This is a genomic window from Chitinophagales bacterium (genome assembly GCA_016787225.1).
In the GTDB taxonomy this organism is placed as follows: Bacteria; Bacteroidota; Bacteroidia; order Chitinophagales; family JADJOU01; genus CHPMRC01.
Genome location: JAEUUY010000014.1, coordinates 1 through 57,671, shown reverse-complemented (window position 1 = coordinate 57,671; position 57,671 = coordinate 1). Strand labels below are relative to the sequence as shown.

Here is a 57,671-nt window from a genome sequence, read left to right as displayed (position 1 = left end):
CTCCGCCTACTTTGCATCCTGCCCCAATAGTTGTAGCACCATAGATTTTAGCCCCCATTTTAATTTGGGCATTCTCTCCTAATGCAAATGGTCCACGAATAGTAGCGCCTTCCATTACTTCAGCATTTTTACCTATATAAATCGGCCCTGTATTTGTATTCAGGATACTGCAGTGAACTTTCGCTTCTGGCTCTATGAATATATTTTCGCCTATTATTTTATTATCAGAACTGAGATGAGCACTTGTTCTTCCAGCAGTTATTAGTTCATAGTCTTTTCGAATTTCAGCATCGTTTGCTAGAAATATATCCCATGGATAATGGATAAAAGAAATTGCACCATTATAAGTTAGTATTTTAAAATCAACTTTTTTATTCTTTGAAGCTATTTCTATATTATCATAAAACAAAGCAGAATTTTCAGTAAGTCCGGCTATTACATTAACCAGTTCTTTATTAGGCAAAAGGTTGGAAACAATTCTAATTCCGTCAGAATTATCGTTTGATGTATGACGCAAATATTCCTGTACATATTCTATCTGACTCTCAGTTTTTAAATAATGCTTCCATTTCTCTTGAATAGTCAAAATGCCAACTCTGCATTCCGCAATACTTCTTGTAAACGTCAGTGGCAATAAATTTTGCCAAGTAATTAATTCATCATATAATATCATAGCGTGTTATTAAAATTCCTCATCTATTTTTTTCGCTTTATCTAATATGACATCAATTCTATCTACATTTTTTTTAGATTGAATATCATCTCGTTTCACTAATTCTGACTTTAACATTCTAAGTGCTGTTTTACTGCAGTAATTGTCGGCTTCTTCAGTAGAGGAGGTCATGGCTTCAAACTTGTCTATATAATTCTCCATAACTTTTTCATTCATGTAGGCCAGATATCCACCGAAATTACTATATATAGCCAGTTTTTTATATCCTTGTGCTTTTTCTATGGCCTGTTCGAAATAGATTATTTCCTTTGGATTTTTCGATTGCGCTATGATTTCAAAAACTGTGTTAAGGATATTATAGCTATTGCTAAATATTCTTTTGTAGGCATAGTCAAGTGCTTTAACGGAATCTACTTTATTCAAAAACTTCAGTGCAGAATTTTCTACTAAATAAGAGGAATCATTTAAAAGTGGTGCAATGATACTATCTAGCCCTTCTAAATTTTCATTCTCTGAAAGCTTATCGATTGCTGCTGATTTTACACGACCTGATTTGGATTCCGTTAAAATAGATTTTAGTTTTTCATTCCACTTAGTATCTCGTTTCAACCATTTTTTATCGATAGCTTTAATCGCTTCTTGACGTAATCTATTTTTATCTGTGGATAATAATTCGAATATGGCATCTTTGACCTTATCTTTATCCTTATGTATAGCTAGTTTTTTTAAGGCTTTATTTTGATCTATATAGCTTTTCGAATTTTCAAGCAAGAATATCCAATCATTTACATCGCGAGTTTCGTTTTTAACAGCTACTATAGTATGCGTACCATCAATGCTAATCGTTTTTACATCTTTTTCTCGAATAATAAATGTATCTTTTGATTTACTTAATAGAACGCGTTGTTTTTTGACAATATCGCCCGTATAAATACTTAAATCAAGGGGAAGTTTATATACTAGACTGGAATCAAAATTATGTCGCTGAGAAATCACTAAAACAGTACTATCTGAGGATTTAGTATAGCTAGAGTTTAAAATAGGATGACCTCCATTTTCATACCATTGCTGAAAAAACCAATAGAGGTCTTCTCCTGAAATCTCTTCAAAGCATTGTCTGAGATCAGAGTATTCTGCTGTTTTATATTTGTGTCGAGTGAGATAAAGTTGAAGTGATTTAAAGAAAACCTCGTCGCTTAAATAATTGCGAAGCATGTGTAGAATTTTACCTCCTTTATTGTATGAAATAAGGTCAAACATATCATCCGGTTTCTTATAGAAATACCGAACTAATGGTTCCTTCTTACTACTGCTATACGAAAAATAGGGTGACAAATCTTGAGTCCAATGATATTCGGCTTCTTCTTTGCCATATTTGTATTCCGTCCACAAATACTCAGAATAGTTGGCAAAGGATTCATTGAGGGTTAAATGTGTCCAAGTCTTACAGGTAACTATATTTCCGAACCAATGGTGAAAAAGTTCATGCGCTACCGTCTCATCATCATTGCCATCGACCAGTTCGCGAGCATCTTTCTGAAACATAGTATTAAAGGTAACAGCCGTAGTATTCTCCATAGCTCCAGCTGTAAAGTCGTGCACTATAACTTGAGAATACTTGTCCCAGGGAAAATCAACTCCTAAAAGTTTGGAGAAATATTCCATCATTTCAGGAGTTCTTCCAAAAATGGGTCTCGCCAACGATTTATATTGTGGTTCCATAAAATAAGAAACCTCTTTCCCACGCCATTGATCTTTCACTATGGTATAGTCTCCTATAACCAGAACTGTTAAGTAAACAGAATGTGGAATAGTTTGCTCCCATACATCGGTCTTAGTACCATTTTTATTGTCCTTGCTTGATATTAGCTTGCCATTGGAGAGCGAAACGAAATTAGACTCATAGATTACTTTCAATTTCTGCGTATGCTTCTCTGATGGTTGGTCTAGGGTAGGGAACCAGCTGCTATTGGAGTGGGTTTCGCCCTGAGTCCACAAGTGCATTGGCGCATCTTTGCGTTTTCCATCCGTATTGATAAAGTAAAGACCTTTCTCATCTTTAATGGCAGCACCAGTCGAATCGACTATACTATCAGGATTTGCAGTATAATCGATGACAATGATCAAGGTGTCTTTTTTTGTATAAAATTTCCCCAAATCAATTTCCAGTTTGGATTTCGTATAATTATAGGGTAAGGGTTTATTCCCTAATGCCTTTAATTCCACGGAATGGATATCTAAATACTTAATATCTAGCACTAATTTATTCTGAGGATGGAAATAAGGCAATAGCGTCAAGGTGGCCTTCCCTTTCATCTGATGCTCTTTCCACTTTGGTATGAGTTCCAAATCGGTATGCAATAAGTCAAAATATTTTTTAGGAATTTCTTGCAGTTCATTCCCATTCGCGAGAATAGATGAGAGAAGGCACAAGAAAAAGATAAGATTACGCATATGAATAGCTAGGTGGCGTTTTAAAAACAACAAATTTAAAACATAGAAGTTTAAAGGGTACTAATTTATAATTTTATAAATAAAATCTCCATATTCCTTACATTTGCGGAGAATTTTATCCATTGAATAAGCCGAAACACATATTTCTCATAGTAGCTGATAGCCTACGAAAAGACTCTGTTTATCAAAATGGGGTGGACATGCCTTATGTAGAAAATAACAGTATTCAGTTCACCCAAGCTCGTTCTTCGGCCTGCTGGACGCTGCCTGCTACCTCTTGTATGTTTACCGGCCTCAATGTACATGAACATAGAGCCGATACGCATACGCGTAGATTGAGAAGCGATATTCCTACTTTGGCAGAAAAAATGAAGGAAAAAGGCTATAAAACTATCCAAGTCACTGCCAATCCCGTAACGACGGATATTTTCGGATTAGATAGAGGATTTGATGAAGTTCACAAAGTGTGGAAGTTGGTGACACCCAAGCTCAAGAAAACGATGCGACTCTTACTCTCCATAGGAAAACCTAGAGTGAGGAAAATGTTATTCTCCAAAGATGTGATTAGCGATAAGCTAAGTGAAGATCTAGAAGTAGCTACTTGCTGGGGACAGAATACACATAGGAATAATTTTGAAAAAGTTCAGCAACTCATAGAAGAAAATGATGCCAAGAATCAGCCTTGTTTTTTCTTTATCAATTTAATGGAAACCCATTTCCCTTATCATATAGCAGATACCTTCGGGCTATCTGGCAAGGGGCTATGGGAAAAGGCTATGGAGACTATAACGCTCTTCAAAATAGTCAATCAGAATTTTTTAATCAATGATAAACCTGTTATCAATCAGAAGTATGCTGATTTAATTTATCAGCGTCAGATGACGAGTTATCAAATTATAAAAAATGATTTGAACCAGTTTATTCAAAACATACATCAAGATAAGGATAGCCTAGTTGTATTCTGTTCCGATCATGGAGACAATTTCGGCGAACAAGATTGGTATTATCATTTTTCTAACGTGAATGATGGGGGCAATAGAGTGCCATTATTTTGGTTGCCTCCCGGCGGTAGTGTAGCTAAAACTATTGACCAACCTATTAGCAGTAGATTTATCTATCATAGTCTAATGGAAGCTATAGGTGAAGAACAGACTACGACACTATTTAAAAATGAGGAGTTTAGTTTCCCTATGACTCAGAGTTTCTGGTATAAGCATAGAGGCGTAACGAGAGATAAGTACCGCTATAATCAATTTATGTTTATAGACAATAATATGCGGTATGTCAAGCGAAATACCGACTGGATGAGCGCTCCTATTACGGGCAATAATTATCACAACGAACCATTCTTTGAGACCATGAATGCCTCTACGAATCCAATTCTAGAACTGGTAAAGGACAGCGAGAAGCGCAACTACCTCTTGGAAAAAGAAAAAGAATTCGATGTTTTCTCCAGTGAGATTCGAATACAATAAGCCATAATTCCATTTATGCAAAGCTTAGAAGACGGCATACTGAATGGAAATATTGCAGCCCTAGCGCGCATGATTACCTATAATGAGAGCACCAAGCTAGAAGACAACATTATTGCCGATGATTTTATCGCCAAAAATCAACATAAACTCAATGATTCTTTAGTACTGAGCATTAGTGGCATACCGGGCGTAGGAAAAAGTAGCTTTATCGAAGTGTTCGGTTCATATCTCCATAGCCTAGGCCTCAAGATAGCAGTATTTTCTATTGACCCAAGCAGTGAGGTGACACAAGGAAGTATTCTAGGAGATAAAACTCGTATGAACGAACTAAGCAGCCTCGACAATGTTTTTATTCGCCCTTCGCCGAGTTCGAATAGGCTTGGAGGACTGGGGATAAATACGCATAAGAATATTGAGTTAGCTAAAATAGCAGGCTATGATATTATTCTAGTGGAGACTGTAGGCGTGGGTCAATCAGAGACCATCGTTAAAAATTTATGTGATGCTTTTATCCTTCTTCTCATGCCCGCTTCGGGAGATGAACTACAGGGAATCAAAAAAGGAATCATGGAGGTAGCCGATTTTTATATTATTCACAAGGCCGATGGCGAACTAGAGCAGGTAGCAAAAAAATCGAGAAAGGAAATCGAAACAGCGGTGCATATGCTGAAAACAGATGCTAATTTAGCAAACTGTATTTATACTTTTTCTTCTATATTGAAACAAGGTATAGATATCATTTGGAATTCAATTTCTGACTTTTTAGAACATAAAAGAAAGAGCGGAGATTTTATAACGACTAGAACTAATCAACGGAAACATTGGCTGAGAGAGACCTATTACGATTTATTTTATCGATATCATAGTGAAAAGATGAATAGGGACATAGAGAGCCTTCAAGGCGAACTAGAATCTGGAAAATATATAACTCTCGCAGAAATAGAAAGTAAACTTAGGCCCTAAGGGAGTATTTCTTATATGATAACCCCATATTTTCAAGGTCTAGCCATTGAATAGCTATACTCAAGGTATGCCATTCTGCACTATCCGTATGATTAAAAGCTTGAATGAGTGTGATGCTAATATTCTTCTCAGCTAGATCTAATTCTATTTTTTTTCGTGAGGAATTTCTAAGATTTACCAGATGAAATTTTTCAACTTCATCCGCCAACCTACTTAAAACATTTTCTTTTTCAAACCATATGGTCAAATCTTTTTTACTAATTATATGAACAGTCTCTGGATTGAAATATGCTAGATAATCAGCAGCTGAATTCTCCATCCAGCCTTTGGTATGAGGATATTTGCTGTAGAGTTCTATCAGTAAATCACCATAATCCTTTTGCCTAAACTTCTCGGAAATATAAATCGTTTTATCATCTATTTCCAAGCTCACATCGATATCTTTTCGCTGATAGTCTAGGTCTAATTCACTATTGGAGTCAAACCTATTTATCACACATGCAGGATACTTAGATTTATAGAATTGATCCGCAGCGGGTTGCCATGATTTTTCATAATTGCTGGAGGAAGGGTAGTGATGAGGCATGAGAAAAATATATTGTACACTATCAATTCTTCGCTGTATTGATGTATTTGAGTAAAGCAAAATTTAAAGCATCAAAGTTGTTCTTTGTGAGAATGTGATTGACATTGCTGAGAATTACTATCGCTTTTCTTGAATCTAGGTCTATAGAGAGCGAGGAAGTGTAATTAATAGTAGAGCCGTTATGAAATAAGACTTTGTGATTTAGTTTGGATTTGAGAATAAACCAACCTAAACCTACACTTTCTTTTTCTGAATTGATAAGGGTAGGTGTTTGTGTGAGTTGCATTACTCTATTATTGCTGTCCAACTGTGCTAGAATAAATTGAGACATATCTTCTACATTAGATACGATGCCCCCAGCAGGGTTAAAGGCTTTCAACTCCCATATGGTAGCTAGGCTCCCATCGATGTCATAAGACGGAATTACCTTTTCTTTATGTTTAGGTTCGTAGAAAAAGGTATTATTCATCTGATACTTCGAGAAAATATACTGCGAGCACAAAGACTCGAAAGATTGCTTTTTAAAGTATCCCATTGAATTGCCTAACACAGCTACACCTAAATTCGAATAACTATGTTTTTTATTTAGGGATGCATCCTGTTCAATATTATTTTTAAGATAAGAATCAAGCCATTTTGTATCGTACTTTACATAGGGGTTATCGGCATCACTTAAGCTTGCTATTAGGTTTTCATTTGGTAAACTAGGCAGTCCAGAGGTATGATTTGAAAGCTCTTTCCATGTTAGCTTTAAGTTTTTATTCAGATGAAATCCTATATAGTCGTCAATGGAATTATCTAAATTAATTTCTTTATTCACAACCAATTCGGCTAAAATCGTAGAAGTGAAAACTTTAGAAATAGAGCCTATTTGATAACAGTACCGTGAATTACTAATTGTGCTAAAAGTATCATTCTTTCTTTCTACGCCATAGTAATACACATGGCCATTATCAATTATTGCGATGGATAAACTGGTTTGATTTTTCATCATTTTATTGCCATACTTTGACAAGGTATCAATCATACTTTGGTCGAAATATTCTGTTGACTTCAATTGATTAATGGCAGGTTTAATATCTAGCAATGGCTTAAGATAAAAAAAATAAAAGATGAAACCTGCAATAGCTGCAAGGACAATAAACGCTATACATACTATTCCAAAAATTTTTAATTTGCTCATAAATCTTACTTTGTTAGAACTTGTCTATTTTTTATAATATCCCGAATGATAGCCAAATGATGCTTGGTATGTATCACTAAGCATTTTAAAACCTCGTCTTTCTTCAAAGGACCAAAGTATGGATGAAGGATAAAACTTTTCTCGGGCAAATTATTCCAGTTTTCTAGTTTGGAACCTAGATTTTGAATAAGCAATTGAATAGTTTCTATGTTGGGCTCAGATTTTGGGAGGGATATTCTAGGGGCTTTTGCCTTACCTCTAGGAAATCTATTTAGTGTAAAGGCTATGATTTTCCCTAGGTTAAATTTCCACTTATATTCATTAGGATTACTTAGTTCTAAGCCATAGATCATTTTCTCGATGACAATGAGTGAGTGTTCCATATGCCAGCCTATAGAGGCTTGAGATATTGAAGGATTAACTTCTTCGTAGTCTTGGAGGTAGTTCTGCAATAAATTGATTTGGCTAGTAAGTTCAGATAGCTTTGACATTAATTTTATTTTAAATAATCATTTACTTTTTGAGAGATATCACGTTTTATCTGTTGCCAGGTATGACCTTGGAGACAGATAGGGTTTTCACTACTATCAGCGTCGTCAAAATAGGTTAATGCAGTTGGAATCCCTATGGCGAGAATTTGTCCTTTATACTTTTGCTTATGCCAATTAATGATGTCCTCTAAAGAATAATGCTTTAGCAATTCAGCTAAATCCCAAAAATCTTTTTTCTTTCCACGTCCTAAAATAGCTTGAATTTTCATTGCGGCGATATCTTGATTGTTATAAAATTTTATATTGTCTATAATTTCTATAGGTGCTATCCTCTCATGCGGAAACCCTACAATATCAATTTTAACTTTATCAATATAGCAGAATATCCCAAAATGCTCGTTTGAACTTGGTTCATATTCAAATTTGTCACCAAAAACCTCTTTTAGAACTTTTATTATATCAGCGTTTACAAACTTATCATTCGAAAAGAAATCTAAATCAATGGATATTCTATGACCGAATTTTAAGGATAAAGCTGTACCTTCTACCAAAGAAAAATTATGAAAAATGTCTATCTCATTAATTTGCTTTAATATGGAAAAAGTGTTGGGTTCGACTGTCTCAAGATGTAACATCTAAATAATTCTAAAGGTTTTTCAAAAATGGCACTAATCAAATAGTTTCTATGCAGAGGTATAAATTTTGCTGTTAACAAAATATCTATAACCTTTTCTTCACCATAGTATCTTCTGCAATTTCTAATATCCTGCACATCTCCTCGCTCAAAAACGCGTTCTATAATAAAGCGAGCGCGCAATTCATAATCGAGCTGGGTATAGTCCACATCCCAGAATATCCTTGGATTGTCGTATGGTTTGTCGGGTTTCTCATGTTTCTCCATAATGTAAAGATACTAATCTTTTTTCATAATTACAGAAGGTTCTATTTTTGGAAAATACTTCGAAACGCACTCCTACAATACATCTAATTTCCATTCCCATTTGAGAGGATCTGCATTTTGTATCATATTGTCTATCCACCGACTTCCGTAACGTAGGTAATAGGTAGAAAAATTTTCCTTTCGCTCGGTTAGGTAGTTGGCTTCAAAAACCTTGTTTTTGATTTTTTCCAAAGAATTGATTAGGTCTTCAGCTTTTTTCTTTTCTGCTTTTAGAGCTTTGGAATAAAGAAGTTCTATCGACTTCTGGAGTTTAATCACCTCTGCCTGATAGCTGCCAACAAGAGACTTATCTATTGGGATTAACTTGTTTTCCAACTCTTTAAATTTCTCTAGAATTGCTATTTCAATATTTTTAAAATCTGATTCTAAATTTGAATTTTGTAAGGCAATTTTCTTTTTCAATTCATCTATGGAGAGAAAAAAGTCCATTAATTCTAATTTGTTTTCTGTCCATTTATCAATAGATTTTTTCTCTAATGGTGAGAATATGTCACGAAGAATGAGAGCAGGAAAGTTGATTTTTGCAGATTCAAAAATTGGTTTGATTTGCAGCCAATAGCTGACCTCAGCTCCGCCTCCAATATTCGCTATAGAAGGCAATACAGACTGCTGCATGAGCGGTCGTAGAATGACATTAGGACTAAAATTTTCCGGATGAGACTTCAAGTTTTCAATTAATGTATCATCTACTCTATCGATACGGATACGTTCACCATTTTTATATTCAAAGAGATTGATGTTTCTTGGCTCTGCCTGAACGCTATATTCTTTTCGTAAGAATTCTAGTTGTGATTTAAGTGTATGGCTTGCAAAATTTTCTTTCAGTTCTTTTTCAAAAATCGGCACCATAGCTTCTTTTACCTCTTTATGATTGAGATCTAGAACGATTAGTCCATATTTTCCAAATATTTTTTTCAAGATTAAGCCCGTGCTATATGCTACACTATTGTTTAATATATAGGAAGAAGTATAAATTTCTTTCAACTCGTTAGCATAGGGAAAATTTCCAAAGGCACTGATCCATTCATTTAATAATCGAAGAAAGCTCTCGTCAATTTTCATGGAGCCTACAGCCCCTTTCTGTTGTGTCAGCCATTCATATTTTTTGCCAAACAAGTACGTGTGTAGCAATTCTTCTTTATCATGGTCTTCACTACCAATTACGAATATAGGAACTACTTTTCTAACCTTTAACTCGCTATTTATTTTATTGGCTAAGGAAATAGTTGAAACAGCTTTAGTGATAGTGTACAGAGGTCCAAGAAACAAATTGGGCTGATGCGCAGTAGTTATGGCATATCCATTGTCTTTTAATAGATCTAAGCTATTTTTTTCTTCGTCAGACGGAATATAGTTTTCGTTATAGTTTTTATCAATTATTACTTTCAGAAGCTCTCTATGGGAATAGTTTTCTTCTTTGGATACCAAAGCGTCTTTCAAGCCTTGGAGAGAAGGCTTGAAAGAATACAATCTTTCTGTTTTTATATTTTCATGGAGATAGTCCTTGACTAGATCAGAAAAAAAAGAAAGGTCTTTTATGGAGAGCGAGTGCATAAATTTTAAATCAATTCTCCTTCTAAATCAAATTCTGTTGCCGATACTATTTTCACATACACGAAGTCTCCTAATCTTAAATGTTTATCAGTTTTAACAACGATTTCGTTATCTACTTCTGGGGAATCAAATTCTGTGCGCCCGATGTATGCACCTCCTTCAAATTTATCGATGATGACTTTGAATGTTCTTCCTATCTTGCTTTGATTGAGTTCGTAGCTGATTTCGCTCTGAGTGCTCATTAGAACCTGCTGTCTTCTATTTTTTTCTTCTTCTGATATACCATCTTCATATTTATAAGCTCCCGTATTTTCTTCATGAGAATAGGTAAACACTCCTAATCTATCAAATTTCATTTCGTGGATAAAATCGACGAGCTCCTGAAATTCTGTTTCTGTTTCGGTAGGAAAGCCAGTGAGCAAGGTCGTTCTAATGGCTATGCCAGGGACTGTTTCTCTGATTTTGTTTATTAAATCGGTCGTATATTGTTTGGAGGTGTTTCGTTTCATATCGGCTAATACTTTATCCGATATATGCTGAATAGGAATATCTAAATATTTACAAACCTTAGGATTTTCACGTATTTCATCTAAAACTTCAAATGGAAACTGGGCTGGATAGGCATAGTGCAGGCGTATCCATTCAATACCATCTACTTGACTCAAAGCCTGAATCAACTCTACCAAGGCTTTTCTCTTATAAATATCTAAGCCATAATAAGTGAGCTCTTGGGCAATGAGAATTATTTCTTTCACTCCCTTTTTAGCCAGATTTTTAGTTTCTTCTACAAGAGATTCTATCGTGCGTGATTTATGAAGGCCTCTCATCAAAGGGATCGCGCAAAATGTACATTTTCGATTGCATCCTTCAGAAATTTTCAAATACGCATAATGGGTATCTAGTGAAAGCACTCGCTCACCAATGAGTTCCTTTTTATAATCAACTTCAAATCTATTTAATAAAAGTGGAAGCTCCATGGTGCCGAAGTAGGCATCTACTTCCTTGATTTCTTCTTCTAGATTATCTTTATAGCGCTGAGATAGACAGCCAGTAACATAAAGCTTTTCTATCCAACCTTTATTCTTAGCTTCAGCGAATTGCAGAATAGTATTTATACTTTCCTCTTTCGCTTTATCAATAAATCCACAGGTATTGATAATAACGGTATCAAAATCTTCTTTTTTGCTTTCGTGTACGACATCGATACCACCATGAGTTAATTGTCCCATGAGCACTTCACTATCGACTGTATTTTTGGAGCAGCCAAGGGTTATAATATTGACTTTGCTTTTTTTCTTTGCTTTGGTTTGCACGGAGATTATTTAAACTGCAAAACTAATTGACTGCAATTAAACCAACTTAACTATTGATTTTAATGCCGAAATAAAGTTAGATAGTTCTTCTTCTGAGTTATAAAAGGCCAAGGAAGCCCTGCATGTCCCTTCAATGCCTAGCTTGCGCATCAATGGTTGACAGCAGTGGTGACCTGTGCGAATAGCTATACTTTTTGCATCGAGCAATTGTCCTATATCGTATGGATGAGCTCCTTCTACATTGAAAGATACTACAGCGGTAGAGTTTTCTTTAGGTGTGTAAATCTTTATACGATCTATTTTTTCAATTTCTGCTAATAAAAATCGATGCAGTGCATTTTCTTGCTTTTGGACATATTCAAATCCTAAGTCTAGGATAAATTGAACAGCAGCTCCTAATCCAATGACATCGGCTACATTAGGCGTGCCAGCTTCGAATTTATATGGTAGTTCGTTGAAAGTAACTTTATCGAGATATACTTCTTTTATCATTTCTCCGCCATATAAGTAAGGATTCATTTCTTGTAATAGCTTATCTCGACCCCAGAAAACTCCTATACCCATTGGGCCATATAGTTTATGCGATGAAAATGAAAGGAAATCAATGTCTAGTTTTTCTACATTGATGGGGAAATGCTGTATGGCTTGAGCGCAATCCAAATGAACTAGTGCCGATTTACTTTTTGCATTTCCAATAATTTGGCTTATGGGATGTATTGTCCCTATAGCATTCGAAATGTAAGCTATAGAAACTAGCTTGGTTTTATCATTGATTATAGAGTCTAGATTTGTTAAATCTAGCGCACAATCTGGTCCCATCGGTAGATAATTTATCCCGAAACCTATCTCTTGTTGTAAGGCTAACCAAGGAACAAGATTCGCATGATGTTCCATTTCGGACAGGACAATGTTATCATGTTTCGTGAGAAACTTACGACCCCAGGCATTCATTAATAAATTGATAGATTGTGTTGTTCCTGAGGTAAATATGACTTCTTTTGATTGCGCTCCTATAAAACTCGCCATCAAATCGCGAACATTTTCATATTTTTCAGTAGCTATATTGGCTAGGTAGTGAGCACCTCTATGAATATTACTGTTGTAGGATTTATAGTAGTCTGAAATGCTATCAATTACTGCTAGCGGTTTTTGGGTGCTGGCAGCGTTATCTAAATAGATTAAAGGCTTGTTGTTGACTGATGTATTTAGAATCGGGAACTGATTCCTGATGGAGTCCATATTTTTTATTCTTCTATGACAAACGCTTGTTTGTCCAAAGAAGTTCCCGCAGTATCGGTAACAATAGGCTTCGTTAAATCTATAGACTTTAATTCTTCTAAATCTTCCACCTTCTCCGTTGGCTTTGATTCTTGCTTGCTATGTGAGGTCATTTGCAAGGTTTCTGATAAATAAGTGTAAAGTTTATCATAAGTATCATTATCATTAGACTTTACATAAGCAAATTGGTTATCTACATAGATTCTATCCATTTGCTTTGTATTACCTAGACTAGAGAATTGCTTGTTTACAATTTCTATAGAGACATTAGCAACCCCACTTTTAGTGAGACCAAGTTCGTAAGCTCCTCTTAAGGATAGATCTACAATTCTATTTTTGACATAAGGGCCTCTGTCATTCACCCTGACTATTATGGACTCATTAGTTTCCAGATTTGTCACTTTTAGCTTGGTCCCAAATGGAAGCGACTTATGAGCGCAGGTAAATTCGTTCGAAGTGAATATCTCTCCATTTGCTGTTTTTCTGCCTATAAACTGACCTGCATAATAGCTCGCTTTGCCATACTGATAAACTTCAGGTAGTCCACTATCTGCATTGTCTCTCGTTTTAAATGATAGAGCCTGAATAGAAAATAGAACTAGGATTATAAGTCCTAATCTTTTTAAAGCTCCTACTGTTTGATTGTTTCTAATTATCATAAGCTAGACTTTTAAGTTTCTGATGGAATGAACTTCATGTCCATTTCAAAAATTATATAGTTTTACTTTGCGATTATTGCGCTGCAAATTTACGGCGAATTCCACCATTGCCTCTAGCTTAGGACTTTTCTAATTGTTGATAATCAAATGATTTTAAAATTTGTTAAAAGGGTAGAATTCTATGGAATTTCGACCTAAAACGACTTGAAAATTGCCATAATTCGAAACGAAAACAACTCAAATAAGCCTAAAACGATTTCCACATTCTAACTCTAGTAAGAAAAATCAACTTAAATATTAGACATGTTTAACAGTTTTAAGGTGTTTTAAGGTCGTTTTCGACATAAAAAAAGAGGCCAAATGACCTCTTTAATCCCAAATTAATCATTAGAAGCCACTGCGTGGCGAACTATATGATTTAGTTGGGTTTATCCCGATTTAGAATTTGTTTCAATCCCGTGCGTACGGGATTGCAAAATATTGAAATACAAATTCTTAATCGATTCTGCATTTTCAAATACGGAATTTGGGTTAATCACTTATTTTGGTCGCTACTTCTGTTCTTCCTATCCATGGAATCAGAATATAACCACGTATGTGGGCTGTTTTTCTATCTGGCTGGAGAGTCAGAAGGCATCTATATTCCTTGCCAGATATAGGGTCGTAAATATACCCTCTAAATACACCCTTACCTTCATGTACAAAATTGAATAATAAATTTATACCAGTAACCCTCCTGCTTCTGAGCTTGGGATTGGGATTATTTTTGTCTAGTAAAATTCTTCCCTGTTCTTGATCATCTTCATACATCCATACTATCTTGCCATTATAAATCTTCTTAGTAGGATCGTAGCTAACTTTGACTTTTTGTTTTTTATTTTCTGAAAGCCAAGTTCCTAGTACATCAGGCATATACGCTTCCTGTGCCCATAGACCACCAGCATATATGATGAATAAACTAGTAAAAAATAATCTCCAATTCAATTATAAGAATTAATAGTAAGTTAGTCTTAAAACATTCGATATGTACTTAGCCAATCGGATCACCTGCCAAGTATAACCATATTCATTGTCGTACCATGCATAAATAGTCACACCTTTTTTATCTTCGCTAAGTAGGGTGGCATTGCTATCATACTCTAGGGCATGCGTATTACCGATAACATCTGTCGAAACTAGTTCCTTTGATGTGGAATAATCTATTTGCTCGATTAAATCTCCATAGAATGCAGCTTTACGAACAGTCTCATTCACTTCTTCGATACTTGTCTCTTTTTCCAATCTTAGATGAAGTATAGCCAATGACACATTAGGAATAGGCACTCTCACAGAGTTTGCTGTCAATTTGCCTTTGAGATATGGAAGCGCTTTTACAGCGGCTTTTGCAGCACCTGTCTCGGTGATAACCATATTCATCGGAGCCGATCTACCTCTTCTATCTGCTTTGTGAAAATTATCTACGAGGTTTTGATCATTGGTAAAAGCATGAACAGTCTCGATATGTCCAGTCGATATTCCGAAATTTTCATAAATCACTTTTAGCACAGGCACTACCGCATTGGTCGTACATGAGGCAGCACTGAATATCTGCAATTTATCAGGGTCAAAATCCTTGTGATTGACACCATATACGATATTAGGCAAGTCGCCTTTAGCTGGAGCGGTCAACAATACTTTTGATACTCCTTTTGACTTAAGATGCTGTGATAATTTTTCCTCATCGCGAAATGCACCCGTACTATCTATCAATAGTGCATCTTGAATGCCATATTCTGTATAGTCAATATTCGCTGGATCTGAGGAGGTGATAACTTTTATTCGCTGGCCATTGACGATAAGCATACCTTCCTCTACGTCGTAGGCTACAGTACCTTTCATTTCACCGTGAATACTATCTTTCTTTAATAAATAAGCTCTCTTTTCTATCTCCTCGGCATTTTTCATTCGAATCACGATAGCCTTTAGTCTCAACTGACTGCCTGGTTCCTCGGCTAGTATTCTAGCTACTAATCGGCCTATACGACCAAATCCATATAGGATAACGTCTTTAGGCTCTATTTGTCTCTTATCCCCGCCGATATTTCCAGCTAGTTTAGATTTTGTAAACTCTTCTACAGAGCCAAAATTTCCCTTTTCCTGATTCCATTCATTACATAGTCTGAATAAATCAATACGCGAAGGCGCAATATCGAGTTTTTCAATAGCTTTAGCTATTTGCAGCGTATCCGATACGGATACTGGCTCACCTAGCATGACCGTGGCTCTTTCATGTAGATTAATAATTTCTGTTATATTTCTATCTGACAGTTTACGTCTCAATAAGACCAAGTCCGTTTTCTTGTCTATTTCCAGCTTTGCACAAATATTGCTTAGCTCGATAGCCTCTCTTTTCAGGTGTATCCATTGATTGAAGTTCGCATCAAATTGTTGGCTCATTTTTTTTATTTTATAGGGGTAAAATTAGATTAAAAACTAAAAAGCCGAACACAATTTTAAGTCTGTGTTCGGCTTTGTTGAATTCATTTATTGGTCATTGATACATGAAATATTATTCAGCTATTACTTCCAGTGGCACTTCGGTGCTTTGCTCCTTGGTCAGGTTTACAACCACTGTATAGCTGCCTAACTCTTTGATTTCACCTTCTTTGACTGTAATTTTTCTACGATCAATCTCCAGTCCATTTTTCTTAAACGCTTCTGAAATTTGAACGGCATTCACTGAACCAAATATTCTACTCGTAGTACCCACTTTAGCACCGATTTGAAGATTAGTACCCTTCAATTGTTCCAAAATCGCATTGAGATTAGCCATTTGCTTCGCCTCATTTTTCTCTCTTACCTTTATTTTTTCAGCTAAAATAGCTAAGTTGGTAGGATTTTTCACTACTCCTAGACCTCTTGGTATCAAGAAATTTCTGGCATAGCCTGGTTTTACTTTTACAATATCTTCTGCAAAACCTAATTTATCTACATCATTTATTAATATTACTTCCATTTGATTAGTTTTTAGTTTCTAGTTACTAGCAGCAAGTTACTGGTCTTAAGACTTGCATCTTGTAACTTAAAAAATTATTTATATAAATCTGTCACATAAGGCATCAACGCTAATTGTCTAGCTCTTTTGACAGCCGTAGAGACTTTTCTTTGATATTTTAGAGAATTTCCTGTGATTCTTCTAGGCAATATTTTGCCTTGTTCGTTTACAAAACGTATCAAAAACTCAGGGTCTTTGTAGTCTATAAACTTGATGCCCATTTTCTTGAAACGGCAATATTTTTTGTTCTTGTTACCTAGCTTTACAGCTGTTAAGTATCTAATTTGTTGATTTTGACTAGCCATTGGTTACCTCCTCTTTTGGTTGATTATCTTTTTTTGCTTTTGACTTTCCTACTTGTCCTTTCTTTCTCTTGTCAGCATACTCTATGCCATACTTGTCGAGCTTTACGGTCAAGAATCTCAAGATAGACTCATCTCTTTTGTATTGAAGTTCTAGCTTTTCGATTACCTCTCCTGGAGCTTCGAAATCAAAGATATGATATACCCCAGAGCGCTTTTTCTCGATAGGATATGCTAGTTTTTTGAGTCCCCAATGTTCGTCAGAGACATTTTTTGCGCCGTTTTTTTCAAGGAAGTCACGGAAAGACTTCAACTTGTTTTTCACATCTTCGTCCGACAGCACCGGAGTAATGATGATAGTGGATTCATAACGATTCATCGTGTTGAAATTTAAATAATTAAAGAACTTAATTTGCTATCCGAATGGGTACGGATAAATTTGGAGGTGCAAAAATAGTAATTCCTATACGAAATTATCTATTTTTTCTACTAATTGTATTAATTTTAAGGAATTAAACCACTTATTCTAGATATTACCTAAGTAAAATAGCCCTATTGGTGTAAAAAATCTTAGCAATAATGCTCAAATACCTTTTTCAAATGGTCGCCAATCATCTCAGCGGTATTGCCTTCAATTTGATGTCTCTCAATAAAATGAACGAGTTTACCCTCTTTGAAAACAGCCATTGAAGGCGAAGAAGGCGGATAAGGCAGTGTATATGAACGAGCCTGATTTACAGCTTCTTTATCCACTCCTGCAAAAACGGTAACCAAGTTAGTAGGCTTTTTCTCGGCAGAAGCTAGTGCTTTTTTAACGCCTGGTCTAGCAGCACCTGCTGCACAACCGCACACAGAATTTATCATGAGGAAAGTCGTGCCTTCGGTGCTATCTAGTACATTATCAACAGACTGTGCGTCTAGAAGTTCTGTGAAACCTGCATCGGTCAATTCTTTTCTCATTGGGGCTACAAGCTCGGCTGGATACATATAATAGTTGAAAGTTTAAAGTAAAAAGTTAAAGGTGTTAATTAGTTAGTTTATAACAATAGTGATATGAAAAAAGTTCAGCAGTTTATTGTCTATTATCTAATTTCTTAAATCTATCATCTATCTTATTTCTTCAAAAAATCCAGTTTGGCGATTCTTTTTCACCTCATTCCATAGAAAGTAGGTGCCATTCATGGCTATATAAACTCCTTTTGGTAAAGATTGGGCGAAGGCTATAGCACTACCTAGATTAAAAAATCCATCGCTACTACCAAATGAATAGGGGATCATAGCACCTGTAATAACTATGGTTTTATTCAAACCTGCTTTGGCGAGATATTCTCCTGTCACTGTCATAGTATCGGTCCCATGTGTGATGACTATTTTATCTTCATTGGTCTCTGTACAAGCTTTTAATATTTTCTCTCTATCTCTGTCAGTCATTTCCAAACTATCTATCATCATCAAAGTCTCCACGGTATGAGGCACAGTGCATCGACCCTTGAGCAACATTTCGTCCACATTGGTTTGGTTAAAGTAGAGGCGACCATTGATCATGTCATACTCTTTGTCAAAAGTGCCACCAGTTATTAATATGCGTATCATTGAATTTAGTTGCGAGTTGCCAGATTTTAGTTGCTAGTTGCAAATTTAATGATGATGGTGAAAATTCATCATCAAATAAAATAAACCGATCCCTATCATAATCAACCCACTGATTAAGTGCGGATTGACACGAGATACTACCGTATTGATAAAGGCAGAAGTTTTAGATCTGAGAAGGAGTACACCTATAAAAATAGCTATAAATACGGCCACTACTCCTATGATATAGGCAAATAAATAGAAAAAAATTTGATCAAAACTACGACTTGACAACCCAATCACAATCGGAGCAAATACAGAGGGGCATGGCGTTAACCCAACAATAAAGCCCATGAGAATCGGGTTTTTGACTGTCTGCGTATCTTCGTGACTACAATTGCAGGCAACGTATTCATCGGAGTTTTGTTTAGATTTTATCAATAAAAACAAACCATAGGAAATTATTAAAAAAGGAGCGGCGAATCTAATCCATTCATATTCCGCCCAGTGCGGATTGAAATAAAGAATCAGCGACACCACCATAGTCAGTGAAAAATGTGTCAAAAGCAAGCTGGCTAATAAGGAAATTCCATCGCTCCATTTTCTTGATTGAGAGGTGTGTAAGGCTAAGATAGACTTACCATGTCCTGGTTCGAGGGAGTGAATAGCTCCGAGTAAAAATGAGGATGCGAGCGAAATACTAGGTGTGAGCATAAAGGGATGAACACATTTTTGACGAAATAAGTTCATAAGTTGTTATAAACTCAATTTAATCATTAGAGACCACAACGTGGCGAACTATATGACTTAGTTGTCCCGAAGGTTTCTTGGGACGATTTAGAATTTGTATTTTCTAATGCGGAATTTGGATAAATCTCTTCTATTGAAAGTCATTCAATAGCAAAACTTAGCATTACGGAGATCATTTTGCAAACATTAATAGGAGATTTTTCTTACTTTTGTCGAAATATGAGAATACTTATAACATTTTTGTTCTTATTACCTTTGGCGTATTCAAAAAGTGCTATTACTATTAATTCAATAGATAAAACAAATAGCTCTTGTCTTAATAATGGAACTATAACGGTAAATGCTACCTCAAATTCACAAATTTTATATAGCATCATCGCAGGACCTTCATTGGTTTCACCGCAATCCGGCAACAAATTTGAAGGTTTAGCCCCGGGTACATATACTGTAAAGGTTGAAAATCTTTTAGCTGAATCAAAGACTCAATCAGTAGAAATAATAACCAACTATGTCATTGTAGACCATAAGCCATTTGTAACCCACAGTTCATGCAATGGCGCTAGCGATGGGAGAGTCATTGGCAATAACATAAGCGGTACGGGTACTAAACCCTTTAAATGGACTCTAAAAAATAATAATACAGGAGTGAGCAAGACCCAAAACGGCAATGACACCTTTACTAGTCTCCCTTCTGGAGATTACACGTTATCATTGACGGACTCTTGTCTTAATACCACCGTTCGCAATTTCGAAATCAAAAGCGGGGTTTCAGGATTTGAAAACATTAACTCTAGTTTTACAAAAATAAATTGTACAAGTATTGAGGTTAATACTTCATTTAAAACAAAGGAAGCTTCATTTCCCACAAAAGTGAAGTATCAGTATGGAAATACCATAGTGGAAAAGGTACCTTCTCCGAATGGAGCGAATGGTATTCGGGATGTTATCGCCATGACCATTCCCATGGGCGGTAAAGTGAAGGTGACACTATACAACGCCTGTAATGATAGCATTTCTGATATGGCTGAATCTTATTCCGGTGTGCGGGATTGTTCTGAGATGACAACCTGTTCATCTGTGAGATTAACACTGATTTTGTCTTCGAATTTTAATATGCAAATACCGAAACTCATTTACACAACTAAGAACGGTTCGACTGTTTTGACAAATGTTCCTATAACTAATTTTGAGATAAAACTTGATGTGTCAAATGTAGGAGAAGAAGATTTTATTACTGTTTTGATGATCACCAATTGCAACGATTCTATTCTTATTCCACATGTAGTTCCAGAGTTTGAAGACCTCATTAGTAGTATGTATAATTCGTTAAATACAAAGTGCAATCAAAGAAACTATGTCTATGAATTTCAAACTTGTGATAAAACTAAGGGGAGTATCTCCTACTCCTTTTACGATATGAATAATAAACTTTTGGAAACTAAGAGTGGACTAGGGTTCGATGATATTATTTTGAGGAATTACCCAAGTGGTAGTAAATATTATATTAAAATAAAAAATGGTTGTAACAAAGAATATGTCGATACTTTTCTTTGGGATTCTGATGCCGGGAAACCTTTTTTTGAGGTATACAAGAAATTTTCAGAAAATTGTCTGGACTCAACAATCGGAATAGGTGTGCGATTCGCTAGATTGAAAGGAGAACCTAAAATTCTTAGTTTCACAGGGCCTGCTATAATCTCCAGTACGAAGAAAAATTATGCGTATAAAGATAGTACCAATTTTGAGGCTTTTTTAAGTGATCAGCGATTCATTTATTATGGTCTCGGAGTAGGGAAATATAGTATTACCATCAAAGATAGTTGTGAATCGCATACGGAAAATTTTGAAGTGTATCCTCAAGACGTCTCGAATTATTATTACTCTTATCAGCCAATCAAGGCTTGTGAAGACAACAATCAACTTATTTTAAAACTACATAGTAAACATTCTACAGAACTTATAGATAGACGTGTAAGTGGATTCTATTCTATATTTAATTTAAAAACTAGTAAATATCTGGAAGATGATGAAAGTATTGCCTTTAGATATGGATATAATTCAATGACCAATGAGTTAAGTTACAATAAAGCATTTAGATATTTAAATGAAGGAAAATATGTATTAAAATTGAAGTATCGGAATGATACCTTTTCTGAAGCTATAGATTTTGAAAGGTATGTGACGAAGTCTGTTTATTGCAATGATATAATAGATACGTTAATTATACCTCCTTATACGAGACCTAATATAAAAGTCATACTTAAAATTCAGTGTGGGAAACAAACTTGGGTCGAATTCCAGCCGGATACCAATTTTGGAATTTTCCCTTATAAGTATGAGATAAATAAGGGCCCACAAACTTTCCCAATGCAGCAAGACAATGTTTTTCCTATCTATCAAATGGGAAATTATCAAGCCAAAATCTGGGATACTTGTGGCAATGCAAATACCATGGATTTTAGTGTCGACACACTTAAATTCAATAAAATATATATTAATGATAGCACATGTGCAGGTGACTCAGTGATCATGGCATATCAATCCTCGCCATATTTTACGTATAGATGGATTAGACCAGATGGCCGAGCGTATTGGGGCGATACATTAAAAATAAATCCATTAAAAGTCTCAGATGTAGGCACCTATAAGGTGACAAAGTATGTAAATTTTAGGGGATGTAGAGATAGCTTTTTTATAGATTATGTATTGAAGAAGTACAAAAAAGAACACAAATATGATACGATTAAAGATGGGGATACATTTTATTTAAAGGGTAACCCAATTATTAAAGAAGGTAGCTTTGTTGAAGTTATTCCAATACTTCCGTGTGATAGTTTTTTTATTCAACATCTCTATGTTATAGACACTTTTTTGAATTTTGATACGCGGAAAACAATTTGTATAGGCGATAGTTTTTTGTATCGTGGAAGGTATTATTCAAAGCCAGGAGTATACAGAGACACAGTGGATGTATTTAAATTTGCCGATTCGGTATTTACCCTCTTTCTAGAGAACTATCAACGAGCTAAATATAAAATAATTCAAAGTTCGCATGTCAAATGCCATGGGTTGAGCAATGGTATTATTAACCTTAGAGCTTTTGGTGAACACCAACCATATACTTATTTGTTAAATGGAGTAGCTTCTAATTCTGGAGGCAAATTTGACAATCTACCTCCTGGAGACTATAAGGTGTCAATACAAAGTAGTAAAGGTTGTATCCTTGATACTATCTTCAAAATAACTGAGCCCGATAAATTAATTTTAAATATATATCCTGAATCAGATCCTGTCAATATGTGCAGTACTAGTAGGCTAATATCCAATGTCAGGTACCTAAGAGGTGGAAACTTGCCTCCTTTGAGGTATCTTTGGACACCAAGCACAGGACTTAGCTGTACAGACTGCCCGTCACCTCAATTCTTAGGTTATTTATCACAGGCATATCAGCTTACATTATTAGATAGCAATAATTGTAAATTAGAAGCCAAAACGAAAATTGATGTTCTGGCGAGTAATGAATTTTACATTCCTAGTGTGTTTACACCAAATGGAGATTTATTGAATGATCAATTTAGAGTATATGGAAACTGCATAAAGAATATTGATTTTTCAATCTATAATAGGTGGGGGCTGAAATTATATCATACCAAAGATCTTCATGTCGGCTGGGATGGAACCCATTTAAATGAAACTGCCCCAGCAGATGTTTATTCCTATATAGCTAAGGTAGTCTTTCTGAATGGTGAAACAAAAGAAAAAGTTGGTGAATTTCTATTAGTTAGATAGCTAAATTTAAGAAATAAAACTAATAAACTAGTCTCATATCTTCTTCCGTAGGTCTTCGCATACCTATTCGTATTTCCAATAATTCTCGCCGCCTAGGATTGGTATAATAGCTAAGCTCTACGAGATTTCCGAACACATCGGCTACTTCGAAACCTGTGATGACAAATCCAAACTTCAGTTTAGGAATGATGATAGCATTATTCGACATTTTGTGGCGTGAATAGATGCCCTGAAAACCCAAATCGGTGATATGTGACACAGCGCGTGTCATGAGTTCGGTATAAATACCTCTATGTCTATACTCTGGAAATACCGCCGAATTGACCATATAAAAATCATCATAGGATTTCTGAATACCAAATGACCAACCTACGATGTTATCACCATCTTTAGCAACCAACTGATAGCGTTGGATATTTTCCATCTTGGGCATAGCTTTGACTTTTTCTTTTTCCAGCTCTGTCATCACTGCTTGGGTATGAAAATCAAACTCGCCTCGAAATATCTTGGGTCTTGTTTCTCTAAAAAATGGAAAAAATTCTTCGGGGGTAAGAAAATGATAGCTCAGTGACATGGGTTTGGCTTAGTTATCAACAAATATAATATCTATTCAAAATTCAAAACTCAAAATTGCTAATTCCTCTTATCTTCGCACCCTGATAATTAACTTCTATCAGCAATTAATAACATAGAATTATTAATTATTCACTATTCATTATTAATTGAATTCCATGCCACAAGACAAGTCCATAAAATCCGTACTCATAATAGGTAGCGGTCCCATCATCATAGGCCAAGCCTGTGAATTTGATTATTCAGGTTCTCAAGCAGCGGTTTCTCTGCGTGAAGAAGGCGTAAAAGTCATTCTAATAAATTCCAATCCTGCTACGATCATGACCGACCCTATGATAGCGGATAAGGTCTATTTATTGCCTTTGACTCCAGAGAGTATCGAGCAAATATTAAAAGAAAACCAAATCGATGCAGTCTTACCTACCATGGGAGGTCAGACAGCGCTAAACCTAGCTATCGAGTGCGATGAAATGGGTTTGTGGAAAGACTACAATGTGCGACTGATAGGTGTGGACATCGAAGGCATAGAGCTAGCAGAGGATAGAGATAAATTTCGAAAAATGGTGATTGACTTGGGGATGAAAGTTGCTCCTTCTAAAGTTGCCAATTCTGTCCTTGAAGGCTGGGAAATAGCTCAAGAAATTGGATTCCCCCTCGTGATTCGCCCTTCATTTACCCTCGGAGGGACGGGAGGCGGTTTTGTGCATACCAAAGATGAATTTGAAGCTAAATTGAAGCATGGTTTGGAATGCTCTCCAGTGCATGAAGTATTGGTAGAAAAAGCCGTTTTGGGTTGGAAGGAATATGAATTGGAGTTGCTAAGAGATATTGACGATAATATCGTGGTGATTTGTACCGTAGAGAATTTTGACCCCATGGGTGTGCATACGGGCGATAGTATTACCGTGGCTCCTGCTATGACCTTGTCTGATAAGTCTTATCAACAAATGCGCGACGAGGCACGTTTGATATTGAAGTCTATAGGAAAATTCGCAGGTGGCTGCAATGTGCAGTTCGCTATTGACCCCATTACCGAAGATATCATTGTCATAGAAATCAATCCTAGGGTTTCACGTTCTTCCGCTTTGGCGAGTAAGGCAACGGGTTATCCTATCGCTCGAATAGCTGCTAAACTGGCTCTCGGTTATCGTTTGGATGAGTTGAAAAATCAAATTACTAAGACGACCTCCGCATTTTTCGAACCATCGCTGGATTATGTAATAGTAAAAATCCCTCGTTGGAATTTCGAGAAATTTCCTGGTGCGGATGAGACATTAGGCTTGCAGATGAAGTCGGTAGGCGAGGTTATGGGCATAGGTCGCAATTTTCAAGAAGCGTTACAAAAAGCCTGTCAGTCCTTGGAAAATAATAAAATAGGACTTGGTGTCGATGGCAAAGAATCGAAAGATGTCGATAAAGTTTTAGCAGGATTGCAATATCCGAGCTGGGATAGATTGTTTAGAATTCGTGAGGCATTGAAGCTAGGAGTGCCTAAAACCAAAATCCATGAATTGACGCAAATAGATATGTGGTTTTTGAGAGAGATACAGGAGTTGGTCGATTTTGAGAAAGAACTGAAAAAACTTTCTTTTGAATATTTGAACAAAGAAGTATTAACCAGGGCTAAGAAAAAAGGATTTTCAGACCTTCAGCTCGCACATGTTTTTAACCGAACAGAAGATGAAATTTACGACTTACGAACTACCCATGGAATTCGAAGAGTTTATAAAATGGTCGATACCTGTGCCGCTGAATTTGAAGCGCAAACACCTTATTACTATTCTACTTTTGATGTTGAAAACGAAAGTATCGTTACCGACAAGAAAAAGGTAATCGTACTCGGTTCTGGACCCAATCGAATAGGACAGGGAATTGAGTTTGACTACTGCTGTGTGCATGGTTTGCTTGCCTTGAAAGAAGAGGGATACGAGTCTATCATGATCAACTGCAATCCTGAAACGGTTTCCACAGACTTCAATACCGCTTCTAAACTCTATTTTGAACCTGTCTTCTGGGAGCATTTAAGAGAAATCATAGAACTCGAAAAACCTGAAGGAGTCATCGTACAGTTAGGAGGGCAAACTGCCTTGAAGTTGGCTGCAAAATTGGAGAAATATGGAATTCCAATAATCGGTACTTCTTGTAATGATATGGATTTGGCTGAGGACAGGGAGCGATTTTCCGATGAATTGAAAAAGCTGAATATCCCCTATCCCAACTATGGTGCTGCACAAAATGCAGATGATGCGCTCGAGGTAGCCCATCGCGTAGGCTATCCCGTTCTCGTTCGTCCATCTTATGTATTGGGTGGTCAGAAAATGCGTATCGTCATCAACGATGATGAATTGACGAAATCCGTCGTGAGCATTTTGAAGACTTTTCCCGACAACAATATCTTGATAGACCATTTTATTGACCGAGCCGAAGAAGCCGAAATCGATGCGCTCTGCGATGGCGAAGATGTACATATCATGGGTATGATGGAGCATATTGAACCGGCGGGTATTCATTCAGGAGATAGCCATTCCGTATTACCACCATTTTCACTTTCTGATGAGGCTATCGAGAAAATGAAAGAATACACCGTGAAAATTGCAAAATCGCTCAAGGTGAAAGGCCTTATCAATATACAATTTGTTGTGAAGCGGGCGCTAAATGATAAAGAAAAAGATGAAGTCTATGTCATCGAAGCCAATCCTAGAGCCAGCCGTACGACGCCATTTATCTGTAAGGCTTATCAAATACCTTACCTCAACTACGCTGCAAAAATTATGGTAGGTAAGATGAAGGTCAAAGATATCAAAGACAAAGAAAAACTAGAGGGGTTTGCCATCAAAGAGCCTGTCTTCTCCTTCAATAAGTTTCCGAATGTCAAAAAAGAACTCGGCCCGGAGATGAAATCTACGGGAGAAGCTATCCGTTTTATATCCAATATCCGTGATCCTCATTTTAGAAATCTGTTTAAGATGAAGAGTATGTATTTGAGTAGGTAGAAGTGTGAGACCTATAAGGTTTTTAAAACCTTATAGGTCTATTTCACTAATTCTAATTATAAACATCAATTATGATACTTAAAACTCAGAACTATCATCAAAAATTAGAGCCTAATGAAATTTATCATTTGTTCTCTCGAGCTAACGGGTCTGAATTGATGTTTCAATCAAACGAAAATTATCTCTATTTTTTAAAAAAACTAGACCATCATACTGCAAGTATTGCCAAAATATATGCGTATTCGCTATTGCCCAATCATTTTCACTTATTGGTAAGAATTAATGATTTTGAATATATAATTGAACAATTTGAAATCATTAAAAAGCGAAAGTTTAATTCAGATGTAGATGTAATTTCAGACTTTATTATTGAACGGTTTAGCAATCTACTCAATGGATATACCAAAGCATTTAACAAGATGTATCATCGTAAGGGGGCTTTGTTTATAGATTATATTAAACGAAGTAAATCTGAATCAGAAATTGATTTTGTAAATTTCATTTGGTATATTCATAAAAACGCTGTTCATCATGGATACACAAAAAAAGTTGGTGATTGGAAATATGATAGTTATAGTTCACTAATAGATTCTAGACCAAGTAAACTATTAAGAGAGGAAGTAATTTCCTTTTTCGGAGATAAAAATGCATTTATAGACTTTCATGACAAACCGATTGATCTTAAAAACATAATTATTGATATATAAATCTTTTGTCGGCAAGTAAAGACCTATAAGGTTTTTAAAAACCTTATAGGTCTATTGATATTTTTTAAGATACACTCAAACTATAGAATAATAATGAATTGGGTTAGTCCAGCTTTGTTGTCACAAAATTTAGACCTTCTTTTTAGAAATTTTTCTAAGTGAAGAGTATGTATTTGAGTAGTTAGTCTGAAAAGTCTGTGTAATATTTGCTGAATTTTTATACAACTCAGCTATCTTTGTATAAAACAATAAATATTTTTATACAAGGTCTAAGTTAATGTATATTTTCTCAATATTTATTTAATGAAGAATTTAAGTTAAATCTATTGCCCATTACCCCTAAATTTTAAAAAAACCAATTTATGATTAAACTTTTTATCACTTGGACCTTGTTTTGTCTAACAGCAAAGGCACAGGAAATGCCTATAATTGAAGATATTTTGCTAAAGGACAAATCTAACTTAGGTTTCACAGCTAAGTGGTCGCCTGATTTAGCGGAAAAAAGTTCCTATAATGAAAATTCTTCAAGTTCATTTGAAACCATAGCTGGAGATGTTTATAGTTTTAGATTTGACTATGAATTGAACAAACTTGAAATTTCTTGTTTTGATAAGAACATGTATCGAAAAGGCAATGCTTATATGGACATAAAATCCAAGAATAAACATATTACGGAATTAAAAGAAGGCGAATATTCAATTTTAGGGGCAAATTTAGTAAATGGGGTGCCATCATTAGTCGTCTTTTTTAAAGATTCTGAAGAAAATTCTTACCTAAAAATTATTCCTCTACAAACGAATTGTTTAGTAAATCTCGGTAAAGATGCATTAAAATCAGATGGTATTTCGGTAACAAAACTTTTGACAAAATCTGAACACCCTAACCCATATGTTTCTTTTTATGCTTCTAATAATAAAAAGTACTCAGCAATTAACTACAAAATAAAAGACAAAGAATCTGAATTATGGGATGACGTTATAATTGTTTATGATAGTACATTTTCGGAGATAAAAAGATATGAGAAAATAGAATATTTAAGTTTCGGTGCTTTAGAACCAATTATTATTTCGAATGAAGGTGAGATATATGCAATTGCAAAGAAAACTATTGGAGAAACGAAGAAATCAAAGCAGTATGAATATCGTATTGTTTATGGTGGAAATGAACTGAATGTTTCTGATATTATCGCAACGAATGAAATCTTTACTATCAAAATATTAAATGAAATTGATGGAGATGTAAAAGTTGTAAAAGCTAACTATTTAGTCAAAAACAAAGACCAAGTTGTGATTAATAATATAGAAGTATTTAATCTGTCAAATGAAGGAATAGTAAACAAAAGCGATATCGAAATTAATGAAAATATCCTATTGAGTCTCGGTGCAGATAAAAAGAAAGGTCTAAATAATTATACTTTAAAAAATGTCAACAATGACAATAATAATTATTACCTAGTTCTAGAACAGGATGATTATAGTTCTTCTTCTATGAGTTATGGAACTCTGATATCTTCCTTATTCGGTGGAATTACAAGCCTAGGGGGCCATGGTTCTTCTATTAGTTACACAAATAGAGAAGTTGGGAATATATTAGTTTTAAAAGTAAAAAATAAGACCAATGAAATTCTTTGGACAAGATTAATGGAAAGATATCAATCTTTTGCAGCAAATAATTTCATAAATTATAGCAGTCTATTTAGTTTTGTAGCAAATGATAAACTAGTGATTTTAACAAATGACAATGGCTCAAATGATAAAGAGAATGAAAGAAAGGAAAAAGTAACTACTCGATTAAAAGCGTCAAACTTGACGGCTTATTATATTAGTGAAACTAAAAATGAACGTTATCCTTTGCTTATTGGAAGTAACGAAGACTGTATGGTAAAAGTATTATCTAGCTCCGTCACAAATGAAAACAACATATTGCTATACGGAAATGCTATAGCTGCGATGGGTAAAGTAACTGGAAAATCTAAGTATGGAATATTGCGAATCGAACAAATTAATTTATCAGAAAAAACTGAATAAGAAGAAAATTTCCCTAAATAGAATCTTATATCATAATTTATCAGTTGTATATATACCGTATTTTATAGTTAAAAACTGACGTTTATTGTTTAAAATTTAAAGCTAAAATATAGCTAAGTTTATATTTCAGAAACAAATCGATGGTTAAACTTACACTACCTCGGCTCCAGTATCTTGACCTTATCGATAGCCTCTGGCAGCAAAGGTAGAACCTTCGCTTTAATTTCTTTTTCTATCTGTAGTAGGAGCTTCTTTTTGACAAAATGTTGATGCACGACCAAACCTATGGTGCGCATAGGAATAGGAGCGGAAAACTTATGCAGGTTTCTGGTGTCTTTTTTAGGAAGATCTTTAGCAGCGAGGAAAGGCAGCAGCGTAGAGGCTTCACTCGCTTTGACAAATCTCAGCAGGCTATCGATAGAGCCCGCTTTATAGTCAAAGTGAAGTTTATGGTTTATTTTTTTCTTGTGTAGTTCGCAGAGATTGAGCACCTGCGTGCGCATACAATGCCCCTCTTCGAGCAGACAGAGTTGATTAAAAGCTAGTTTCTTTAATTCGATATCATCTTTAGTTTTAAGTTGGGTATCGAAGAGGAGAAAGGGTTCATCGTAGAGCGGATACTCTACGATATCTTTTTCATACAAAGGGGTCGAAAGTATGCCTATATCTATGGATCTGCTTCGCAATAGCCGAATAATCTCATCCGTGGTTTGTTCCCGAATTTCTATGTGTAGTTGAGGGTATTTTGTTACAAAATTGGGCAAAAAAAGTGGCAATAGATAAGGTGCTATGGTGGGTATCACCGATATACTCAATTTCCCCTTGATTTCTCCACGTATTTCCTGAGCTATTTCGTCTAGCTGATTAAAGTCGGTGCGTATCACACGAAGCTGACTGAGGATGGCATGACCTTCTTGGGTAATGTCTAAAGGCTTTTTCTTTCTGTCGAAAATTTTCAATCCGATTTCATCTTCGAACTTGGCTATCATAGTACTTAGTGTCGATTGGGTAATATAGCACTTCTCTGCAGCCAATTCAAAGTGCCGGTATTCCGCTACCGCTAGTATATAGTCTATTTGCCTTACATTCATCTATTTTATCAATATTATTATCTAAACTATCATTTTTATCAATCAAAGGTAAAGACTATTTTTGCACTCAACTAAAATAAATAACCAATGAATAAATTAATTTTTACCAGCTTATTTTTATGGGCTCTTGGCCTACAGGCACAGGAAAAAAAGGATGCTTTGGCAGACTGTCCATTTCACGCCAAAAAAGAAAAGAAAACTATAAGTGGAGGCGGCACCTCCAATGCGGAGTGGTGGCCCAATAGTCTCAAGCTCGGACTTTTGCGTCAGCACTCCCATCTTTCTACTCCTTATGGTCCAAGCTTTAACTACAGGGAGGAGTTTAAAAAATTGGATTATTTCGCACTCAAAAAAGATTTGAAAGATTTAATGACACAGTCGCAAGATTGGTGGCCAGCAGATTTCGGAAATTATGGACCATTATTTATACGCATGGCTTGGCACAGTGCTGGCACTTATCGCACAGGAGATGGCCGAGGAGGCACGCGTGCGGGATTACAGCGATTTGCCCCACAGAATAGCTGGCCTGATAATGGCAATTTGGATAAAGCAAGAAGACTTCTATGGCCTATCAAGCAAAAGTATGGGTCTAAAATTTCATGGGCCGATTTGATGATACTGACGGGCAATGTGGCGCTTGAATCCATGGGTTTCAAAACCTTTGGTTTTGCAGGTGGCAGAGAGGATGTATGGGAACCCGAAGATCATATCTACTGGGGTGCAGAGACGAAATGGCTCGATGACAAAAGATATAGTGAAGGTAGAAAATTAGAAAACCCACTGGCAGCGGTACAAATGGGCTTGATTTATGTAAACCCAGAAGGTCCTAATGGAAATCCCGATCCCAAGGCGGCAGCTATTGATATTCGAGAGACTTTTGGTCGCATGGGAATGAATGACGAAGAGACCGTTGCATTGATCGCTGGCGGTCATACTTTCGGAAAAGCTCATGGCGCAGGGCCTGCCAGCCATGTAGGTGCCGAACCCGAAGCGGCGGCTATTGAAGAACAAGGCTTTGGCTGGAAGAGTAGTTACAAATCAGGAAAAGGGGCAGATGCCATCACCTCTGGACTAGAAGTCACTTGGACTTCTACACCTACCAAATGGGGACATGAATTCTTTCAATTGTTATTCGAAAATGAGTGGGAACTTACCAAAAGTCCTGCAGGAGCACATCAGTGGGTAGCGAAGTCCAAGGCGAAAATCATACCAGATGCATTTGACCCAAATAAGAAACATCTACCGACAATGCTGACCACGGATTTATCTCTGATAGAAGATCCTATTTATAAAAAAATATCACGAAATTTTTATGATAATCCCAAGGCATTTGACGATGCGTTTGCGAGAGCATGGTTTAAGTTGACACATAGAGATATGGGACCAGTTACCACTTATTTGGGTCCAGAAATCCCGAAAGAAAATTTAATATGGCAAGACCCTATCCCTGCTATGAATCACCCTCTAGTCAATGAAAATGAAATAGAGCAGTTAAAAACGCAGATTTTAAATTCAGGTTTGACGATAGGCGAAATGGTTTCTACCGCCTGGTCATCCGCATCTACATATAGAAATTCTGATAACAGAGGTGGAGCTAATGGCGCTCGAATACAGCTTCTACCGCAAAGAAACTGGGAGGCGAACAATCCTAAACAATTGGACAAGGTGTTAAAAGTCTATGAGAAAATTAAAAATGAATTTAACCAAAAATCCAAGTCTTCAAAAATCTCCATGGCTGATTTAATCGTCCTAGCTGGAAATGCAGGTATTGAACAATCTATTCAGAAGGCAGGCTTGCGTTTGCAGGTTCCATTTTCACCTGGCAGAACGGATGCGACGCAAGAGCAGACAGATATTGCATCTATGGCGGTATTGGAGCCTATAGCAGATGGATTTAGAAATTATTTGAAAAAGAAATATACTGCTAGTACGGAAGAACTGTTGATCGATAAGGCGCAACTTTTAAATTTAACCGCACCGGAAATGACCGTTTTGATTGGTGGACTTCGCAGTATCGGTGCAAACTACAATAATACTAAACATGGTGTATTGACAAATAATGCAGCAACATTGACTAATGATTTTTTCGTAAATCTACTCGATATGTCCACAGCGTGGAGACCTATTAATGACGAAAAAGAAATTTTTGAAGGATATGATAGAAAAACAGGCAAGTTAAAATGGACAGCAACGAGAGCAGATTTAATTTTCGGTTCGAATTCCGAACTGAGAAATCTAGCGGAAGTTTATGCTAGTAGCGATGCCAAAGAAAAATTTGTCAAAGATTTTATAGCTGCATGGACCAAGGTTATGAACAATGATCGATTTGATTTGAAAAACTAAGTTTTTCATTCAATGACTATTCAAAGGCAGTTCTCTAGAGCTGCCTTTTTTTGTCCACGGGTAATCTTAAACCAATAGCGGTTTTAAAATGGTTCAACCCATTTTAAAACCTAGCTATGGTAAATGCCGTAGCTGTATTTGTTTAGTGCAATGAGCCATGCGACATTGGACTATTACTAATACGCTTACGGTATTAATTACATTCAATGAAAAAAAGTGAAATATAAAAGAAGTAGAAATGAAATCTTTGCAAATTCAGAATAGATATGGATACTATAAATTTTGAATTAAAATCTGTAAAGACAAGTATTGAATGACCTTTTACAGGGTGAGACCTAGTTTGAGGTCTGAATAGAACCTATTTTACTAATAAAAATTTTCACTAAGGTAGATGAAAACGATCTGTCTTCAAAAGTTGATTGTCCTTATCTAGAATTCGGATATAATAGATGCCTGATGGATTTTGGTTCATATCGATTTCATCTTTGCCTCTGATGGTAGATTCATAAATTTTTCTACCAGCCAAATCGTAGATAATTACAGAAAGGATGGTGTTGTCTTCATTCCGCACTTGAATACTCTTGTTCCCGATAAACTGCCATTCAACCGTAGGTTTATATTTGATTTCTATTCCAGAATTATTCTCCTCAAATTTGTATTTCTTTTGATATTTATACGCTCTATCGCAGATATCTGTGGAGGATACGTAAAGCGTAAAGTCCTTTTTAGTCTTCATTTTATAAGTAAATGAATCATTGGTTTTTGCGAAAATAGTAGTGTCGGAAAATTGAAATCTAAAATTCATATAAGGAATAGCATGAGTCCAAAACTTTAACGTTAAACTATCCTGAAGCGAATCGCGAATGTATAATAAACCTTGTGGACATTTAGAATTATAAATTCCGGTAGTGTCAATTTTTATGCTGTCAGTGCAGGAATATTTAACTGTATCTACAGAATATCTTCCCGGATTACGAACATAAATAGCACTTTTAAATTTTCCAATGGTAAGAATACTCCTATTAGAATAAGCTGAGCCATATACAAAATGTTCAGTTCCCGTCCTTAGTAGCTCTCTAGCTGTAAATCTGCCTCGCTGGACTAGGTATATATTGTACAGAGTATCATTTTTATCAATACAGAGATGTCCTACCTCGCTTATAAATATGTAAGGTCTTTTCACACAATTTGGGAGTCCAAATGTACTAGAATTTCTATTATATATAATAGCGTGATAAATGAGAATGGTATCCTCCTCAAAACTCGGCACTTGGCTCTTATCCCATACACTTGGGTCATCGAAGTTACCATTGCGTATGCTAGTGTATGTGTTAGCAAATAGCTGACTGGCCATTAGGATTAATAGGAAATAGAATAATTTTACTGTTTTCATAAACTTTTGTTTTTACAAATTTCTTAGAATGAAATCGTAACCCAAAGGTAAGAAAATCAATTTATTTTATCTGCATTTTTCTCTTGTCTGCCCTCATTTGAATTACATCTACCATAAATGAGAAGAACATGGCAAAATAAATATAGCCTTTTGGTATATGGAATTGTAGGCCTTCCCCTAGAAGTGATACACCTATCATCATTAAGAAACAAAGTGCTAGTATTTTGAAAGATTGGTGCTGTTTGATAAAATCGCTGATTGGTTTAGATGCTATCAGCATAATGATAACCGTGACAATAACTGCAGTGTACATCACCCATAGCTCCTCTACCATTCCTACTGCGGTGATAATAGAATCCACCGAGAAAACCAAATCAAGCAGAATAACTTCTAAGAGCAATTTTTGGAAGGTCTTCGCCTTTGAGTGTACTGGCGAATCTTCATCCTTAATTTCTGTTTGATGATAAATCTCTTTAGTAGCTTTGAATAAAAGGAAGAGTCCTCCGAGTATTAGAATCAGAGACTTGCCCGAAAAATCAATATTGAATAGCGTGAATAAGGTATTATCCAACTTGAGTATCCACGAGATAAAGAACAAGAGAATGAGACGCATGACCATAGCGAGTCCTATACCCCAGTAGCGCAGTTTATCTCGCTGCTCAGCAGGTAGCTTGTCGGCCAATATCGAAATGAAAATTATATTGTCAATACCGAGAATGACTTCAAGAATGATAAGTGTGATTAGTGGCACTAGAAATTCCATAAAGCTTTAATTTAAAGATTTAAAAATAAGGTCAGAAAGAAATTGATAGGTATAATTTTTCTTGTTTTTTTCATTGACATCCGTGAGACGCGGTAGGTTCTCTGCAAAGAAAATCTGCAAATGAGAAGTTTCTATCAAAGTACTAGCTAGAGAATGTGCATAGTTATAGTCTGCATTATAGGCTTGGAATATGCTTGCTATCTTTGCACATAAATCTTTATAAGGTTTAAATAGTTGGATGTTATTGATTTTTTTAACCTCGGTATGCAGATATACTTTATTACCCTCTCGAATAATAATCTGAAAAATCGGTGCTAAGTTATAATATGATGTCAACTTGGTATTGCTTAGATTCTGACTGAGTATGGCTATAACTTCTTCTATTTTTTGCTTGGGCTCATTGAGATTTTGAATTTTAAACTCTATCAAAAAATCTAAATAAAGCCAATACCAATTCACGATATAGAGGAGTAGCATTTGCTTATTTTCAAAATATCTGTAGATAGTAGCTTCAGTATGTGTTATCTTTACTGCTAGTTTCTTAAAGGTAAAATTTTCAATGCCTAATTCATTTATCAGCTCTATACTTTGTCCCACAATTTCCTTACCTATCGCAGATTCCTCTGGATTTTTTTTATATAATTGGGGATTGACACTAAAGCTAATATTTACTTCCATATTGCTAATCGAAAGCAAAGATATAAAAAATGTTATAGTTGGAACTAAAAATAATATTAAAGCATTTATTTGCGATAGTATTACTATTATTGCAAATTAAAATTTAAGAATATCAGCACACTACAAACTTGGGGACGGGTTTTAAATCTCGCTAAAGAATACCGGAAAGAGATATCCGCTATCTATTCTTTTGCTATTCTTAGTGGAATTGTGCAGCTTTCCTTGCCTTTAGGTATTCAAGCAATCATTGGATTTAGCTTTGGTGCACAGCTAGTCGTGTCCATTTATGTCCTAATCATCTTGGTTATTATCGGTGTTTTTATTGTAGGAGTATTGAATCTCAATCTGTTGAAATTGATTGAAATTTTACAGCAAAAAATCTTCACTAAAAATTCCTTAGAAATCACAAAAACCTTGATTAGTATTGATCTGCAAGACAATAGCAAGTATTATCTGCCAGAAAAGGTCAATCGCTACTTTGAGATATTTGGCATTCAGAAAGGCTTGTCCAAATTATTATTGGATATCCCCTTGGCCTCTATTCAAATCATTATGGGCTTGATAGTATTGGCATTTTATGAGAGCAGCTTCATAATTTTTGGTATCTTCCTTATAGTGCTGCTTTGGCTTATTTTGAAATATACTTCCAATTTAGGCTTAGTTACATCGATTAAAGAAAGCGATGACAAGTATGCGCTTGCTTCCTGGCTCGAGGATATTGCCAGAGCAGTTCGCACTTTTAAATTTGCTCAGAATTCGGATTTACATATTAGAAAAACGGATGAACTCGCTGCGCAATACTTGATAGATAGAAACAAACACTTCAATATACTCGTAACGCAGTACAAAGCCTTAATTGGTTTCAAAGTACTTATTACGGCGGCTATGCTCGGGATAGGAACTTATTTGCTCATCGAGCAGAAAATCAATATTGGTGAGTTTATAGCCGCAGAAATTGTTATTCTAATGGTGATAGGTGCCACAGAGAAACTCATTTACCACCTCGATAGTTTATATGATGTCGCCACAGGATTGGCGAAAATCGAAAGTATTTATGAACAAGCAAAGGAAGATGAAAAATCACAAATATGGAAACCAGATAGCGATTCGGGCCCCTATTTTCAGTTTCATAATTTCAGTTTCAAATTTAAAGATAGTTCCCGGTATGTATTGGAGAAACTAAATTTCAAAATCAATAGCAATACGATAACCACTATTACAGGAAATGAAGGCGAAGGTAAAACCACCTTATTAAAAGTTTTAGCTTCGCTCTACAGACGCTACGAAGGAAGTTTGCAGATAGAGGACTTTGAAATTTCAGGCTATAATATCGAGTCTCTCAGACAGCATTCAGGTTTTTATTTCCGCAATCAAGAGATAATAACCGCAAGCCTTTTAGAAAATATTACACTGGGAAAAGAAGGCATAGAGGGTGAAGAAGTCATATCTCTTATTAAGGAACTAAATTTTCACTCGATTATTCAAGGTAATGCGCATGGGTTAAATACTATTTTAGAGCCTCTGGGTTCTAGGCTATCTACTAATATGGTCAAGAAAATTCTTCTACTACGAACCTTGATACACAAGCCGAAAATGCTCTTTATGGACGAACCATTCATAGGACTTTTCGATGGGGAGAAGAAGGCACTTTTGGACTACTTGGATAAGATTAAAAAATCTACAACGATAGTCATTATCGCAAACGATAAAGAAGTTATCCAGCGAAGCGATATGGTTCTTCATTTAGAAAATGGTAATGCAAGTATTCGATAGCGATGAGAGACTATAAAGAAAGATCATACAGCCACATATACAGCGAGAAGCGCGTTATGCGTTTTAGCTATTGGTTAAAGGGAAGTATTCTTGCCTTCATAGTTTTTCTATTTCTACCTTGGACTCAGAATATTCAGAGCAATGGTTTGGTGACGACCAGACTGCAAGAAAATCGTCCTCAGAATATTCAAACTCAGATAGGAGGTCGCATAGCACAATGGAAAGTGAAGGAGGGAGATTTTGTGCGCAAAGGAGATACGATATTAGTTTTGACAGAGGTGAAAGACAATTATCTCGACCCAAAACTAGTAGAGCGCACACGCGAACAGGCGAGTGCCAAGCGAGCGAGTATCGATTATTATAAAGGCAAAGCCAATGCGACTCAATACCAAATAGAAGCTATAGAGCGTGGTCGGAGTTTAAAAATTCAACAATTAAAAAACTATCGTATTCAGTTACAAAGTAAACTCAAAGCGGAACAAGCCGAATTGGTGGCCGCCACCAATGATTATAATCTAGCGCTAGACCAGCGTGACCGTCAGCGCAAGATGTTTCAGGAGGGTCTCGTATCACAGACTCAGCTGCAGCAGCGCGAGGTATCCTTTCAAAATGCCTTGGCTAAAAAGACTATTGTAGAAAATAAAATAGCCCAGACGCAGCAAGAAATCATCAACAATCAAGTAGAGCAGAATAGTACCGAACAAGAATACATGGAAAAAAAGCAAAAAGCGGAGGGTGATCGTTTGTCGTCATTGAGCGATGCCAATACTTCTCTGGCCGAGGCAGCCAAGCTGGAAAATCAAGTATCTAACTATGAAGTGCGCAGCGAACAGTATATCGTAAAAGCACCACAAGACGGACAGGTAGTGCAGGTAGCTCGTTCTGGTATCGGAGAAATCCTCAAGGAAGGTGAGGTCATAGGTCTCGTAGTGCCCGACAGAAATAGTGCTTATGCTGTAGAAGTATTTGTGCGTCCCGTAGATTTACCATTGATAGAAAAAGGACAGAAAGTTCGAATGATTTTTGATGGATTTCCTACCATCGTATTTACAGGATGGCCCAAAGGTAGTTATGGTACTTTTGGTGGTGAAATCGTTGCATTTGAAAATACAATTAGTGACAACGGGATGTTTAGAGTCTTGGTCGTGGAGGATAAAAAGGATGACCCATGGCCAAAACAAATCAAGGTGGGTTCGGGAGCTAAAAGTATAGTCCTGCTCAAGGAAGTTCCGATTTGGTATGAAGTATGGCGAAATATCAATGGCTTCCCACCTGATTATTACAAGATGAATAATAAAACACCAACGAAGGTTGAAAAATAAAAATCTTTTTTGTGTCGTTGCCTTATGGATTACCTGCCTTAGTTTACTGAGTCAAGAAAAAGCAACTAGTTTAAATCGCTTATCTCCAGATCAGGTTTTAACGATTATGCGAAAATTTCATCCTGTCATACGGCAAGCGAATATTCAAGTGGAAATCTCGGAAAATGACATTTTAGGAAGTCGTGGTAGTTTCGACCCAACTCTTTCGGGAAAAATGGGCGAGAAGAATCTCAAAAAAGAAGATTATTATCAGACCAAAGAATTGGGGATAGAAATACCTACATGGTATGGAATCGATTTTGAAGCTGGTATAGCCAATATGACGGGTCAGCGATTGGACAATGCAATCACTACCGGTAATTCGACTTTTGTAGGAGTGAATATTCCGCTACTGAAAAATCTCATCTATGATAAGAGAAGAGGCTATCTCGAGCAAGCAAAAATTATGAATAGACTATCCATACATGAGCAACGAAAGATGGTTAATGATGTGATGCTCGATGCTATGAAAGCTTATTGGGATTGGGTGCAGGCTTATGAGACCTTTAAAATTATGGACGAGCTCGTAGATAACAACCTGGCTCGATTGAAATTTGTACAACAAAGTATTGCCTATGGAGAGCGACCATCGATAGATTCGGTAGAAGCTAAAACACAACTTCTGAGTTTCCAGATAGAAAAAGAAAATCGATGGACCGATTTTTTAAACGCGGGTAACGAACTCTCTATCTATTTATGGAAAGAAAATGAAACGCCCTATAGCCTTCCACCTACAGTGATTCCAAATGAAAATTGGGATAAAAAGTTTCGATCGGCACAGCCCAATCTCAGCTATGAAGCCCTCATGAACGAAGGATCGTCTAATCACCCAGAGATAAAAATGTATGAAGAACAATTGAATTTCTACCGGGTTCAACGGCGAATGTATTTTCAGGATTTATTGCCAAAGTTAGATTTGAATTATAGAATGCTGAGCAATACAGGTCCTCAAAATTTTTCTGTCAATGAAGTACGACCTTTCACTGAAAACTATCAATACAGCCTCAAACTCGACATTCCGCTTCGCTTATCAGAAGGACGTGCCAACTATAAGTCAGCGAAATTGAAAATCAACTATGGTGAGTTGGCATTACAACAAAAAGTACAGAGCGTATCTCTGAAGATAAAAACCTATTTTAACAGTTATCTCAATTATGAAAAATTGAATCGACTACAATACGAAAACTATGAGAATTATTCGACTATGGTGAAAGCAGAAGAGACCAGATTTAAAAATGGAGAAAGCAACCTCTTCACCATCAATGCCCGCGAAATAAAAGCGCTCGAAGCACTCGAGAAAATGATTGAACTCAAGACCAAATACTTCAAATCTATCTATGAAGTGAAGTGGAGTGCGGGGGTTTTGAAGTAGTTAGTTGTCTGTGATTTTTTTTCAAAGAAAAGAAATTTCTCTAAATTTGCTTATACAAAATTTATAATCCCTTGAAAAGAAAGTTAATCATATTATTAGCATTTATAGTTAATATTAGTTTGTATTCTCAGCAATTCGGACTCGTGCCCAAGCCTTTTTCTACTAAGGTTATGGGACAGAAATTTACCATAAAGGGCACTCAATTTGTCGGCCATTGCCCTGATAGTTTTTTCAATATTCAGTATGTAAAAAAAATGATGAAATCAAATGATACGTCTACTAAGTTTACTAGAATAGACCTAGAGATAGATACAGCAGACGCGATAAGGGATAATTATAAAATGCGCCTTTTTAAAAATGACATCACGATAAAAGCTGGTAAAGTAGGAGCATTCTACGCACTTCAAGCTTTGAAAAAAATGGATGAGAATAAGACTTTGGCTGAAGGCGAAATTATGTCAGGAACGAGAGCTAAGTATCGAGGAATGCACTTAGATGTTTGTAGGCATTTTTTTACAGTAGAAGAGGTGAAAAAATATATCGACATGATGGCGCGTTATCAGTTTAATTACTTTCATTGGCATTTGACCGAAGATCAAGGGTGGCGAATTGAAATAAAAAAATACCCCAAACTCACAGAAATAGGCAGTAAGCGTAGTGGCACCTTGATAGGTCGCCAGACCAGTCCAGAAGGGGATGGAAATTATGACAATATTACCGTCAATGGGTATTATACTCAAGCACAAATCAAAGAGATTGTGGCTTATGCAAAGGAGAAATTTATAACAGTAGTGCCCGAGATAGATATGCCTGGTCACATGTTGGCGGCTATAGCATCCTATCCTCATCTGAGCTGCACTGGAAAACCTGTGGAGGTAGGAAAGCGATGGGGTGTATATGACGAAGTATTATGTCCATGTCAGGAATCTACTTATAAATTTGTAGAGGATGTGTTAGATGAAGTGATAGCTCTGTTTCCCTCTGAATATATACACATAGGTGGAGATGAAGTCGTCAAGACTACATGGAAGAATTCTCCTCAGTGTAAAACATTTATGAGAGACAATAAAATTCATGATGTAGAAGAGCTACAAAGTTATTTTATAAAAAGGGTGGAAAAGTATGTCAATAGTAAGGGCCGCAAAATCATAGGATGGGATGAAATCCTAGAAGGGGGATTAGCTCCTAATGCTACCGTGATGAGCTGGAGAGGAGAAGCGGGAGGTATAGCCGCAGCCAAGGCAAAACATAATGCCATTATGACACCTGGCAAGCCCTTGTACTTTGACCATGGATACAGTAAATCTAAAGATGAGCCCATCAATATTGGTGGAAAAAATACATTAGCTGATGTCTATAATTATAAATATAGCCCATTTACTTATTACGATACGAATTATAGATATATTTTAGGTGCACAAGGTAATGTATGGACAGAGTATATGAAGAATTGGCAGAAAGTTGAGTACATGGTCTATCCTCGTATGCAGGCTCTTAGTGAAATATTCTGGATACCGGATGATTCAAAAAATTTATATGAGTTTTATGAGCGATTGGGATTAGAATTAGAATGGATGGATAAGCAAGGTATAAACTATCGAATCCCGGAACCCATAGGATATAAAGATACCTTAGAAGTTAATCAAACGGTGGAGCTCAATCTTTGGCCAATTTGCAAGAAGCACACGGTTTATGCATACTTGGATGACAAACCTTTGAATATGTCAAATTTTATTACTACGATAGAACCTTCAAATAAGCCTCGCACTATTGTGGTAAGTGTGAGTAATGAAAATAGAACAAGTCTACCTTATACCATGTTTATTCCTGCTAAAAAATAAATTTCAATTCTTTCTATTTAAGTTAACTTCGATAAAAACTAATTTTATGAATGAATTGAAAAATAAACAACAAGTTCATAATGACGAGGATGCTCAAACGAAATCCAGAGTTGCAAATGGTTGGAGATTGATGGCTCTGGGCGGTTTTATTGGCTTTCTCGGCGGTGTATTTACAATGCTTGATTTTATTCCAGAAATGCGTGATTTATTATTGTATGGTCTAACTTCTATAGGGGTGACTGTTGCCTTTTATGGAACCTATCTCGTATTAGAAAGATAAATCATCTCTTTTCAGGAAGAATAAATATAGATTCTTCCACTATCATTGGTTCTATTTTTGATACAGCCATTATCCAGTTTCCCAGCAGGCTTTGCTGATGGATAATCATAGGAAAAGCCTTAGCTATTGCTGTCATATCTGACAGATAATTGTATTTGTGATTTTTCCAGAAACTAGGATTAGTTTTAAGCGCCATTGGGGAATAGAAAAAAGTTTTGGTATCCCATTTTGTATGAATTTCTTGAGCTACTAATTCATAACCCAATAGTTTCTTGGTTAAACTAGATTTGACTATTTTCTCTATTTTCTCTTCAACAAAGCTGGATGGCGTTATATAAAAAGAATCTTCTATTCTTTTAGACACTATAGTGAGGAGTTGATTTTTTGGGTTATAGTATTCTATTTTATCGGCATACTCCCAGCGATATTGATTTCCTTTGATATACAGCACAACTATAGACTTGCCCGCATTAGGCATATCCCTATAAAAATCTTCATCAGAGATAAGTGCTTTATTAGGATTGAGAATTTGATGAATATAGGTTACTTTCCCTTCAAAAAGTCCTGAAGTACTAGTTGAGTCTTGAGATTGTAATTGTGATTGCAGAATCGTCAATAAGAATAGAACGAGCAGTTTTAAACGTTGCATTTTTAGATTTTCTGATTGGACAGGTTTTTAAGCTAAAAAGTTAAACCATTAAAAAATTATTCACTTCCTATTTGTAATTGATAAATACCATAGGTTTTATACTTCTCGCCATTGACTACTTGCACACCCTTGTTCATACCTTCATTCGATTCAAGAATCCAGCTGGCTTCGGCATGTTTGATATTGAGCTGCATGCCATTTTTTATAATTTCATAATACAATACAGCATCGAGTCCCTTACCTCTGTATTCAGGGAGTATTCCTAAGAGTAAAACTCGAAGCCAATCCATTTTTCCTTTGTTGAATATCAGTTTGAGAAAATTGAATGGAAAAAGATTGCCGTTAAAGTCTTTGGTGATTTGATTGATGTCTCGCATAGCTAAGGCAAAAGCTATAACCTCTCCCTTTTCGTTGACGATCATAGGTGCTAGGCTAGGGTCGAGAATGAGTTTGAGTTCACTTGCCATCAGGTCGAGTTCTGGATCAGTCATGGGTACAAAACCCCAATTATTTTCCCAAGCTTTGTTGTAAATTTTTTTGATATTCTCAATTTCGACATTGAGCTTCTTAGGGTCAATAAAGCGAAGCGTGCATTTCGAGCGAGTGAGTGCTATATCTTTTACTCGCATAAATTTTTCATTTTTCAATACATCTTCTTCTTCAAATTTATAGGCAAACATGCGCATCTCCAATTTCATACCAAATTTCTCAAGAAGCTCGATATAATATGGAGGATTGTAGGTCATCATAATTTTTGGTGCATCATCAAAACCATCAATTAGCAATCCCGCTTCGTAGTTGGTAGAGGGATTGACAGGTCCATGGAGAAAGCTATTACCAGCTTGTATGTGATATTCTTTTACTTTATCAAATAAGGCATTCGCTACATTTTGGTCGTTAATACATTCAAAAAAACCAAAGAAGCCTATTTTACTTCCATGAAATTCATTGTACTTGTGATTGTCTATAGCAGCAATTCGCCCCACGGCTTTTCCATTCTGATATGCCATAAATGCTTGAATACTCCCTATTTTATAAAAAGGATGTTTTTTGACATTAAGTCTTTGATTGACATCCATACGGAGTGGTGCTACCCAATGCGGATAATCCTTGTATATTTGATAATCAAAATCGACAAAGGATTTTTTCTGACTTGAATTTGTTAAATCTATCTGTTTTATTTCTATCATATTAAAAGTGTCTTAGTTACAAATATAATCAAAATGTTATCCAACTGGCATTTTAACTATTTGAGGCAAAATAGCAATTTCTTTCGGCATAGGTATTTCTTCACCGTCCGCTTCACAATGCAAGGAGCTACTATCCAATATTGTGATGGTTTGCGCGCGTAAGGTAAGGGATGAAATGTAATTCAAATAACTACCATCTTTCAAGGTATGCATATAGCGCAGTAATTTCCACAAGCTTATTTTGCGAATGATATTTACCTCAAAAAAGCCATCATCTGTGATGGCCTCTGGGCATAGCTTCATTCCATTGCCTGCATATTTACCATTACCTACCGAGAGTTGGAAACAATCATAAATTTGTTCCTTGCCGTCTATAATCAAATGTATCATGTCCGATTGATAGCTAAAAAACGTATCAACCAATGCCAAATAATAACTAATTCCGCCAAGCCACTTGTAGCGATTCAACTTTTTAACCACTGCTGCACTGAAGCCTATACCTAGCATATTGATAAAATATTTTGTGTAGGCATCAAAGTTTAACTGACCTATGTCGATAGCTTTATAGCTTGATTTTAAGAGTGTGTCTAGAATTTCTCGCTTCGACTGAAAGTTAAAATTTCGGATATAATCATTGCCTGTGCCCTTGGGCAATACCGCTATTTTTATTTGTGAAATATCTGGCGCATGACGAAATAATTGATTCACTAAGTGGTGTAAACTTCCATCGCCACCAATAGTTACAAACTCTGTGATATGATTTTGTAGACCAAGTCTTACTACTTTTTCTAAATTTTGTAGGGAATTGGTTTTATAAAATGCTATTTCAATTTCATTTTCTTCTAATTTGTCGAAAACAAAAGCATCAAATTTGCTTTGGTCACTATGGTTTTTAGAAGCCAAATTGGCTATGAGCGCAATTTTACGAGTAGTCAAAACAGCTAATTGAACTCTATCAGCAATTGATTTTTTTCAACCGCTATTCCTTTGGCTGGGTGTATCTTTTTGATAGTTCCTTCACCAGTAGATTTGATGACATTTTCCATCTTCATAGCCTCGAGAATGAGCAGCTTATCGCCTGCTTGCACGCTATCACCTTCTTTCACGAACCAATCTACGACTAGACCCGGCATAGGCGCTTTTAATACGGTTAGTTTATTGGCAGAGCTGGTATCTATTCCCATTTTTTCCAGGAGTAAATCCATTTTGCTAGCATATTTAACTTGTGTAGCTATGCCATCTATCGTCAAGCTTATCGTGCGTGATTCTCTATCGATTTTAGATATCGATATTTCATGGCTCTTGTGATTGTGTAGTACACTATAGATTTGAGATTGTACTTCTTTTATGTCTAGATCATCTTTAAACTGAGCTATTTGCTCGTCAGAGAAAATCTTGGCTTCCTGCTGGGCTACTTGTATTTTTATCATAATTTATATATAGAAGAGTAAAAATAGTCAAATAGGCACAAATTAGGTGATTAGTTTGGATTTGCTATTATCTCAATCAATCATTAGAAACCACAACATGGCGACAATATGATTTAGTTGTGGGGTATGCTTTAAGCTCACTTTAATGTAAAATTAGGTGCAAATTTAGCCAAAAATGAGCTGTATTTGATATATTTGTGAGCTTCAAAATCTTAAAATGGAAGAAAGAGAACAAAAAATCATAGATATTGTTGAGCGAGCTGGTTCAAGTTCTTCGCAATTCATTTATGAACAAATCAAAATAGAATGCAGTTATGCAACTCTAAAAAGAGATTTGGCAAAACTTGTCAAAGAAAATTACATTTCAGTTACAGGGCGTGGCAAGGCTACTAAATATTCTCTATCACCGTTGTATTCCTTGCTGTCACCAATTGATGTAAACTCTTACTTTGCACTCGATGTGGACGAACGAAAAATAAAAAAGCATTTTAATTTTGGTGTAATAAGAGAGGTAATTTCTAGTTATTGTATTTTTAATAATGAAGAGTTGGAAAAATTAGCCAATTTGGAGGAAAAATTTAAAACTAATATTAAAGAGCTAACCACTTCAGAGTACAAAAAGGAATTTGAGAGATTGGCAATAGACCTAAGTTGGAAATCCTCTCAAATAGAAGGGAATACCTACTCTTTACTTGAAACAGAAAGACTTCTAATAGATAAGCAAACGGCAGCCGGTAAGACAAAAGAAGAGGCAATAATGCTCTTAAATCATAAGGATGCACTTGATTTCTTGCTGGAACAGCCCAACTATCTTGAAATTCTATCAATATCTAAGGTCGAAGATATACATCATATTTTGACGAAAGAGTTATCTATAGACCGAAACATTCGTAATAAACGAGTAGGTATATCTGGCACGAATTACAAGCCCTTGGACAATTTATTTCAAATTAAGGAAGCTCTAGATTTATCTTTTTGTGTTATAAATGGCAAAAATAATGTTTATGAAAAAGCCCTTTTAGCACTTGTATTAATTTCTTATATACAGCCTTTTATGGATGGAAATAAGCGGACAGCTAGAATAGTGAGTAATGCAATATTAATCAATGGAAAATATTGTCCAATGTCATATAGGACTGTGGATTCACTAGAATATAAAAAAGCAATGCTTCTTTTTTATGAGCAAAATAATCTATCTGCTATGAAGCAAATTTTTATTGATCAATATGAATTTGCAGTAAACTCATATTTTTAAAACCTTTATCTATGAGACTTTGATTGAATTTATTGGATAATTGACTTAAATAATAGAAACATTCGGGTCGTATTCAAATTTCAACGTCATTTATTCCTTTTCCCTTACCTTTGTTCTTTGATGAAATATATTGTCAAAAATGTCTTGATATTAGACAAAGGTTCCCCTTTTTACCAGAAGAAGTTAGATATTGAGATTGACAGAGGTCGTATCGTCCGAGCGGAGAAAAATCTAAATGCAGATAAAGGATATCAACTCATCGAAGGAAAGAAACTCGTACTTTCTCCTGCTTTTGTGGATATCAATGCGAGTTCTGGCGAGCCTTTTCGATTAGAATCGGAAACTTTGGATAGCTTTATAGAAACTGCGGTTCATGGAGGTTTTGGATTTGTGGCTCATATGCCTGGAGAGGGCAAATATACTCAGAGCAAATCAGATATTTCATTTCTAAAATCAAAAAATGCAGATAGCCTTTGTCAAGTATTGCCTATAGGCAACGTGACTAAAGCAGAAAATGAAACAGTCATATCATCAATGATGGATATGAAACAAGCAGGCGCAGTAGCTTTCTCAGATGGAAATGAGTCAACGCCTAGCCTTGGTGTATTGAAAAATGCTATGCTTTATTGCCAAGGATTTGGAGGCAAACTCATAATACACCCTGAGAAAAAGGTGTTGTCAAAAAAGGGTCAAGTAAATCAGGGATTGATGTCCCTCATGCTAGGCTATAAAGGCATTCCTAAGGAAGCAGAGTTTATGGCTGTAGCCGAGATTATTCAATTGGCACAATATACCGATGCCGAAATTTTAATTCTCAATGTGACAACTCCTGAAAGTTTGAAACTTATTACCGTTGCTAATAAAGAGAAGAAGCAGTTTTACACTACGATTTCTAGTACACATTTAGCTTTTAATGAGAGTTCGCTGAAAGACTATGATACCAATTTTAAACTAAATCCACCCTTGCGCTCTGCGAAAGACCAAAAAGCAATGCTGAAAGCAGCTATAGATGGCAAGATAGATATTATTTACTCACAGCATACACCGTGCACAGCAGAAGAAAAGGTACTAGAATTTGACTTGGCCTCTTATGGAGTTGTCAATCTTCAAACTTCTGTTTTGTCATGTCTGGAGTCTTTTGGAGAAGAGCATATCGAACGCTGCATAGAACTTATGTCCACCAATCCGGCACGCTATTTAGATATCGAACTACCTAAATTCGATGTAGGAGTAAATGGGTCATTCACGATACTAGATTTAAATTCAACTTATGAATTTAACACAAAATACAATAAGTCAAAAAGCAATAACTCATCAATGTTCGGCAAGAAATTTTCTTCTAAAGTCGTAGGATTAATTTCAAATGGCAGACAACAATTTTTCAATTAAATTATAGCATAATCCTAATAAGACATAAATGAAACCCTCTCTCATTGTAGGTATAGTTTTTGGGTTATTAACTGTTGGTATTAATATTGCCTTGGTTATGCCCTTGCCGGAAAAAACTCCTGGAATCATTTTAATATCGGGGCTATTGTTTTTCAATTCTATGTTTGCTGTTTTATTTACTAAGAGAGCTAATGGGTATTCTATTAGCTGGTCAGAAGGCTTCAAAGCTTCCATACAGGCTGGTATGATGCAGGGAATATTTTATTATATATCTGTGTTATTGATTCAGCTATACATAAAGCCTGGGTTTTTTCCTGAGTTAAATAACTGGAAACACTATTTATTATATTTTAATATCTATATCATAGCCTTTTCTGTTTTTAGTGCTATCTTTGGTGTGATAACGAGTGGCTTATTTCATAATAAAAAATAATGGATTTATCAGTAGTCATACCTTTATATAACGAAGACGAAAGTTTACCGGAATTAATTTCTTGGATAAAGTCTGTTGCAGATAAAATGAGTATTCAATACGAAGCAATACTCGTGGATGACGGTAGCAAGGATAATTCATGGGAAGTCATAGAAAAATTATCTGCTGAATACGGTTTCGTGCGAGGCATCAAATTTCAGAGAAATTATGGGAAAAGTGCAGCCCTGCATCAAGGATTTGCGGCAGCTAAAGGAAAGGTAGTTATCACGATGGATGCCGACTTACAAGATAGTCCTGATGAAATTCCGGAATTGTATCGTATGATAACGGAAGATAAATTGGATTTAGTGAGTGGTTGGAAACAAAAAAGACATGACCCGCTATCTAAAACTATTCCTACAAAGTTATATAACTGGGCAGCAAGGAAGATGAGTGGAGTTTATTTGCATGATTTTAATTGTGGATTGAAGGCCTATAATAGCAAGGTGATAAAGTCTATAGAGGTCTATGGTGAAATGCATCGCTATATTCCCATTATGGCTAAGCGTGCTGGGTTTGTCAAAATCAAAGAAAAAGTAGTACAACATCAAGCACGCAAGTATGGGGTTACTAAGTTTGGTTTGGAACGATTCATCTTTGGATTTCTTGATTTGATGTCTATTACGTTTGTTTCTAGATTTTCAAAAAGTCCAATGCATTTTTTTGGCACCATTGGTGTACTTATGTTTTTCATTGGATTACTTATGGCTGGATATCTTGGTTTCGAGAAATATTTGGCATTAGCCAATGGCCATACAGCTCCCTTGGTAACCAATAGCCCATTTTTTTACTTTGCTTTGACATTGATGATTATAGGCTCGCAGATGTTTTTAGCGGGATTTTTAGGAGAGTTAGTTTCGAGGTCTTCGGCAGATAGAAATCATTATTTAATAGAAAAAACAATTTAGGATTGAGTTCTTTGAATGCTGTCCGCTGTCTAGTTACTGCAGGACCTACCTATGAAGCTATTGACCCTGTGCGGTTTATTGGAAATAGATCCAGTGGTAAAATGGGAATAGCGATAGCCGAAGAGTTAGCGATAAGAGGAGCGGATGTCATATTAGTACTTGGACCATCTACTATCCCGGTTTCGGAAAAGGTTCGAAAAATCGTGCGAGTGGAATCGAGTGACGAAATGTATAAAGCAGTGCACAATGAATGGACGAATTGCACTATTGGGATTTTCGCTGCAGCGGTGGCTGATTATAAACCTAAAGAAGTATCTGAACATAAAATAAAAAAGAATACTAGTGAATTGACGTTAGAATTGGTTAAAACCAAAGATATTCTTCATTCGATAGGACAGATTAAAGAAGTAAATCAATTTTTAGTAGGTTTTGCATTAGAAACCAATGACGAAATAGAAAATGCAAAAAAGAAGATTGTAAAAAAGAACCTAGACCTCATTGTATTAAACACTTTGAATGATAAAGGTGCGGGCTTTCAACATGATACGAATAAAATTACCTGTATTGACAAAGAAAATAAAATCACTAGTTTTGAGTTAAAAAGCAAACAAGAGGTTGCAGTGGATATTGTAAATTATTTAGAAGCGAAGTTATAGTTAGCCATGAAATTTTTCATAAGTTGTATTCTTTCACTATGTAGCCTGAGTAGCATTGCTCAAGAATTAAACTGCAGGGTACAGGTTATCTTGAATGCGAATACAACCTCGATAAACAAAGCTGTATTTACCAATATGGAAAAAAGTATTTCAGAGTTTATGAATCTTCGTAAATGGACAGATGAAAACTATGCAGCACATCAGAAAATAAGTTGCTATTTGACCATCAATATCACAGATGCCGGCAAGGAGAATGCTTTTACTGCCGAATTCACTATTCAGTCAGAGCGGCCAGTTTTTAACAGTACCTATACCTCACCGCTGCTCAGGCATAAAGATCCTGCTATACCTTTTGAATATATCGAAAATCAACCTATAGATTATGCTGACAATAATTTTATTAGCAATCTTTCGGCAACATTAGCATTTTATGCCTATTATATTATAGCTACAGAGAATGAGACTTTTTCAAATAAGGGGGGTCAAGCCTTGCTAGAAAAATGTAATAATATCTGCAACATGGTGCCTGCTAACTTGAACGTGGCAGGCACACCCGCTAAAGGCTGGCAAGCGAGCCAGGCTATGGATATATCGGGGCAGCAGACACGTGTAGGCATTATTCTCGCTATGATAGGAAACTCTAATGATAAATTTCGCAATGCGGTATACAAATATCATATAGATGGTATAGATTTGCTGGAGAGCAATGCCAAACAAGCCTTAGACAATATAGAATTAAGTCTAAAAGATATCTACGACCTTCCTTCGAAACACTATATCCATAAACATTTTGTTTTAACCAAAGCCGATGAAATCGCCAATCTTTTCGCTAAAGAATCTGTGATTCGTAAGAAAAAAATAGCCGAAATGGTCTCCGGAATCGAGCCTAATATTAGCGGTAAAATCAATCAGGGTTTAGGGTTATAATGTTATATAACTTGTCTGAATTTCAGACATATTCCTTTAAATATTCGTAAACTTGCAGGTTAAACGGGCAAGAGGCTTGTAAGGCTGTGTCTATGTCAAGAATGAAAGGGCTACTTTTTTTCATTTTAACTTTCAATCTTTGGATTGTTAATGGGCAGACGTTATCCGTTGCCTATCAGCCAACGTCTCTAGGCACCTGTCTGAATGTTGACACCATTGTAGTAAATGTTACCAACTCGACTCTGGCAACACTGACCAATGTTAAACTTGTTCCCTCACTCAATGGATTTAATTACACTGGCTTGGTATCTACGGGTGGAGTGACTATAACCAATAGCAGTCATGCGAATCCAGAATTTACAATAGCTAGCATAGCGCCTGGTAATACCGTCAAAATAAAATACTTTATTCAACCAGGCTGTTTTTCAACATCTACAGCTATTTCTAATGTTCTTAGAAGTAGCACCAATGCTTTACTTGCAACTATCAATACAAGCATTATAAATGTAGTATTCCCTGCGGTTACTTTAACAGGAATATCTAACACATCTATCGCTAATCAGACTCCTGCAGGCTTTTTGCAAAACTTAACTACAGAAAAAAATGTGGTTAGAGGGTTTAATCTACAATCTACAAACTCAGTAGTGGGTCTAACGACTATAAAGGTTAGTGTCATCAACTCAAATAAACATTACAAACTTATAGGATTGAATCGAGGAACCTATACTCAGTCTAGTAATAACGATACATTTACATATACCTTCAGGGGATCTGATTTTACAGCAGTTGGTGATGGAGATACGATTCTGGAGTTTGGAGAAAACTTTAATTTTTATGATACCATGAAAGTGATAAGTTGTAATACCTCACTTCCTTCCAATTTAGGCTTAAAGTATTATGCGACTTATAGTTGTTTTGTTCCTTCGAATCAATTTTGCGCCAAAAGTACGGATCTTAACGCTATTGGCGAGGCGAAGGTTGTTAGTTATGCCTTAACTGTTTTGAATTTTTATTCTGGGAATGGTTTTAGCAATTTACTGGGAAGCAATAATAGATTCAGTTTCTGCAAACCTTTTGAAGTGAGGACTACCTATAAAAATACATCTAATGGTGGGGGCATTTCTGGTGTAGGGACATTATATGATTTAGATATTTTCCAATCATCAACAGTTTGGCCATTTGCAGCTACTAATGCCCTTAATGGCTTCACAAAAAACAATGATGGTACATTTCAGTATGAAATAGATTCCATAAAAATCAATGGAGTTAAAGTTTCTTTAAAGGATACCTTCAGCAATTCCAGTGGAACTATTTTTCATCCAGATACAGTAAATTACGGTAAGGTAAAAAAAGTAATTAAACTGACACCAACTACCTATACTGCTTCTACTGCCAATGGTCTTAAAGATTTGGATGGCGATGGAGAGGTTGATGATCTCGCTGAAGGTGATACTGTGCAGGTACAAGTTTTTTATAGAATGAATGGAAGAAAATACAGCTCTTTTACTAATTCTGAAAATTGGGAGTTAGATGAAAATAGACCAGTATTTGATTATCAACAAACGCATACATCTATTTATTATAGAAATATGTGCAAACAAAATGTATTGCCACGGACTCAATATAATTTCCTTTACAATTATCAGCACTTTAATTCTTTTGAAGTGGGTGGAGTTGAGGATTTTTATAGCGGCGGAGCTCAGCATACAATGTTTGTAAAGTTTTGGAATCAATTTAGTTTGCCCTATGGTTTTGCTGATACTCAAAAAATAATTATAAAAACGATACTTCCTCCTGGACTAAATTATGTTCCTGGTTCGGTTGGGAAAATGCATACACAAACACCAACGATTTCACAAATTAATAATCCTGGTGGCCATTGGTTGAATGCTGCACAGCAGGTAGAAATTGATGGAGTAGGAGATTATGATACTGTGTTATTTGTCTTTAATAATAGTACGTCAGAAAACAACACACTGCATACTTTACCTTTTAAGGTAACAATGGATTGCGCTACCTTATCTAATCCTTGTGCTGATGCCTATTCTACTATACCGTTGGTGCAGGACTCAATAAGGTCTTTATTTTACCTACAATGGAAGTCTTCCGGAGCTAATTGTTATGATGAGTTTTTGATGAAAGACGCTACACCAATTCGCAAACATTGTCCAGGAAGTAAAAAAGGTTTTAATATTAGGGACTTTCAAGTAAAAAGACAAACTATTGGTTTTTTACCAGATTATAGAAGGGTGAAAATATCTAGTATTCATCCATTTATAGATAGTATAGACTATGGACAAACTATCCCATATGATACTGTAAAATACACCATGCGGGGATATGTGCAGGATACTGCCTATAATTCCGGTCTTGCTTATTTGCATTTTAAAAATTTATATGACAATTTAGATACCATCAATCTTTTATCCAATTCCACCATTAAGATTTTCGACGTGAGCTCTGGTTCCAATTATACTTTTTTGATAAGAAATGCAAACTATGTAAGACCTTCAACAGGCAACGGAGACATAGTTATAAATTTGGGTGCATTTGTAGATAGCGTGCGAGCTGCAGGAAACACTAATTTTATGTTAGGGGGTTCAGTAGGTTCAAGTGCTTATCAACCAGATTCTTTTATCTTGGACTTAAATGGTGTGCTTACTCATAATACCCAAAAAGAACCTTATCTCAATACGCAGCGAGAGTTAAATCCATTAGGCGAATTGAAATCAGTTTCTACTCAAGTAAATCTTGACTGTGATATCTGGGGAAGACCATTAAAAGTTGTACAGCTATACCATGGGATACCAACAATAGATTATACTCCAAATGCCTCATTAGTAAGCGCTTGTGACCTTACAGGCTTGCATCTTTTTCGATGGTATTATTGGCAATTACCTACGCCAGACTATTTTCCATATGAGACTAGATTTTCGAATAGACTGATGGATACTATGAGTTTTATCTATAATCCTATTTATGTGGATTCAATTATAGGTCCTTATGTCAATTCATTCGTTTCATTCAATAGAAATCCTGCAGGTTTATCTAACTTTATAGATTCTAATTATTTTGCGAGAAATATAGGATTTGCTCAAACAAGTTTGCCTCAAAATCAGCGATTGATAGAAAGGTATACTAATCGTGTAGTATTTAGAATGGATAGCATATATCCAAAATTTACACCAACGTTTACTTCTGATGATTATCATCATTTTAATATTGGCTTGTATTTTCGTCCTACGTGTGCTTTGCCTTTAAATATACCTTATCAATCGAATAATAATACTGTAGGCTCATTCATGCCAAATTTGATTAGAGCAAGAGGTATATATTGGCATAATAGACAAATGCCAAGACTTTTTGATAGCACTTTAATAGCAGGTGGAGTTATCGGTACTTGGAATTCATATTCTGCAGCTGCTTCTAGTCCAAATCATAGTCTATCCGTCAATCCATCGAGTGCAAATATAGCACAGAAGGATACTGTAGAATGGACGGTAACTATAGGTAATGGCAGCACTACTGCTATGCCTCTCACTTGGTTAGATTTCAGGGCGAAAACGACTGCAGTAGTTAGAGTATTAGATTTAGCAACGAATTTAGATATTCCAATTTTGACATATTCTGTAGGTGTAAACGAACATAAATGGGCAAAAATTGGCAACCTTCCAGCAAATTCTTCTAGGCAATTTAAAATTTTCGCTAAAGTAAATGGTTGCAATAATGATACTATAGCTTTGCGAGAAGGATATAATTGTGCCAATTATCCTGTCAATCCGGAATTAGGTTATTTGACAGCTCCTAATAATTATTCATGCAATTTGCGAGAAAATTTTGCGTTGTTGCCGATTCAAGTAGTTCAAGGTCATATCCAACTAGATGGACATAGCTTAAAACCAACGAGTGGCAATTTCAATATTTGTGATACCATAGAGGTTGAGTATATATTATCTAATTTAGGAGATGTAAATTTAAGTGCGATTAATTTAATCGCAGAGATTCCTTTATTCAGCACCCTAAATTTAATAGCAGATTCATCAATGATTCGTTGGCCTTTGGCGGCTCCATATCAAAAATTGAATGTCACGCCTACGGTCGTTAGTAATAGTTATCATTTTAATTTAAGTTCAAAATTTAAAAACGGAGTTTTGTTAAATAGAAATTTTGCAGGAGATAGCAGCAAGGCTATGTTCAAAATGAAATTCTTGACGAACTGTCCATTTAGAACTGGAGCACAAATTTTATTTAAAGTAGAAGCTCTTCAAGCGTGTGGAACTATTGTTAAAGATTTAGGATTTGCTACGAATCAATTAAAAGTCAATGGGCTTCCTGCTGCACCTACTAATACCATGTTGCTTTTAGAACAAGGAGTAAAGGGATTTAATGTTTGCATTGATTCTGGCTATGTCGAATTTAAAATAAAACACACCAGTGGATCAAAATCTAATCGCAACCAATACATTCAGATTGAATTACCTAGAACGATTCAATGCGATACGAATAATGTAATTATTCAAAATTCAAACAAGTTAGTTGATAGCATACCACAAGTATATATAAAGGGGTCAACCAGAATTGCTGAATGGCAAATGGATAGCACCCTTGTGTTTGGAGATTCTATTAAAATTAAAATGAGAATTCTACCTGACAAGAAGATTTCCTGTAACAAAAAGGAGCAAATAAGAATTTCAGTTTTCGAAAAATTTAGTCTTACAGCGTCTTGCAGCGCAGGCGGATTATGTGAAGTAGAAATGATTCAAGATTTTAAATTTGATACAATTGAACTCTTAGGACCAAGTATAGAATTATCTAATTTAGTAGTAAATTCTGTGGCTAATCCACCATTTGGAGAAACTGTTAACTACTCTTTCAATGTAAAGAATTATGGTAGAAAGACGAATAATGTAGTGTTAAGATTATTAGGAGGCATGGGACTTGCCGATAGCTTGACTACATTGCCGAGTTTCACTTTAGATTCTGCTATAACATTGACAAGGGCTGGTAGTTTGAGCCTTCCTTATGGTAAGGTTTGTTCACTTAAAGTTCTAGTGGATTCCTTATCATGTAGTTGTCAAAGTTTTACATCGATCGCTACGCCATATGGGTTAAAATCTATATTAAAAGATACTTTAACTTGTAGTGGAGAATCGATTATGATAGGAAGGGATTCTCTAAATGGCTATGGCTATCTGTGGTCAAATAGTTCTACGGATGCTAAAAGATTGGTAAAAATAAATAACACGAGTACCTCTTTAATGTTGCTCGATACCAATATTTTGACTATAAATAGAGGGGGCTGTTCGATTTATGATACATTTATCCAGCGTATACACCCAATGGTGACGGTCAATGCGGGATTAGATACCTCTCGCTACTTGTGTGCTGGTGACAGCGTTCAGATCGGCACAACTAGCCTAGCTGGTTATACCTACTCATGGTCTCCTACTTCTGGTCTCAATTTTTCCAATATCGCCCAGCCTATTGCCAAACCTGTGAATTCTACTACTTATTTTCTTACGGTTACGAACACTGCCAATGGCTGTAGAAATTATGATACAGTAACAGTTAATGCAATAAGTAGCAACCTAGTGGCTTTCTCAAGAGATTATCTACGAACATGCAGAGGAGCTACGAATAAAAATATAGGACTTGGTACATCCAATTTAGGTGGTGTAGCACCATTTAATTACAGCTGGACACCCAGTATTCTCCTGAATAATACTACCATCGCTAACCCGAGTCTAAATCCTAGTGCAGGTGGCGACTATACCTATATTTTTCGGGTAACAGATAGTAAGGGCTGCACTGCCAGTGATACAACGAAAGTCATTATTGATACCTTGCCTCCTTACGCTGCTGGAACAGATACTTCTCTATGCCAAGGAAATCAAGCATTTATTGGAAAAATAAGTCAATCAAAAATTAACTACACCTGGAATCCATCTACATATTTAAATTCTTCTACTATTTCCAGACCTTTATTTTCAGGTATTGTAGCTGGTATTAACCCCTATATACTTACCGTTACGGATAGCTCTGGAGAGTGCAGTTTGAATGATACTATCGTTGTTTCAGTTAATCCCATCAAAAGAGATACCTTAAATCAAGCCATATGTAAAGGACAAGTCTATAATTTTAAGAGTACAAACCTTCAAACATCTGGTATTTATTGGGATACTTTAATGACGGTGAAGGGTTGCGACAGTTTTATCATATTAAATCTCTTAGTCAAAGACACCACTTCCAGAATGATCTTCGATACGATATGTTCTAATCAAGTAAGACCATTCAATGGAATCAATCGCACGACGACAGGAATCTATAAGGACACCTTAATCAACGCACAAGGTTGTGATAGTTTCTTGTATTTAAATCTATTCGTTAAGCCAACGAGCAGTTACACCTTCAATGCGAGTATTTGCAACAACAATCCATATAGCTTCAATGGGCAAAATCTGACGACCGCAGGTACATATTTCGACACCCTCATAAACTCTCAAGGTTGCGATAGTTTCCTTACCCTCAATCTATCGGTGAGCAATACGACTAGCCATACACTT

At 35.9% G+C, this 57,671-nt stretch carries 47 protein-coding genes (1 of these 47 running past the window's edge); 19 read left to right on the top strand and 28 right to left on the bottom strand.

Features of this window, described 5'->3' with window-relative positions:
• Both JNL75_05050 and JNL75_05045 read right to left on the bottom strand, forming a co-directional pair.
• On the bottom strand, nucleotides 1-673 hold the 5' portion of the coding sequence (locus tag JNL75_05050) for a glucose-1-phosphate thymidylyltransferase (protein ID MBL7789184.1). It extends 482 nt beyond the left edge of the window; the window shows 673 of its 1,155 coding nt (coding positions 1-673); its start codon is at nucleotides 671-673; the stop codon falls past the left edge of the window.
• 9 nt (nucleotides 674-682) lie between these two features.
• Nucleotides 683-3,127: a hypothetical protein gene (locus tag JNL75_05045; protein ID MBL7789183.1), complete on the bottom strand. Its 2,445-nt coding sequence runs from the start codon at nucleotides 3,125-3,127 to the stop codon at nucleotides 683-685.
• 122 nt (nucleotides 3,128-3,249) lie between these two features.
• Here JNL75_05045 and JNL75_05040 point away from each other — a divergent pair, with 122 nt between their 5' ends.
• Nucleotides 3,250-4,602, top strand: a complete 1,353-nt coding sequence (locus JNL75_05040) for a sulfatase-like hydrolase/transferase (GenBank protein ID MBL7789182.1) — start codon at nucleotides 3,250-3,252, stop codon at nucleotides 4,600-4,602.
• Nucleotides 4,603-4,617: 15 nt separating this feature from the next.
• Nucleotides 4,618-5,565: a methylmalonyl Co-A mutase-associated GTPase MeaB gene (gene meaB, locus JNL75_05035; GenBank protein MBL7789181.1), complete on the top strand. Its 948-nt coding sequence runs from the start codon at nucleotides 4,618-4,620 to the stop codon at nucleotides 5,563-5,565.
• Here the strand turns inward: meaB and JNL75_05030 are convergent.
• The 17 genes from JNL75_05030 to JNL75_04950 form a co-directional block, all read right to left on the bottom strand.
• On the bottom strand, nucleotides 5,555-6,151 hold the full coding sequence (locus JNL75_05030) for a hypothetical protein (protein ID MBL7789180.1): 597 nt from the start codon (nucleotides 6,149-6,151) through the stop codon (nucleotides 5,555-5,557). The genes meaB and JNL75_05030 overlap by 11 nt on opposite strands.
• A gap of 22 nt (nucleotides 6,152-6,173) precedes the next feature.
• Complete coding sequence (locus tag JNL75_05025) at nucleotides 6,174-7,334, bottom strand: beta-lactamase family protein (GenBank protein ID MBL7789179.1); 1,161 nt, start codon at nucleotides 7,332-7,334, stop codon at nucleotides 6,174-6,176.
• A 5-nt stretch (nucleotides 7,335-7,339) separates the two neighbouring features.
• Nucleotides 7,340-7,825, bottom strand: coding sequence for a hypothetical protein (locus tag JNL75_05020; GenBank protein MBL7789178.1), 486 nt, complete (start codon nucleotides 7,823-7,825; stop codon nucleotides 7,340-7,342).
• Nucleotides 7,826-7,830: 5 nt separating this feature from the next.
• Nucleotides 7,831-8,460: a nucleotidyl transferase AbiEii/AbiGii toxin family protein gene (locus JNL75_05015; protein ID MBL7789177.1), complete on the bottom strand. Its 630-nt coding sequence runs from the start codon at nucleotides 8,458-8,460 to the stop codon at nucleotides 7,831-7,833.
• Entirely contained in the window at nucleotides 8,415-8,726 is a 312-nt protein-coding gene (locus JNL75_05010) for a hypothetical protein (GenBank protein ID MBL7789176.1), read from the bottom strand. Before JNL75_05010 ends, JNL75_05015 begins: the two co-directional genes overlap by 46 nt.
• Before the next feature lie 72 nt (nucleotides 8,727-8,798).
• Nucleotides 8,799-10,340, bottom strand: coding sequence for a bacillithiol biosynthesis cysteine-adding enzyme BshC (bshC, locus tag JNL75_05005; protein ID MBL7789175.1), 1,542 nt, complete (start codon nucleotides 10,338-10,340; stop codon nucleotides 8,799-8,801).
• Nucleotides 10,341-10,345: 5 nt separating this feature from the next.
• Nucleotides 10,346-11,653, bottom strand: coding sequence for a 30S ribosomal protein S12 methylthiotransferase RimO (rimO, locus tag JNL75_05000; GenBank protein ID MBL7789174.1), 1,308 nt, complete (start codon nucleotides 11,651-11,653; stop codon nucleotides 10,346-10,348).
• A gap of 36 nt (nucleotides 11,654-11,689) precedes the next feature.
• Nucleotides 11,690-12,892, bottom strand: coding sequence for a SufS family cysteine desulfurase (locus JNL75_04995; protein ID MBL7789173.1), 1,203 nt, complete (start codon nucleotides 12,890-12,892; stop codon nucleotides 11,690-11,692).
• A gap of 5 nt (nucleotides 12,893-12,897) precedes the next feature.
• Nucleotides 12,898-13,590: a septal ring lytic transglycosylase RlpA family protein gene (locus tag JNL75_04990; GenBank protein MBL7789172.1), complete on the bottom strand. Its 693-nt coding sequence runs from the start codon at nucleotides 13,588-13,590 to the stop codon at nucleotides 12,898-12,900.
• A 531-nt stretch (nucleotides 13,591-14,121) separates the two neighbouring features.
• Nucleotides 14,122-14,574: a DUF2147 domain-containing protein gene (locus JNL75_04985; protein MBL7789171.1), complete on the bottom strand. Its 453-nt coding sequence runs from the start codon at nucleotides 14,572-14,574 to the stop codon at nucleotides 14,122-14,124.
• Nucleotides 14,575-14,583: 9 nt separating this feature from the next.
• Nucleotides 14,584-16,026, bottom strand: coding sequence for a glyceraldehyde-3-phosphate dehydrogenase (locus JNL75_04980; GenBank protein ID MBL7789170.1), 1,443 nt, complete (start codon nucleotides 16,024-16,026; stop codon nucleotides 14,584-14,586).
• Between the two features lie 112 nt (nucleotides 16,027-16,138).
• Nucleotides 16,139-16,585 (bottom strand): 50S ribosomal protein L9, encoded by a 447-nt coding sequence (locus tag JNL75_04975; GenBank protein ID MBL7789169.1) that lies wholly within the window; start codon nucleotides 16,583-16,585, stop codon nucleotides 16,139-16,141.
• 74 nt (nucleotides 16,586-16,659) lie between these two features.
• Complete coding sequence (locus JNL75_04970) at nucleotides 16,660-16,929, bottom strand: 30S ribosomal protein S18 (protein MBL7789168.1); 270 nt, start codon at nucleotides 16,927-16,929, stop codon at nucleotides 16,660-16,662.
• Nucleotides 16,922-17,305, bottom strand: a complete 384-nt coding sequence (locus JNL75_04965; protein ID MBL7789167.1) for a 30S ribosomal protein S6 — start codon at nucleotides 17,303-17,305, stop codon at nucleotides 16,922-16,924. The genes JNL75_04970 and JNL75_04965 overlap by 8 nt, the downstream gene beginning before the upstream one ends.
• A 191-nt stretch (nucleotides 17,306-17,496) precedes the next feature.
• Nucleotides 17,497-17,913, bottom strand: coding sequence for a BrxA/BrxB family bacilliredoxin (locus tag JNL75_04960; GenBank protein MBL7789166.1), 417 nt, complete (start codon nucleotides 17,911-17,913; stop codon nucleotides 17,497-17,499).
• Nucleotides 17,914-18,033: 120 nt separating this feature from the next.
• Nucleotides 18,034-18,519, bottom strand: a complete 486-nt coding sequence (locus tag JNL75_04955) for an asparaginase (GenBank protein MBL7789165.1) — start codon at nucleotides 18,517-18,519, stop codon at nucleotides 18,034-18,036.
• 45 nt (nucleotides 18,520-18,564) lie between these two features.
• Entirely contained in the window at nucleotides 18,565-19,248 is a 684-nt protein-coding gene (locus JNL75_04950) for a hypothetical protein (protein ID MBL7789164.1), read from the bottom strand.
• A 219-nt stretch (nucleotides 19,249-19,467) separates the two neighbouring features.
• Between JNL75_04950 and JNL75_04945 the strand changes: the two genes are divergently transcribed.
• A complete protein-coding gene (locus JNL75_04945) occupies nucleotides 19,468-23,037 on the top strand; it encodes a gliding motility-associated C-terminal domain-containing protein (GenBank protein MBL7789163.1) in 3,570 nt (1,189 codons plus the stop codon).
• Between the two features lie 19 nt (nucleotides 23,038-23,056).
• On the opposite strand, the gene JNL75_04940 is transcribed toward JNL75_04945, so the two are convergent.
• Nucleotides 23,057-23,611, bottom strand: coding sequence for a GNAT family N-acetyltransferase (locus tag JNL75_04940; GenBank protein MBL7789162.1), 555 nt, complete (start codon nucleotides 23,609-23,611; stop codon nucleotides 23,057-23,059).
• Between the two features lie 157 nt (nucleotides 23,612-23,768).
• Here JNL75_04940 and carB point away from each other — a divergent pair, with 157 nt between their 5' ends.
• From carB to JNL75_04925, 3 genes are all read left to right on the top strand, one after another.
• Nucleotides 23,769-26,603, top strand: a complete 2,835-nt coding sequence (carB, locus tag JNL75_04935; protein MBL7789161.1) for a carbamoyl-phosphate synthase large subunit — start codon at nucleotides 23,769-23,771, stop codon at nucleotides 26,601-26,603.
• A gap of 71 nt (nucleotides 26,604-26,674) precedes the next feature.
• On the top strand, nucleotides 26,675-27,310 hold the full coding sequence (locus tag JNL75_04930) for a hypothetical protein (protein ID MBL7789160.1): 636 nt from the start codon (nucleotides 26,675-26,677) through the stop codon (nucleotides 27,308-27,310).
• A 362-nt stretch (nucleotides 27,311-27,672) separates the two neighbouring features.
• Entirely contained in the window at nucleotides 27,673-29,337 is a 1,665-nt protein-coding gene (locus JNL75_04925; GenBank protein MBL7789159.1) for a hypothetical protein, read from the top strand.
• Between the two features lie 155 nt (nucleotides 29,338-29,492).
• On the opposite strand, the gene JNL75_04920 is transcribed toward JNL75_04925, so the two are convergent.
• Nucleotides 29,493-30,428: a LysR family transcriptional regulator gene (locus JNL75_04920; protein ID MBL7789158.1), complete on the bottom strand. Its 936-nt coding sequence runs from the start codon at nucleotides 30,426-30,428 to the stop codon at nucleotides 29,493-29,495.
• Between the two features lie 87 nt (nucleotides 30,429-30,515).
• On the opposite strand from JNL75_04920, the gene katG reads away from it, so the two are divergent.
• Nucleotides 30,516-32,771, top strand: coding sequence for a catalase/peroxidase HPI (gene katG, locus JNL75_04915; GenBank protein MBL7789157.1), 2,256 nt, complete (start codon nucleotides 30,516-30,518; stop codon nucleotides 32,769-32,771).
• 382 nt (nucleotides 32,772-33,153) lie between these two features.
• Here the strand turns inward: katG and JNL75_04910 are convergent, their stop codons facing one another.
• The 3 genes from JNL75_04910 to JNL75_04900 all read right to left on the bottom strand — a co-directional run bounded on the left by JNL75_04910 (nucleotide 33,154) and on the right by JNL75_04900 (nucleotide 35,605).
• Nucleotides 33,154-34,164, bottom strand: coding sequence for a T9SS type A sorting domain-containing protein (locus JNL75_04910; protein MBL7789156.1), 1,011 nt, complete (start codon nucleotides 34,162-34,164; stop codon nucleotides 33,154-33,156).
• A gap of 61 nt (nucleotides 34,165-34,225) precedes the next feature.
• On the bottom strand, nucleotides 34,226-34,927 hold the full coding sequence (locus JNL75_04905; protein MBL7789155.1) for a TerC family protein: 702 nt from the start codon (nucleotides 34,925-34,927) through the stop codon (nucleotides 34,226-34,228).
• 6 nt (nucleotides 34,928-34,933) lie between these two features.
• The gene (locus tag JNL75_04900) at nucleotides 34,934-35,605 is read right to left on the bottom strand and encodes a TetR/AcrR family transcriptional regulator (protein MBL7789154.1); all 672 of its coding nucleotides are present in this window, start codon (nucleotides 35,603-35,605) and stop codon (nucleotides 34,934-34,936) included.
• A 210-nt stretch (nucleotides 35,606-35,815) separates the two neighbouring features.
• On the opposite strand from JNL75_04900, the gene JNL75_04895 reads away from it, so the two are divergent.
• The 5 genes from JNL75_04895 to JNL75_04875 all read left to right on the top strand — a co-directional run bounded on the left by JNL75_04895 (nucleotide 35,816) and on the right by JNL75_04875 (nucleotide 42,232).
• Entirely contained in the window at nucleotides 35,816-37,378 is a 1,563-nt protein-coding gene (locus JNL75_04895; GenBank protein MBL7789153.1) for an ATP-binding cassette domain-containing protein, read from the top strand.
• Nucleotides 37,379-37,380: 2 nt separating this feature from the next.
• Complete coding sequence (locus JNL75_04890) at nucleotides 37,381-38,700, top strand: HlyD family efflux transporter periplasmic adaptor subunit (GenBank protein MBL7789152.1); 1,320 nt, start codon at nucleotides 37,381-37,383, stop codon at nucleotides 38,698-38,700.
• Nucleotides 38,690-40,111 carry a TolC family protein gene (locus tag JNL75_04885; protein ID MBL7789151.1) on the top strand — a complete coding sequence of 474 codons (1,422 nt, stop codon included), beginning with the start codon at nucleotides 38,690-38,692 and terminating at the stop codon, nucleotides 40,109-40,111. The genes JNL75_04890 and JNL75_04885 overlap by 11 nt, the downstream gene beginning before the upstream one ends.
• Before the next feature lie 71 nt (nucleotides 40,112-40,182).
• Complete coding sequence (locus JNL75_04880; GenBank protein ID MBL7789150.1) at nucleotides 40,183-41,952, top strand: family 20 glycosylhydrolase; 1,770 nt, start codon at nucleotides 40,183-40,185, stop codon at nucleotides 41,950-41,952.
• 46 nt (nucleotides 41,953-41,998) lie between these two features.
• Nucleotides 41,999-42,232 (top strand): hypothetical protein, encoded by a 234-nt coding sequence (locus tag JNL75_04875; protein MBL7789149.1) that lies wholly within the window; start codon nucleotides 41,999-42,001, stop codon nucleotides 42,230-42,232.
• A gap of 1 nt (nucleotide 42,233) precedes the next feature.
• Here JNL75_04875 and JNL75_04870 read toward each other — a convergent pair whose 3' ends face one another.
• Genes JNL75_04870 through JNL75_04855 form a run of 4 tightly spaced genes read right to left on the bottom strand, consistent with a single transcriptional unit; the run spans nucleotide 42,234 to nucleotide 45,501 of the window.
• Nucleotides 42,234-42,881 carry a hypothetical protein gene (locus JNL75_04870; GenBank protein MBL7789148.1) on the bottom strand — a complete coding sequence of 216 codons (648 nt, stop codon included), beginning with the start codon at nucleotides 42,879-42,881 and terminating at the stop codon, nucleotides 42,234-42,236.
• A gap of 56 nt (nucleotides 42,882-42,937) precedes the next feature.
• Nucleotides 42,938-44,071: a hypothetical protein gene (locus JNL75_04865; protein ID MBL7789147.1), complete on the bottom strand. Its 1,134-nt coding sequence runs from the start codon at nucleotides 44,069-44,071 to the stop codon at nucleotides 42,938-42,940.
• Nucleotides 44,072-44,107: 36 nt separating this feature from the next.
• The gene (locus tag JNL75_04860) at nucleotides 44,108-45,007 is read right to left on the bottom strand and encodes a YegS/Rv2252/BmrU family lipid kinase (protein MBL7789146.1); all 900 of its coding nucleotides are present in this window, start codon (nucleotides 45,005-45,007) and stop codon (nucleotides 44,108-44,110) included.
• Nucleotides 45,008-45,012: 5 nt separating this feature from the next.
• Nucleotides 45,013-45,501, bottom strand: a complete 489-nt coding sequence (locus JNL75_04855) for a biotin/lipoyl-binding protein (GenBank protein ID MBL7789145.1) — start codon at nucleotides 45,499-45,501, stop codon at nucleotides 45,013-45,015.
• A gap of 217 nt (nucleotides 45,502-45,718) precedes the next feature.
• Between JNL75_04855 and JNL75_04850 the strand changes: the two genes are divergently transcribed.
• The 7 genes from JNL75_04850 to JNL75_04820 form a co-directional block, all read left to right on the top strand.
• On the top strand, nucleotides 45,719-46,756 hold the full coding sequence (locus tag JNL75_04850) for a Fic family protein (protein ID MBL7789144.1): 1,038 nt from the start codon (nucleotides 45,719-45,721) through the stop codon (nucleotides 46,754-46,756).
• Between the two features lie 120 nt (nucleotides 46,757-46,876).
• Nucleotides 46,877-48,145 (top strand): amidohydrolase family protein, encoded by a 1,269-nt coding sequence (locus JNL75_04845; GenBank protein ID MBL7789143.1) that lies wholly within the window; start codon nucleotides 46,877-46,879, stop codon nucleotides 48,143-48,145.
• Nucleotides 48,146-48,173: 28 nt separating this feature from the next.
• The gene (locus JNL75_04840) at nucleotides 48,174-48,578 is read left to right on the top strand and encodes a hypothetical protein (GenBank protein ID MBL7789142.1); all 405 of its coding nucleotides are present in this window, start codon (nucleotides 48,174-48,176) and stop codon (nucleotides 48,576-48,578) included.
• Nucleotides 48,578-49,525 carry a glycosyltransferase family 2 protein gene (locus tag JNL75_04835; GenBank protein MBL7789141.1) on the top strand — a complete coding sequence of 316 codons (948 nt, stop codon included), beginning with the start codon at nucleotides 48,578-48,580 and terminating at the stop codon, nucleotides 49,523-49,525. Before JNL75_04840 ends, JNL75_04835 begins: the two co-directional genes overlap by 1 nt.
• Before the next feature lie 2 nt (nucleotides 49,526-49,527).
• Complete coding sequence (locus JNL75_04830) at nucleotides 49,528-50,181, top strand: phosphopantothenoylcysteine decarboxylase (GenBank protein MBL7789140.1); 654 nt, start codon at nucleotides 49,528-49,530, stop codon at nucleotides 50,179-50,181.
• Nucleotides 50,182-50,187: 6 nt separating this feature from the next.
• Nucleotides 50,188-51,108: a DUF4835 family protein gene (locus JNL75_04825; protein ID MBL7789139.1), complete on the top strand. Its 921-nt coding sequence runs from the start codon at nucleotides 50,188-50,190 to the stop codon at nucleotides 51,106-51,108.
• A 101-nt stretch (nucleotides 51,109-51,209) separates the two neighbouring features.
• A partial coding sequence (locus JNL75_04820) for a hypothetical protein (protein MBL7789138.1) occupies nucleotides 51,210-57,671 on the top strand: 6,462 nt, incomplete at its 3' end.

What these genes read in the sequence shown, in the direction of transcription:
- JNL75_04930 (MBL7789160.1), top strand. Translation starts at nt 26,675, where the DNA reads ATGATACTTAAAACTCAGAACTATCATCAAAAATTAGAGCCTAATGAA.
- JNL75_04925 (MBL7789159.1), top strand. Translation starts at nt 27,673, where the DNA reads ATGATTAAACTTTTTATCACTTGGACCTTGTTTTGTCTAACAGCAAAG.
- JNL75_04825 (MBL7789139.1), top strand. Translation starts at nt 50,188, where the DNA reads ATGAAATTTTTCATAAGTTGTATTCTTTCACTATGTAGCCTGAGTAGC.
- JNL75_05010 (MBL7789176.1), bottom strand. Translation starts at nt 8,726, where the DNA reads ATGGAGAAACATGAGAAACCCGACAAACCATACGACAATCCAAGGATA.
- JNL75_04945 (MBL7789163.1), top strand. Translation starts at nt 19,468, where the DNA reads ATGAGAATACTTATAACATTTTTGTTCTTATTACCTTTGGCGTATTCA.
- JNL75_04920 (MBL7789158.1), bottom strand. Translation starts at nt 30,428, where the DNA reads ATGAATGTAAGGCAAATAGACTATATACTAGCGGTAGCGGAATACCGG.
- JNL75_04850 (MBL7789144.1), top strand. Translation starts at nt 45,719, where the DNA reads ATGGAAGAAAGAGAACAAAAAATCATAGATATTGTTGAGCGAGCTGGT.
- JNL75_04950 (MBL7789164.1), bottom strand. Translation starts at nt 19,248, where the DNA reads ATGAACTTATTTCGTCAAAAATGTGTTCATCCCTTTATGCTCACACCT.
- JNL75_04910 (MBL7789156.1), bottom strand. Translation starts at nt 34,164, where the DNA reads ATGAAAACAGTAAAATTATTCTATTTCCTATTAATCCTAATGGCCAGT.
- JNL75_04855 (MBL7789145.1), bottom strand. Translation starts at nt 45,501, where the DNA reads ATGATAAAAATACAAGTAGCCCAGCAGGAAGCCAAGATTTTCTCTGAC.
- katG (MBL7789157.1), top strand. Translation starts at nt 30,516, where the DNA reads ATGAATAAATTAATTTTTACCAGCTTATTTTTATGGGCTCTTGGCCTA.
- JNL75_04900 (MBL7789154.1), bottom strand. Translation starts at nt 35,605, where the DNA reads ATGGAAGTAAATATTAGCTTTAGTGTCAATCCCCAATTATATAAAAAA.
- JNL75_04865 (MBL7789147.1), bottom strand. Translation starts at nt 44,071, where the DNA reads ATGATAGAAATAAAACAGATAGATTTAACAAATTCAAGTCAGAAAAAA.
- JNL75_04960 (MBL7789166.1), bottom strand. Translation starts at nt 17,913, where the DNA reads ATGTATCCAGCCGAGCTTGTAGCCCCAATGAGAAAAGAATTGACCGAT.
- JNL75_05045 (MBL7789183.1), bottom strand. Translation starts at nt 3,127, where the DNA reads ATGCGTAATCTTATCTTTTTCTTGTGCCTTCTCTCATCTATTCTCGCG.
- JNL75_04875 (MBL7789149.1), top strand. Translation starts at nt 41,999, where the DNA reads ATGAATGAATTGAAAAATAAACAACAAGTTCATAATGACGAGGATGCT.
- meaB (MBL7789181.1), top strand. Translation starts at nt 4,618, where the DNA reads ATGCAAAGCTTAGAAGACGGCATACTGAATGGAAATATTGCAGCCCTA.
- bshC (MBL7789175.1), bottom strand. Translation starts at nt 10,340, where the DNA reads ATGCACTCGCTCTCCATAAAAGACCTTTCTTTTTTTTCTGATCTAGTC.
- JNL75_04975 (MBL7789169.1), bottom strand. Translation starts at nt 16,585, where the DNA reads ATGGAAGTAATATTAATAAATGATGTAGATAAATTAGGTTTTGCAGAA.
- JNL75_04840 (MBL7789142.1), top strand. Translation starts at nt 48,174, where the DNA reads ATGAAACCCTCTCTCATTGTAGGTATAGTTTTTGGGTTATTAACTGTT.
- JNL75_04965 (MBL7789167.1), bottom strand. Translation starts at nt 17,305, where the DNA reads ATGAATCGTTATGAATCCACTATCATCATTACTCCGGTGCTGTCGGAC.
- carB (MBL7789161.1), top strand. Translation starts at nt 23,769, where the DNA reads ATGCCACAAGACAAGTCCATAAAATCCGTACTCATAATAGGTAGCGGT.
- JNL75_05020 (MBL7789178.1), bottom strand. Translation starts at nt 7,825, where the DNA reads ATGTCAAAGCTATCTGAACTTACTAGCCAAATCAATTTATTGCAGAAC.
- JNL75_04980 (MBL7789170.1), bottom strand. Translation starts at nt 16,026, where the DNA reads ATGAGCCAACAATTTGATGCGAACTTCAATCAATGGATACACCTGAAA.
- JNL75_04845 (MBL7789143.1), top strand. Translation starts at nt 46,877, where the DNA reads ATGAAATATATTGTCAAAAATGTCTTGATATTAGACAAAGGTTCCCCT.
- JNL75_05015 (MBL7789177.1), bottom strand. Translation starts at nt 8,460, where the DNA reads ATGTTACATCTTGAGACAGTCGAACCCAACACTTTTTCCATATTAAAG.
- JNL75_04990 (MBL7789172.1), bottom strand. Translation starts at nt 13,590, where the DNA reads ATGATAATTAGAAACAATCAAACAGTAGGAGCTTTAAAAAGATTAGGA.
- JNL75_05030 (MBL7789180.1), bottom strand. Translation starts at nt 6,151, where the DNA reads ATGCCTCATCACTACCCTTCCTCCAGCAATTATGAAAAATCATGGCAA.
- JNL75_04890 (MBL7789152.1), top strand. Translation starts at nt 37,381, where the DNA reads ATGAGAGACTATAAAGAAAGATCATACAGCCACATATACAGCGAGAAG.
- JNL75_04905 (MBL7789155.1), bottom strand. Translation starts at nt 34,927, where the DNA reads ATGGAATTTCTAGTGCCACTAATCACACTTATCATTCTTGAAGTCATT.
- JNL75_04995 (MBL7789173.1), bottom strand. Translation starts at nt 12,892, where the DNA reads ATGGACTCCATCAGGAATCAGTTCCCGATTCTAAATACATCAGTCAAC.
- JNL75_04835 (MBL7789141.1), top strand. Translation starts at nt 48,578, where the DNA reads ATGGATTTATCAGTAGTCATACCTTTATATAACGAAGACGAAAGTTTA.
- JNL75_04970 (MBL7789168.1), bottom strand. Translation starts at nt 16,929, where the DNA reads ATGGCTAGTCAAAATCAACAAATTAGATACTTAACAGCTGTAAAGCTA.
- JNL75_04940 (MBL7789162.1), bottom strand. Translation starts at nt 23,611, where the DNA reads ATGTCACTGAGCTATCATTTTCTTACCCCCGAAGAATTTTTTCCATTT.
- JNL75_05025 (MBL7789179.1), bottom strand. Translation starts at nt 7,334, where the DNA reads ATGAGCAAATTAAAAATTTTTGGAATAGTATGTATAGCGTTTATTGTC.
- JNL75_04955 (MBL7789165.1), bottom strand. Translation starts at nt 18,519, where the DNA reads ATGATACGCATATTAATAACTGGTGGCACTTTTGACAAAGAGTATGAC.
- JNL75_04870 (MBL7789148.1), bottom strand. Translation starts at nt 42,881, where the DNA reads ATGCAACGTTTAAAACTGCTCGTTCTATTCTTATTGACGATTCTGCAA.